Origin of the sequence: Novosphingobium sp. ERW19, assembly GCF_012641315.1 — a bacterium.
Classification (GTDB): Bacteria; Pseudomonadota; Alphaproteobacteria; order Sphingomonadales; family Sphingomonadaceae; genus Novosphingobium.
In genome coordinates this window covers 282014-339247 of record NZ_JABAIC010000002.1, presented here as the reverse complement: position 1 = coordinate 339247, position 57234 = coordinate 282014, and the positions used below count along the sequence as shown (strand labels likewise).

Sequence of the window (57234 nt, the reverse complement as noted above, 5' to 3'; positions counted from 1 at the left end):
TGCCGCCTCCGGCTGCGCCCAGCACCAGCGCGGAGACTTCCGGGTGCTCGCCCAGGTATTCGCGCACCACTTTGGGGCCATCGCCCATGCGTACCGAGATTTGCGGAGAAAGGCCTGACTCGCTGGCGAGACTTCCGGCGGCGGTCATGGCGAGAACTTCGGCACGGTCGCGCGCTTCCTCCTCGATCGTGGCCTGTACTCCGCCGAACGCAACGAACTGCTGCTGCGGCACCAGGGCAAGAATGTGGACAGTGCCATCGGTGCGCACCGCGCGCCTTGCCGCGAAGCGCAAGGCGCCCTTGGCTTCGTCAGTCTCGTCCATGATGACCAGATATATGCGCTGCGACATGGCGAATTGTCCTCTCGACGCACACGTATCGGCAAATTCGTATGCGGCGCAAGCGGCAAGCCACTTGACCCGACGCGCCAGACTGGTGAAATGGGCCTGTCAAAAGATGCAGGGGTGGTTTCCGCTACGACCCCTTCGCTTTATTGCCATCAGGACACGGAAAAACACGCCCATGCCCATCGCCATCAAGATGCCCGCCCTCTCCCCCACCATGGAAGAGGGGACGCTTTCCAAGTGGCTGGTCAAGGTGGGCGACAAGGTTTCCTCTGGCGACATCATGGCCGAGATTGAGACCGACAAGGCCACGATGGAGTTCGAGGCTGTCGATGAAGGCACGATCGTTTCGATCGACGTTGCCGAAGGTGCCGAAGGCGTGAAGGTCGGCACCGTGATCGCGATGATCGCGGGCGAGGACGAAGACGCCAGCGCGCCCGCGCCGGTTGCAAAGCCTGCCGAACCTGCACCTGCTGCCAAGGCCGAAGCAGCATCTGCGCCCGCAGCCGCGCCTGCTCCGGTCGTTGCCGCAGCGCCCGCTCCGAAAGGTGACCGCGTGATCGCCAGCCCGCTGGCCAAGCGCATCGCCGCGGACAAGGGCATCGATCTTGCCGGTGTGGCCGGTTCGGGCCCCAACGGCCGCATTGTTCGCGCCGACGTCGAAGGTGCGAAGCCCGCCGCAGCCGCGCCTGCTACCGCTGCGCCCGCCGCCACTGCAGCACCGGCAGCAGCGCCTGCCGCGGCTCCGGCTCCTGCAGCCGTGCCCGATTTCGGCATTCCGTACGAGGCAACCAAGCTCAACAACGTGCGCAAGACGATCGCTCGCCGCCTGACCGAGGCGAAGCAGACGATCCCGCACATCTACCTCACCGTCGACATCCAGCTCGATGCGCTGCTCAAGCTGCGCGGCCAGCTCAACAAGGCGCTCGAGGTGCAGGGCGTGAAGCTCTCGGTCAACGACCTGATCATCAAGGCTCTGGCCAAGGCGCTGGTGCAGGTGCCCAAGTGCAACGTCAGCTTCGCGGGCGACGAACTGCGCACTTACAGCCGCGCCGATATCTCGGTTGCCGTCGCTGCGCCTTCGGGCCTGATCACGCCGATCATCGTCGATGCCGGCAACAAGTCGATCTCGGCCATCGCCACGGAAATGAAGACGCTGGCCGGCAAGGCGCGTGAAGGCAAGCTGCAGCCGCACGAGTATCAGGGCGGCACGGCTTCGCTGTCCAACCTCGGCATGTTCGGGATCAAGAGCTTCGACGCGGTGATCAACCCGCCGCAGGCGATGATCATGGCTGTCGGTGCGGGCGAGCAGCGCCCTTACGTGATCGACGGCGCGCTGGGCATCGCCACGGTCATGTCGGCCACCGGCAGCTTCGACCATCGTGCCATCGATGGTGCCGACGGTGCCGAGCTGATGCAGGCGTTCAAGAACCTGATCGAGAACCCGCTGGGTCTGGTGGCCTGAGCCTGATCGCCTGAAACAAGTCGCAGGGGTGCAATGATGGCCGATCCGCTACCACAGGGCGAACCGGCCATCCGCATCACGGCGATGCCAGCTGATGCGAACCCCGCCGGCGATATCTTTGGCGGATGGCTCATGGCGCAGATGGACATGGCGGCAGGCATTGTTGCGGCACGAAGGGCCAAGGGCCGCGCTGCCACGATTGCCGTGGAGGGCATGACTTTCCATCACCCGGTCCATGTGGGTGACGAGGTCTCGGTCTATGCCTCTCTTGCCAAGGCGGGACGCACTTCGATGACCATCGATGTGGAAACCTGGCGCCGCGCGCGGACCGGCGAAGACCGCCAGAAGGTAACCCAGGCACGATTCTTCTTCGTCGCCATCGACGACGAACGCAAACCGCGGCCTTTGCCGCAGACAGACTGACAGGAGCATTTGCGTGGCTGACCAATACGACGTCATCGTCCTCGGATCGGGCCCCGGCGGCTATGTCGCGGCGATCCGCTGCGCGCAGCTTGGCCTGAAGACCGCCATTGTCGAACGCGAGAACCTCGGCGGCATCTGCCTTAACTGGGGCTGCATCCCGACCAAGGCGCTGCTGCGCTCGGCAGAAGTGCTGAACCACATGAAGCACGCCGCTGCCTATGGTCTCGCTGCCGACAATATTCGCGCCGATCTCGATGCGGTGGTCAAGCGCTCGCGCGGCGTGGCCAAGCAACTCAATCAGGGCGTCACACACCTGATGAAGAAGAACAAGATCACCGTGCATATGGGCAATGGTGTCCTGAAGTCGGCAACCTCGGTCGAGGTTACCGGTGAGAAGGGCACGGAAGTAATCTCGGCCAAGCATGTGATCGTCGCCACCGGCGCCCGCGCGCGCGATTTGCCGTTCGCCAAGGCCGATGGCGAGCGCGTATGGACCTATCGCCACGCGATGACGCCCAAGCAGATGCCGACCAAGCTGCTGGTCATCGGGTCGGGCGCCATTGGCATCGAATTTGCCAGCTTCTACAATGACATGGGTGCCGAAGTTACGGTCGTCGAGATGATGGACCGCGTGGTTCCCGTGGAAGATGCTGACGTTTCGGCCTTCCTCGAAAAGGCGCTGACCAAGCAGGGCATGAAGATCATGACCGGCGCGGGCGTCGAGAGCCTTGCCATCTCAGGATCGGGCGTGAAGGCGAAGATCAAGGGCAAGGACGGCAAGGTTGCCGAGGCCGACTACAGCCATGTCATCGTCGCCGTCGGCATCGTGCCGAACACCGAGAACATCGGGCTTGAGACCGTGGGCGTGAAGGCCGAACGCGGCATCATCGCCATCGACGGCTATGGCCGCACCAATGTGAAGGGCCTCTGGGCCATCGGCGATGTCACGCCGGGTCCATGGCTGGCGCACAAGGCGAGCCACGAAGGCGTGATCGCCGCCGAAGCCATTGCCGCCGAACTCGGCAACAAGGACGTCCATCCCCATCCGATGGACCGCGCCAACATTCCGGGCTGCACCTACTGCCACCCCCAGATCGCCAGCGTCGGCCTGACCGAAGCGAAAGCCAAGGAAGCCGGTTACGAACTGAAGGTCGGGACTTTCCCGTTCATCGGCAACGGCAAGGCCATCGCGCTGGGTGAGCCGGAAGGCTTCGTGAAGACCGTGTTCGACGCCAAGACCGGCGAGCTGCTCGGTGCCCACATGATCGGCGCGGAAGTGACCGAGATGATCCAGGGCTACGTCGTCGGCAAGACGCTCGAGACGACCGAAGCCGAACTGATGCACACCGTCTTCCCGCACCCGACGATCAGCGAATCGATGCACGAAAGCGTCCTCGCTGCATACGGACGCGCTATCCACATCTGAGGATCGGCAACGGGCAAGAAAAAGGGGGCGCGGACAGGTCATCTGCCCGCGCCCCCTTTTTGTGTTCGAGCGAAACTTCAGCTGGCAGGCGTGGCCACTGGCGCCGTTGCCGCCGGAGCAGCCACCGGCGTCGACACCAAAGTGCCCGCCACAACCCGCGCGGCGGAATCCGGAACCGTGAATGTCAAAGGCTCAGCGGTGCGCCCACGCAATTGCTGCCCGTTTACAATCGTTGCCGAGCGTCCTGTCACGAATGCGGAAAACACCCCGACGGCGACGGCCGTGCCAACGGTTGCACCGGTGTTTCCTTCGCCTTCCTGGCGATGATTGCCCGTCAGCGAAACGCGCTTGCCACCCAGATCGAGCCAATCGAACGACACTTCCATCTTGCCCGACTTGCCGAATGCCCCCTTGTTGGTCATCCAGGTTACAGTGCCTTCGCCCATGGTACCCTTGGGAATCACCACATACCCGTCCTGCATCACATCGAACATGGTCGAGAGACGGAACTTGTACCCTTCCTTGAGCTGCTTGCCCTTGGTGGTCAGCGTATCGTTCGGAGTGATCACCACTTCAGAGTTCGGCGGAAGGATGATCTGCCGCATGACGGGTGCTGCCGGAGCCGCCGGCATTACGATTGCTGCCGGCGCAGCTGTCGTTTCTTGAGCCAATACTGGGCTCTGCGCAGCCGCGAGTAGCGCGACCACGCCAAATACTTGACGATGCATCTGAACTTCCTTCCCTGTTGCCCAATCTCGGACGTTCCACATGAGCAACACAAAGACAAGATCAGAAATGGAGTAATCTACTAACCATCGGAACACTCTTCCCGCTGGAGATTTTCCATGCCAAGGAGAGAGAGTTCAATGGAATTCGAGATCGAAGAGCCCCTGAATCCGCTGCCGTGGGAAGCAGAATTGCACCGTAAGACGGTGAAGCCCGGTCACTCGGTCGACCGCAACGACATGACCATGAAGGCGCTCGAAATACCGGAATCGGAGGAAGAGTAATTGGCGGACAGGGTGGGATTCGAACCCACGGTGAGCTTCCACCCACGGCGGTTTTCAAGACCGCTGCCTTAAACCACTCGGCCACCTGTCCGCACGGCTAGCATTACCTGATGGCGATGCTGGCTCGGCTCGCCGTTAGCGTGTTTGGCGTCGGTCGCAAAGGGGATTCCCATCCATGGTGTTCCGTGCGACATCGGTTTCATGATGTTTCTGAAGAATGCGAAGGCGATCCGGGCGTTTGGCGTGGCTGCCATGGCGCTGCTTGCGGCAGGCCCTGCTGCCGGGCAGGTCGATGAGGACGAGGCAGGCTTTCAGGGGTATCTGCAGCTTCTTGCCGCGCGCGGACGCGCCGAAGGTGTGCGCGAATCGACAATCGCGGCAATGACTTCCGGGCTCACTCTCAACCAGCGTGTGATCCAGCTTGACCGTGCGCAGCCGGGATCTTCCTCGGGCACCATACCGGCGTTTGAGCCTTACCGTCGGCAGCATGTCGATTCGGCACGCATCATGCGCGGGCGGCGACAGTACGCCGCCGCGGTCGGTCAGATCGGCGGGATCGAACGACAATACGGCGTCCCCGGTCCGGTCCTCATGGCAATCTGGGGGCATGAAACCGACTACGGCGGTTATACCGGCAATTTCGATTTGCCGCGTGCGCTGGCAAGTCTCGCTTACGAAGGACGGCGGCGGGAGCTGTTTGCCGACGAATTCGTCGCGGCGATGAAGATGGTCGATCGCGGCGTCCCGCGTTCGAAGCTGGTCGGCAGCTGGGCTGGCGCTTTCGGCAATCCGCAGTTCCTGCCGTCGGTCTATCTCCGCGTGGCGCAAGACGGCGATGGCGATGGTTTTGCCGACATCTGGAACAACCGCACCGATACGCTGGCTTCGATTGCAAATTACTTTCGCGATGCCGGTTGGCGCCCGGGCCAGCCCTGGGGCGTTGCCGTCAGCGTGCCGGATGGGCTTGATCGCGCCAGCCTCGGCACCACGTTGAAAAGCCCCCGCTGCCCGCGCGTGTTTGATCGGCACACCGGATGGAAGACAATGGCTGAATGGCGCGCGCTCGGCATAGTGCCCCGCGCCGGAAACTGGCCCGCCGACAATGTCATGGCCAGCTTGCTCGAACCCGATGGGCGCGGGCGGACGGCCTATCTGCTAACCGGAAATTATAGGGTTATCCTCGATTACAACTGCTCGAACTTTTACGCCCTGTCCGTAGGACTTCTTGCAGATGAAATATCCCGTTAACCGTCTCGCGCTTGTCACCACGCTGCTGCTGACCGCCTGCGGTAGCGCGAATGCCGGTGTTTCAAGACCTTCAGGCGCTTCGATGGCCGGGCCGGCGGGCGACTACCCGATGGTGTTGGGCGCGCCTTTCGAGGTTGAAGGTGTGACCTACACCCCGGCAGACACGCTGAACTACGATTCGGTGGGGTATGCCCAGATGTCAGGCGGGGATGGCGTGTCCGGCGCGCACCGTACGCTGCCTTTGCCGAGCTATGTCGAAGTGACTTCGCTCGAAACCGGCCGGACCATTCTTGTTCGCCTGACCGAGCGCGGGCCGATGACCGGCAGCGATCTGGTCGCGCTGTCCGCAGGAGCATGGTCGCAACTGGGCGCCGCGCCAGGCAGCCGTCTGCCGGTGCGTGTCAGGCGCGTCAATCCGCCCGAAGCAGAACGCGCCTTGCTCCGTACCGGTGGCCAGGCTCCGGCCCGGATGGACACACCCTCCGGCCTGCTCGCGGCCTTGAAGCGCAAATTGGGTATCGCACCCGTCCCGCCGGTGGCAGCCGGGCCTTCCGTGCCGACCGTGTTGGCTGCCGTCGCCGCACCCGTACCGGCTTCGAAGGAAGTAAAAGCGACAGCCAAACCCGCACCGAAAGCTGAGGCACCCAAAGAGGCACCGAAGATCGCGGCGCGCGGGCCGACAAAGGCGTATTACATCCAGGTCGGGGCCTATTCGACGAAAGCCCGGGCCGAAGCGGCCGCCAAGGCCACCGGCGGCGCGGCCTCTCCCACCGGCAACTTGTGGCGCGTACGCACAGGGCCGCACAAGGATCGTGGACAAGCCGATGCGGCGCTGGCGAAGGTTCGCGCGGGCGGCTATGCCGATGCAAGGGTCGTGACCGCGCCTTGATCCCGGGCGCAGGGACGACCGGCAGAGTCCGGGGAATGCACTTGCGCTTGAAGGTTGTAATGGTTGGCTTGTCGATGGTGCTGGCGGGCTTGCCTGCGCAGGCCGCTGCCCCCGAGGCGGCCCCAAAACCGGTCAGTCTCGATCCTCTTGCCACAATGCCGCGGATCGATGCGCCGATCGCCCTGATGCTCGATGTCGGTTCTGGCCGCGTGCTCTATGCCCGTGATCCGCACCGGCGCTTCGTGCCGGCATCGATCACCAAGATCATGACCAGCTATGTCGCTTTCGATCTGATTTCGAAGGGCAAACTGCGTCTCGACCAGCGCATTCCGATCCGCCCGGAAACATTCCGCAAGTGGCGCAACGTTGGCAGCACGATGTTCCTGCCCGCCGAGGCACAGCCGACCGTTGCCGAACTGATCGAGGGCATCGTTACGGTCTCGGCCAATGATGCCTGTGTCGTCCTGGCAGAAGGCGCGACGGGATCGGTCCCGGCATTTACAGCGCTGATGAACGCAGCCGCAGCCGAACTTGGCATGCGCGACAGCCACTTCAACACCCCCAATGGCTGGATGGACGAAGGCGAGACTTATGTGACCGCCGCCGATCTTGCCACCCTGAGCGGCGCGTTGATGACGCGGTTTCCCGATCTCTATCGTCGCTTCTACGGTCATTCCCAGATGACCTGGAACGGGATCACGCAGCCCAACCACAATCCGCTCTACGGCCACACCGAAGGGGCGGACGGGGTCAAGACCGGTTTCACCAACGAGGCGGGCTATGGCTTCGTTGGTTCCGCGCAGCGCCACGGGCGCCGTCTGGTGATGGTGCTTGGAGGGTATGACCGTCCGATTGACCGCACCAACCAATCGCGCGCCTTCATTGAATGGGGCTTTGCAGCGTGGGACGCCAAGGCGCTCTATCGCCGCGGCGCCAATGTTGGCACGGCGGTGGTCCAGGGCGGGGAGGCACGAGAGGTCGCGCTGGTCGCCCCGCACGATCTCAGCCTGACCATGCCCAAGGGGACCACGAGTAACTACACGCTCTCGGTGCGCTACAAGGGGCCTCTGAAGGCTCCGATCCGCAAAGGCGAGACTGTCGCCAGCCTGCTGGTGCGCGTACCGGGCGAGGCGGTGCACGTGCTGCCGCTTGTTGCCGGATCGGATGTGCCACGCGGCGGCGTGCTGGCGCGGCTGCGTAATGGTGCGCTGGGACTGGTTGGGCTGTGACCGGGCTGCCGGGACAGTTCATTGCCCTTGAAGGCGGCGAAGGCGTCGGCAAATCGACGCAAGGCCGCATGCTGGCCGACGCCTTGCGCGCCCGGGGGCTTGAGGTCGTGACGACGCGAGAGCCTGGCGGGACGCCGGGCGCCGAGGCCATCCGCGCAATGCTGCTCAGCACCGAAGGGGAGGGGTGGGGCGCCCGCGCCGAGGCCCTGCTCTTTGCCGCCGCCCGCGCTGATCACGTCGAGAAGCTCATCCGCCCGGCCATCGCGCGCGGAGCGTGGGTGATCTGCGACCGCTTCGTCGACAGCAGCCGCGCTTATCAGGGCGGAGGCGGCGGGCTTTCAGACGCGGAAGTTCTCGACCTTCACCGCATCGGCAGCGAGGGCCTGTTGCCGGACCTGACCGTCCTGCTCACCGTGCCGCCTGAGGTGTCGGCGCAGCGCCTCGCCATGCGCGATGGCGGTGTCGGCGACCGTATCGAAAGCCGCGGCGCGGCCTATCATGCACGCGTGGCCGAGGCGTTCCGCAGCTTCGCCGCGCAGTCGCTGGACCGCTTCGCACAGATCGATGCCGAGGGATCGCCCGCAGACGTCCATTCACGGATCATGGCCCGGCTTGCAGGCTTGCTGCCATGAGCGAGCGCATGATCGGGCATGACGGACCTTGGCGTATCTGGCGCGCGGCCATTTCCGGCGAACGTATGCACCATGGCTGGATCCTCGCCGGGCGCGAGGGCCTCGGCAAGGCAAACTTCGCGCGCGCAGCGGCTGCAGAGCTTGTTGCCGAACCCGGAGTGCCGCAACCGCCGGTTGAAGCGCATCCCGACATCCTGACCCTTGCCCCGCTTCCGGCCAACGACGACGAGGCCAAGAAGCGCGATGAGGGCAAGCCCTACCAGTTGAAGCGCAGTATCTCGGTCGATCAGGTGCGCGGCCTGCAACGCAGGCTGACTACCCGGCCGACGCTGGGACGCAGGCGCGCGGTCATCATCGATTCGGCAGACCTGCTCGAGAAGAGCGCCGTCAACGCCTTGCTCAAGAGCCTTGAAGAGCCGCCGGTTGGCACCTTCTTCCTGCTTGTTGTCCATGCGCTCGGACGGCTTTTGCCTACAGTGCGGTCGCGCTGCACGGTCGTGCGGTTCCATCCCCTTTCGCCGCTCGAAGTAGCCCGTGCCCTGGACGACGCTGCGCCAGAGCTTGATGCTGAAACCCGCAAAGGTGCGCTGGCGGTCGCGGGGGGCTCACCCGGTGCGGCACTGGCCTTTGCCGCGCAGGACCTGGGCAAGGCGCAGGCCTTGTTCGCGCGGATCGTCGAACAGGGCGATCCTGACCTTTCGCTGCGGGGCGCGCTTGCAGGTGCTTTGGGCACAAGGCCCGATCGTGAGCGGATTGCCGCTGCGATCGAGGCCGCGCGGATGACCGTCGTCGGCGCGCTCGATCACGCAGACGATGCCGCGAAGGTGCGCCTCGTCGAAACGCATGCGCGTCTGGTCAGGCTGGCCGGGGAAGCACCAATCTACAACTTCGATCCGGCAATGCTTACCATGGAAATCGGCTCCTTGCTGGCATCGGCCGCGCCGACTAGGGAAGGCGCGCGATAAGCCTTTCAGATTCCTTTTGAGAAAGCGACCGGCCCGATGGGCGAACCCTTCTATATCACCACCGCCATTTCCTACCCCAACGGCAAGCCGCACATCGGCCACGCTTACGAAGCGATTGCCGCTGACGTCATCGCGCGTTTCCAGCGGGCGATGGGGCGTGACGTGCGCTTCCAGACGGGCACCGACGAACACGGCCTGAAGATGGCGCAGAAGGCACGTGATCTGGGCGTGACGCCGCGTGAGCTTTCTGACGAAATGTCTTCACATTTCATCAAGATGTGTGACGAACTCAACGTTTCGTATGACGTCTTTATCCGGACCACGGAAGAGCGCCACCACGCTTCGGTGCAAGAGTTGTGGCGGCGCATGGAAGCCAGCGGCGATCTCTATCTCGATCGCTACGAAGGCTGGTATTCGGTCCGCGACGAGGCCTTCTACGACGAGAGCGAACTGGTCGCCGGGGAAGGGGGCGAGAAGCTCTCGCCGCAGGGAACTCCGGTCGAATGGACGGTCGAGGAATCCTGGTTTTTCCGCTTGTCCAAGTATGCCGAGCCGCTGCTGAAGCTCTACAACGAAAACCCGCAGTTCATCCAGCCCGACAGCCGTCGCAACGAAGTCATGCGCTTCGTGGAAGGCGGCCTGCGCGATCTTTCAGTCTCGCGCACCAGCTTCGACTGGGGCGTGAAGGTGCCGGGCAGCGACGGCCACGTCATGTACGTATGGGTCGATGCGTTGACCAACTACATCACCGGCCTCGGTTTCCCCGAGGAATCGGGCGACTTCGCAAGGTATTGGCCGGCAAACCTCCACCTGATCGGCAAGGACATCGTCCGGTTTCACACGGTCTACTGGCCGGCTTTCCTGATGAGCGCGAACATCGCCCTGCCCAGGCAGGTCTTCGGCCATGGCTTCCTGCTCAATCGCGGGCAGAAGGAATCCAAGTCGCTTGGCAACGTGACCGATCCGCTCGAACTGGCAGAGCGTTTCGGCGTCGATCCGCTGCGCTATTTCCTGATGCGCGAAGTGGCCTTCGGGCAGGACGGATCGTACTCACCAGAAGCGATCGTCACGCGTTGCAACGCCGAACTGGCCAACAGCTACGGCAACCTTGTGCAACGCACACTATCCATGATTTTCAAGAATATGGACGGGACGCTTGAAAAGTTTGCGAGCGCCGAAGCAGACGACGCCCTGCTCGCCACCGTGTTCACCGCCTGCCGCGAAGAACTGCCGCGCGAATTCGAAGCGCTGAACTTCTCGACCGGTATCGATGCGTGGATGCGCGCCGTCTTCGCCTGCAATGCCTACGTGGACGAGCAAGCGCCTTGGGCTCTGCGCAAGACCGATCCGGAACGAATGAAGGCGGTGCTGCTTACCCTGTTCATGGCCATCAGGGATCTGACAATCGCGATTGCGCCGGTCGTCCCGGCCGCTGCTGCCAAGGTCCTCGATCAGCTTGGCGTGCCCGGTGACGCTCGTGGATTTGCGGCGCTGACCGATGCAGATTGGTACGTGGCGCGCGTGGCCACAGGTGAAAAGCTCGCACAACCGGTGCCGGCGTTCCCGCGCCTCGAATTGCCCGAAGAGCCTGCCTCGGCATGATGCTGATCGATTCACACTGCCATCTCAACTACAAGGGCCTGGTCGAAGATCAGGCCGAGGTTCTCGGGCGCGCGCGAGAGACGGGCGTGCGCGGATTTCTCAACATCTCGACCCGCCAGCGCGAATGGGCCGACATCGTCGCCACGGCGGAGCGGGAAAGCGATGTCTGGGCCAGTATCGGTATCCATCCGCACGAGGCCGATGGTCATGCTGATCTGGGTGAGGCCGCGCTTCTGGAAGCCGCTGCGCACCCGCGCGTGATCGGTATCGGCGAGACCGGGCTCGACTACTATTACGACCATTCGGACCGGCAAGTTCAGCAGGACCTGTTCCGGGTCCACATTCGCGTGTCCCGAGAAACCGGCCTGCCACTGATCATCCACACGCGCGATGCCGAGGACGACACGACGCGGATCATCGAGGAAGAAATGGGGAAGGGGGCCTTCCCCGCCCTGATCCACTGCTTCACCGCATCCGCGCCATTTGCCGCCAGAATGCTGGAACTTGGCCTGTCGATCTCGCTTTCCGGTATCGTAACTTTCAAGAATGCCAAGGACTTGCAGGCGATTGCAGCCAATCTGCCTGAAGATCGCATTCTGGTCGAAACCGATGCGCCGTTCCTTGCGCCAGTGCCGCACCGGGGCAAGACCTGCGAGCCGGCGTTCGTCTCCGACACATGCGCATTCGTTGCCGGCCTGCGAGGCACGTCACAGGAAGCCCTGGCGGATCGCACCGGTGCCAACTTCTTCAAGCTTTTCAGCAAGGCCAGCCTGTGAAGCTGACGATCCTCGGGTCCGGCACATCGACGGGCGTGCCGCGCATCGGCAACGATTGGGGCGAATGCGATCCGAACGAGCCGAGAAACCGGCGCACCCGCGTCGCCATCATCGTCGAGGGCGACGACGGCAGCCGCTTGCTTGTCGACACGCCGACCGACCTGCGGCAGCAGTTCCTGAGCTGCGGCATAGATCGCGTTGACGGTGTGCTTTGGACCCACGACCACGCCGACCACTGCCATGGTATCGATGACCTCAGACCGCTGCGTTACGGTCGCGGTGGCCCCATTCCGGGCTATGCGGCAAGTGAGACTGTCCGCCGCCTGCGCCAGCGCTTCGGTTACGTGTTTGCCGGGCAGCACGGCTATCACACGATTGTCGAACTCGATAACCTTGACCGGGTTCGCATGTTGAGCGGCATTGGTATCGGACACTGCCAGATGCCGCACGGTCCGGCGCAATCTACGGCCTTTCGCTTCGATCAGGCAGGCAAAACAATCGGTTACGCTACGGACTTCAGCGAGATTACCAGCGAGATGATCGACCTGTTTTACAAGGTCGACGTTCTGGTCGTCGATTGCCTGAGGCGGCAACCGCATCCGACGCATTCGCATCTCGGCATGGCTCTGGAGCTGATCGAAGCGACCAGAGCCGGACATGGCATCCTGACACATCTCGACAAGTCGATGGATTACCGGACACTGTGTGCCGAAACGCCTGCCCACGTCGAACCGGCGTACGACGGGCTCGAAGTAAACCTCTAAGGCGGTGCGGCATGGACAGTTACGATACAGTGCGCATCATCGGCATATCCATGGCGCTGGTCCTGGCCATTGCTAATTTCAAAGGCCGTGAGATCGGACTGTCCGACGGGCTGAGGATGGCGGCATTATGGGCCTTTCTCTTTATCGTGGGGGCTGTGATATTCACCGTGTTGAGGTGGTGACGACACAATCCAGCGCAGCCTTAGTTTACATAATCATTATTATCAAATCTGATCTGACGGGTCGGTCGCCGTCCCAACCCAAGTCAACATAACCGGGAAATGACCATGAGCGCAGCCTCCACGCCCAATCTCTCGCGGCTTCTCGCCATTATGGCGCGCCTGCGTGATCCTGCGCGCGGTTGCGAATGGGATTGCGCGCAGACTTTCGCAACGATCGCACCGTACACGATCGAGGAAGCTTACGAAGTCGATGACGCCATTGCCCGCGGCGACATGGCTGGATTGAAGGAAGAACTTGGCGACCTGCTGCTCCAGGTCGTGTTTCACGCGCGGATGGCCGAAGAGCTCGGCCTGTTCTCGTTTGACGACGTTGCCGCTGCGATCTCGGCAAAGATGGAAGCGCGGCATCCCCATGTCTTCGGCCCCCACGTCTTCGGAGATGAGAGCGACCAAGGTCATTCGCGTGAGGATCGCTGGGAAAGCGCCAAGGCCGCTGAACGTTCGTCAAAGGGTGCGACCAGCGCCATGGACGGCGTTGCACTGGCGCTTCCAGCACTCATGCGGGCTGAAAAGCTGCAAAAGCGGGCTGTCAGGCAAGGCTTCGACTGGCCCGATCCCTCCGGCGCAGCATCCAAGGTTTATGAGGAAATACAGGAACTTGCCGATGCATCCTCAGACGCAGAGCGCGTTGCGGAAGCCGGTGACCTGCTTTTCGCTGCGGTCAACCTCGCGCGCAAGCATGGCGTCGCACCCGAGGAAGCGCTGCGCCAGGCGAACGCCAAGTTCGAGCGGCGCTTCAGGGGCATGGAGCAACTGGCCGAGGGCCGCTTTGCGCAGCTGACCCTCGACCAGCAAGAAGAACTCTGGCAGTCCGTAAAAGCCTCAGAGCGCGGTGAAACGGCCTAGTTCACGCTGGGTCAATCGCACCTTGATGCGCAGCGCCGGCTCGCCTTCGGCAGTCTCCGTCTCGGCTTCGTCCTGGATATCACCATGTGCGTGGAGCCAAGCCAGACGCTGTCCATCCGACAGCGGAATGGTGAACTCCAGCGTCTGCGCTCCGCCCGTCAGCATCTGGCCAAGTTGCTCAAGCAGGGCTTCGACGCCCGCACCAGTCAGCGCGGAAATGGGCACCACCGGAACCTCGGCAATCCGCGCCGAGATCAGGTCCTGCCGCATAGCTTGCTCTTCAGCGGTGAGCAGGTCCCATTTGTTCCATGCCTCGACGATGGGAATTTTCGAGCCCCCTTCCCCGATTACATCGAGGTCAGCGAGGATCTGCTCGACCTCCGCCTTCTGATCCGCCGTTGCCGGATTGGACACGTCGCGCACATGCACGATAACGTCCGCTGCAGTGACTTCCTCGAGCGTTGCGCGGAAAGCCGCCACAAGCTGCGTTGGCAGTTCGGAAATGAAGCCCACGGTGTCCGACAGGATGGCCTTTTCGACGCCCGGCAGCCGGATGGCGCGCATCGTCGGATCAAGCGTGGCGAACAGCAGGTCTTCCGCCATGACGTCAGCGCCAGTCAGGCGGTTGAACAACGTGGACTTTCCGGCGTTGGTGTAGCCGACCAGCGCAATCACTGGCCAAGGTGCGCGCTGGCGCCGCTCGCGATGGAGCCCGCGCGTGCGCCGCACCTGTTCGAGCTCCTTGCGCAGCCGCGCCATGCGCCCGCGGATCTGGCGACGGTCCGCCTCGATCTGGGTTTCACCCGGCCCCCCCAGGAATCCGAAGCCACCGCGCTGACGCTCAAGGTGGGTCCATGACCGCACGAGCCGCCCCGCCTGGTAATCGAGATGCGCCAGCTCGACCTGCAGCCTGCCTTCGGCGGTTGCCGCACGCTCGCCAAAGATTTCGAGGATCAGGCCCGTCCGGTCGATGACCTTGCGCTTGAGCTTTTCCTCGAGGTTGCGCTGCTGGATCGCCGAAAGCGAACCGTCAACGATGACCAGCTCGGCGTCTGACAGGTTGCAGGCCACGCCGATGCGTTCGACCTGCCCTTCACCGAACAGGGTCGCAGGACGGACGGCACGGATCGGCAGGATGAAGGCATCGACCACTTCGATGCCGATGGCACGAGCGAGGCCCTGCCCTTCTTCAAGGCGGCTTTCCGCATCGGTACCAAGTCCCCCTCCCCGCTGCTTGATATCGGGGAGGACGACAACGGCGCGCGCGCCACGGGTGACTTCACCAGCAATCTCGCCGTTGTTGTTGCCAAATTCAAAAGTACTCAGGAATCCTCACCATCCCAGTCGCCGGTGAGATCAACATGACCGGCAGGCTGAATTGTCGAAACGGCATGCTTGTAGGCGAGCTGGACGTAGCCTTCGCGCTCGAGCAGCATGCAGAAGAGATCATAAGACGCGACCTTGCCCTGCAGCATGACGCCGTTCACCAGGAACATCGTCACCTGCACGCCGGAATCGCGCACGCTGGACAGGAACACTTCCTGCAGAAGGCGGGCCTTCTTGCCGTTTTCCTCACCGCCCGTCTGGAAGTGCGCAACCGAAAGCTGCTGCCCGGGCATGATCGTCGAGATCGCGTGCTTGTAGACCAGCTGCGACTGGCCATCGCGGCGCAGCAGAATCGAGAAGTTGTCGAACCACGTGACGATGCCCTGCAGCTTGACACCCTTCACGAGGAACATCGTGACGGGGATCTTGTTCTTGCGCAGGTGGTTGAGGAAAAGGTCCTGAAGGTTCTGCCCCTTGCCACCACTCGGGCCGGTTACGGGCGCCGAAGTCTCCACAACGGGAGCGGGTTCGGGCTTGGGCCGAGGGCGGGCAGACAAGGTCTTTCCGGTCATTTCACGTGACTCCGTTTTCTATTGGCTCAGCCCTGCGGGGGCTTTCGCGATCTGGCCTTCGTGCGGATCACACTCTGGCCGGGTTCATTGACGAGTTTAAGTCCCCCCGCACGTTCCGTAAACATGGGAATTTGCACAGGGTTCCGAATTAATGCGTATTCACAGGCGCCAATTCAATATCTTTTGCGCTCAATCCTCGTCTTCATCCTCGCGCCGTTCCGCCATGCCGAGCAGCTTGAGCTTTCGATGCAGGGCCGAGCGTTCCATGCCGATGAAGCTTGCAGTCTTTGAAATATTTCCGGAAAACCGCCTGATCTGGACCTTCAGATACTCGCGCTCGAAGTTCTCGCGCGCCTCGCGCAGCGGCACGCCCATCAGGGCAGAACCTGCGGAATCTCCGCCCATCGGAGTGCTGACGATCTCCGACGGCAGCATGTCGGAGTCAATCCGCGCCAATCGGTCGCGCGGCGCCAGAATCACCGTCCGCTCGACTACGTTGCGCAACTGGCGCACGTTGCCGGGCCAGTCGTAGCTCTGCAGGGCTGCCATGGCTTCGGGCGAAATCGCAGGTGGTGCCACGCCCTGCTCGCTGGCGTAGCGGGCAAAGAAGTGATCGACCAGCGGCGGGATATCGTCGCGCCGGTCAGTCAGCGACGGGATCGCCACCGGAACCACGTTGAGCCGGTAATAGAGATCCTCACGGAAGCGGCGTTCGGCGATTTCTTTTTCCAGCGGGCGCGACGAGGACGAGACCACGCGAACGTCCACGCGCAACTGGCGATGGCCGCCAACGCGGGCAAAGGACTGCTCGGTCAACACGCGCAGGATTCGCGCCTGGCTCGACGCGGGCATGTCGGACACTTCGTCGAGGAACAGCGTCCCCCCGTCCGCCATCTCGAGCAGCCCTGCCCTCACCAGTTTGCCGTCGATCTCCTCGCCGAACAGCTCCTGTTCGAAGCGCTCGGGCGTGATGCGGGCTGAATTTACCGTGATGAACGGGCTCTGCGCGCGCGGGCTCCATGAATGAAGCAGGCGCGCCGCAACTTCCTTGCCGGAACCGGCCGGGCCAGTGATCAGCAGGCGGCTGCCGGTATTGGCCACGCGTTTGAGCGTCGCGCGGACCTGGTTGATCGCCGAGCTGTTGCCGGTGAACTCCTCGGCCATGGCAAATCCCTGGCGCAGGCGGGCATTCTCGCGGCGCAGGCGCTCGGTCTCGGTCGCCCGTTCCACCAGCAGCAACAGACGCTCTGCCTCAAAGGGCTTTTCGAGAAAATCCATGGCCCCGCGGCTGATCGCGGAAACCGCGGTGTCGATGTTGCCGTGGCCCGAGAAGATGATCACCGGCAGTTCCGGCTCGCGCTTCTTGATTTCGTCGAGGACTTCCAGTCCGTCCATCGGGCTGCCATGGAGCCAGACGTCCAGCAAAACGAGGCTCGGACGGCGCTCGTCGATCGCGGCGAGGGCTGAAGTGCTGTCAGCCGCAAGCCGGCAGCCATAGCCTTCGTCGGAGAGAACGCCTGCGACCAGTTCGCGGATGTCGCGTTCGTCGTCTACGATGAGGATATCGAGTGCCATTGCTTGGGTCCTGTCAGTCCTGTTCGGCCATTGCGCTTGAAGTGGAAAGCGGGTCGCGGGCAAAGCGCATGGTCACGCGCGTCCCTCCGCCGGGTTCGGGGGTGAAGGCCATCTCGCCGCCGTGCTCCTCGACGATCTTGTGAACGATGGCGAGGCCCAGGCCCGTGCCCTTTTCCCGCGTGGTCATGTAGGGTTCGAGAATGCGCTCGCGCTCAGCCGGCAGACCGATGCCATTGTCGGTGACGCTTACCGTGACCGTGTCGTGGTCTCCCGCCAAGGTTACCGCAATGCGCCCGCGATAGTCGACTTCCTCGCCCTTTGCCCGCGTTTCAATAGCTTCGACCGCGTTCTTCAGCACATTGGTCATCACCTGGCCGAACTGATGGCGGTCGCACTGCAAGGGCATGGATGCAGCATCGCAGGCAAAGCTGAAGTCGATTCCCGTATGCGCCACTTCCTGCAGGAATAGCGATTGCCGAACGAGATCGCTGGCGTCCTCGGCACGGAAAACCGGCTTGGGAAGCCGGGCAAATGAAGAAAACTCGTCCACCATCTTCCGCAAATCGCCCACCTGCCTGATGATGGTGCTGGTCAGTTCCTCGAACAGTTCGGGATCGTTCTCGATCTGGCGGCCATAGCGGCGACGCAGCCGTTCGGTGGCCAGCTGGATCGGGGTCAGCGGGTTCTTGATCTCGTGCGCAATTCTGCGGGCAACGTCCGACCATGCGGCGCGGCGCTGGTCGAGCAGTTGCCGGGTAATGTCCTCGAACGTGATGACATGGCCGTTGCTGTCCTGCACGACGCGCACCGCCAGCGTGCGCAGATCACCGCCGAGCGGATACTGGATGACGTTGTTGGGCTGACCCGAGGTCACCAGCTGCGCGAAAACCGGCGAAACATCCGCGAGAGGGCGGCCGATGGGGTTATGCGCCGCGTCTGCAAGAAGCACGCGCTGTGCGGACGAGTTGATCAACTGAACTGCGCCATCCCGCCCGATCGACACGATGCCCGCGGTGATCGATTCCAGAACCGCCTCGATGAACGCGCGGCGCACCTCGAGCTGCGCGTTTGCGGTAACGAGTGCCTGGGTCTGACCTTCGAGCTGCTGGGTCATGCGGTTGAACGCACGCGCCAGAAGGCCAACCTCGTCGGTCCCGCTGTTCTGGGCCACGCGCATCGAAAAGTTTCCGCTGCCGATCGTGCGGGCGGCGGATACGAGTTCGGCGAGTGGCGCCACCTGCCTGTCGGCAAAGCGCAAGGCCGCCCAGACGGCTACGCCAACCAGCGCGAGGCTGACGCCGAACAGGGCGAGATTGAAGCGCAATTGCAGCGCCCTCGCCCGGGTCGTCAGCATGTCATAGGATTTGAGCACGGTCTGCGCTCGCTCCCATTGCTGAAGCGCAAGCGCGTTCGAAGTCCGCGCGGCGAAGAGATAGATGCCTCGGCCCTTGTCGATGGGCGTTACCGCTTCGATCCGTTCTGCCGATGCGCGCACGACCACTGCCTCGCCGGCATCGAGCCGTTTCAGGTCTGCCTGCGTGACGCGCTGCTGGCGGTCGGTCTTTTCGGGATCGACAATCGCGGCCGTGCGAAGCGTGCCGTCGCCTGCGCGTTCGAGAATGGCGGATTCGTTGAGCTGGCGGCTGAGAACCTGAAAGGAGTAGCCTTCGGCAAATTCGGTCGAGGTGATCGGCGCCTGGTCCAGGTAGTCACGGATGTCCCCGGCCATGGTGACCGTCTCGTTGCCGACGTCGCGCAGCTTGTCCTCGTAATACCCCCGCGCCAGCTTGTTCGCATTTTCCAGCATGCCGCGGGAATTGTCCGAGAACCAGAATTCCACGCCGGACTGGAACAGGAACGAGGCAAAGATCACGACCAGCAGAGTGGGAATTGCCGCGATCAACGAGAACAACCAGACCAGCCGGACGTGCAAGCGTCCGCTCGAGCCGAGCACGCTTTGTGCTGCGCGTCTGATCGCAAGCCGTCGGCCCCACAGGATCTGCAGGGCCATGGCCGGAACAAGCGTTCCGATCAGCAGACTCGATGTGAGGCGCGAAGGCAGGATCTGGCCTTCGCTGCCGCTGCTGGTGACTGTCAGCCAGCTAACCGCCAGCATCAACGCCAGGACCGTAGAGGCGGCAACTTCGAGCAGGAAGAACACGTTTGCCCGACGCAGGCCGACGGCCATTCGCCGAACCCAACGCGGCATCCTGCGGACCGTGACTCTTGGCTCCTGCGTCATCGTTGCATGGTCACAACACCACTGTTGCAGAAATGCAAGAGGAAACCGACGAGTGTCTGGCCGCAGGCGACAAGCGTCACCTACCGTCAGTCACGTAGGGCAAAGTCCTCTGCGGTGATGGCCAGCTCCGAAAGCCGCTTTCGCAACGTATTGCGATTTATGCCGAGGATCTGTGCGGCGCGCAGCTGGTTGCCACCAGTCTGGCTGAGGATCGCCGAGAACAGGGGGCGTTCGAACGCTGCAAGCGCTGCGTCATAGACGTCTCCCGGTGCCGGGCTGTTGCTCGAAAGCCAGTGCTCGACGGCAGAGGCGAGGTCACCTGGTGCAGAGCCGGTCGTGTCCTGCAGCTCCTGGGTTGCAGAGCCGCCTTCCGCGTGGACCAGCAGGGGTTCGATCGCCGTGGCGTCGATGATCTCGTCGCGGGCGAGCAGGGCGAGCCGGTAGATGAAATTGCGCAGTTCGCGCACGTTGCCCCGCCACGGCTGGCGCGAAAGCAGCTCGGCGCCGGACTGGGTCAATTGGCGGCGTGGCAAGCCTTCGGCGGCGGCATTGGCCAGAAAATGGCGGGCCAGCGCCTCGATGTCGTCTGCCCGCTCGCGCAAGGGGGGCAGCTCGATCGGCACCACGGCCAGGCGATAATAAAGGTCTTCGCGGAACGTGCCTGCGGCGATCATCGGCAGGAGATCGCGGTTCGTGGCGGCGACGATCCGGCAATCCAGCGTGATCTCGTCACGCCCGCCAACGCGCCGGATCCGTCCCGACTGCAACGCGCGCAGCAGGCGCGTCTGGGCCTGCATGGGCATGTCGCCGATTTCGTCGAGGAACAAGGTGCCGCCGCTCGCCTGTTCGAACTTGCCGATCGAACGCGCGACGGCGCCGGTGAACGCGCCCTTCTCGTGGCCGAACAGCTCGCTCTCGATAAGCTCGGCGGGGATGGCAGCAGTATTGACGGCGATGAACGGTCCTGCCCGGCGGTTGCCGAGCTGGTGGATCGCTTCTGCCACCAGCTCCTTGCCGGTGCCGGATTCGCCCAGGATCAGCACTGTCAGATCGTTGCGCAGGACGCGCGTGATCATGCGGTAGACCGCCTGCATTGCAGCGCTGCGGCCAACCAGCGGCAGCCCCTGCGTCACGTCCTGCGGCACGTCGATCTCGGCGGCCTCGGCCTTGCCGATGGCCTGCGTGACCGTGCGGACAAGTTCCTCGAGGTCGAAGGGCTTGGGGAAGTATTCGAACGCCCCGGTCTCGCTGGCACGTACGGCCGTATCCAGCGTGTTCTGCGCCGAAAGAATGATGATCGGCATCGAGGGATGTGCATCGCGTACCGATCCCAGCGTCTCGATCCCGTCGCCGTCGGTCAGCATCACGTCGGTCAGCAACAGGCGGTAGTCGGCGCCCGCAAGATGCCGGTCTCGCCCGGCCACCGAATCGCAGTGATCCACGTCGAAGCCTTCGGCTTCAAGGGCGGCAGTGATGACGAGGGCGATCGAAGCATCGTCCTCGACCAGAAGAACGCGCTTGGTCATCAGGGCACCGATCCGGCAACGGGGAGGTGTATACGGAAATGGGTCAGGCCATTGGCCTCGTCCCGGTCATGCGTGATGCGCCCGTTCATCTCGCGCACCAGCTTCTGTACCAGCGCAAGGCCAAGGCCCTGCCCGCTCTTCTTGCCGGTCACGAACGGCTCGAAGATGTGATCGCGCAGCTTGGGGTCGATGCCCGGACCATTGTCGGACACACGCAGTTCGATCGGCAGGCGCAATGGCTTTCCGCCCGGACCGACATGCAGCTGAATGCCGCTGGCAAAACGGGTCCGAACCGAGATGCGTGGCTGCATCTGGTGCTGGCAGGCTTCGCGCGCATTGCTCAGCAGGTTGAGCAGGACCTGCACCAGCGAATCCGCATTGGCTGTCACCGGCGGCAGCGAAGGGTCGAACTCCTCTTCGATCACCACGTTCGAGGGGTGCCCCGCAACCAGCACCGCCTCGGCGCGGCGCACGGCCTCATGCAGGTTGCACTCCTGCGCCGGCTCGGCACTGCGGCGGGAGAGCGACTGCATCTGGTCGATCAGCTTGGCGATACGGTCGACCTCGGCCGTGATCAGCCCGGTCATTGCCCGGTCCCGCTCGCTCAGCTTGCGGTCGAGCAGTTGCGCAGCGCCACGGATGCCGGCCAGCGGGTTCTTGATCTCGTGCGCCAGCACCTCGGGCGCGCGCAGGGCAACGCCCTCGCCACCGCCAGCCCCTCGCCCGTCGCCGGTCAGCGCCTCGACGCCCACGCCTTCGTGCAGCATCAGCAATTGCCAGCCCGGGCAGTGGGTTACCGGGCTTGTCATCACGTCGAACGTCCGGACCGGTTGCCCCATGATCCGCACGCCTACTCCGCGCGCGAACAGGTTCGCCTCGCCATCTGCCAGTCGCCCGAGGATCAGCGGTTCCTCGAACTCGAACAGTTCAGCCACGGACTTGCCCACCAGCCGCCTATAGCTCTGGCCCATCAACTGCTCGGCCGCCGGGTTGACCGAGGCCACCACCAGTTCCGGATCAAGCTGCAGCAGCGCCAGCGGCAGGCTGGCGACGACGCGCTTGGGATCCGGCTTCTGCCCGGGCTCGGTCCTGCGCCAGTCGGGCAGCAAGCTCATGCCGCCGCACGCTGCCCCACTTGCGCCGAGAGGCTGTGCTCGATCGCGCGCTTGTAGAAATCGGCAAGGTTGGCGAGCACCGCCTTGGGGTCGTCGATGAAGTTGACCTTGTTGCGGAAATCGGCCGAACCGTGGAGGCCCTTGGTGTACCACCCGATATGCTTGCGGGCCATGTTGACCCCGGTGACTGTGCCGTAATGCTCCTGCATCGCCTCGTAGTGCTCGACGATCAGCGCGTACTGTTCGGGCAAGGTCGGATCGGCCAGGCGCTCACCCGTGTCCAGCCAATGCATGACCTGGCCGAGCAGCCACGGCCGCCCATAGGAGCCACGACCGATCATCACGCCATCGGCACCGCTCTGTTCGACAGCGGCGGCAACGTCCTCGATCGCGCAGATATCGCCATTGACGATGACCGGAATCGATACCGCGTTCTTCACGCTGCGCACGAAGCCCCAGTCGGCATTGCCCTTGTACATCTGGTTGCGCGTGCGGCCATGGACCGTGATCATCTTGGCACCGATATCTTCGGCAATCCGCGCGAGTTCGGGCGCGTTGAGGCTGTCATGGCACCAACCCATGCGCATCTTCACGGTGACCGGCACCTTAACCGCCTTGACCGTCGCCTCGATCAGGCGCGTGGCGAGCGGAATGTCGCGCATCAGGGCAGAACCGGCATCGCCGTTTACCACCTTGCGCACCGGGCAGCCCATGTTGATGTCGATTATCGCCGCGCCCTGCTGCTCGACCAGCTTGGCTGCCTCGGCCATCTGCGCCGGATCGCAGCCGACCAGCTGCATCGAGACCGGCTCCTCCATCGGGTGCCACGCCGCTTTCTGGATCGACTGGCGCGTCTCGCGGATGGCAGCCGGGCTGGCGATCATCTCGGTCACGTTGAGGCCCGAGCCGAAGCGGCGCACGATCGTGCGGAACGGCAGGTCCGAAACGCCGGTCATCGGCGCAAGCACGACCGGGCAATCGACCGTGACAGGGCCGACCTGAATGGGCTTGAGCACGGGCGGAACGGGAGCTTCGGACATCGGGATCAAATCTGCCTAAAAAACAGGCAGGCGCTTAGTCGATTACAGGTGAAACGGCAAGACGGTTGCTCATGGCCCCCAAGCGCTGGTAGAGGCGCCGCGAATGAGCGATCCCCTTCCCTCCCGCACCGGGCCGGTGGCCGCCGTCGTCGTGGCCGCAGGCAAGGGGCTGCGCACCGGTGGCAGCGTGCCCAAGCAGTTCGTCGCTTGGCGCGGCAAGCCGCTCGTGCGCCATTCGGTCGAGGCACTGGTCGAGGCCGGCATTGCCCCTGTTGTCGTGGCTATCCCGCAGGGGTTCGAGGCCGAGGCCGCGCAGGCGCTGTCGGGCCTGCCCGGCATCCGGTTTACCCACGGCGGCGCAACGCGGCAGCACTCCGTCCGCCTCGCCCTGGAAGCGCTGGAGCAAGACGCGCCTGCGCGTGTGCTGATCCACGACGCGGCCCGCCCCGCGCTGCCACAGGCCGTGATCGCTTCACTGCTCGGCGCTCTCGACCGCGGCCTCGCGGCAATCCCGGTGCTCCCGGTCGTCGACAGCATGATCCGCGGAATCGATGACGCAATGGCCGAAAAGGTCAACCGCGAGGAGCTGTTCCGCGTCCAGACCCCGCAAGCCTTCGACTACGCCGCAATCCTCGCCGCGCACCGCGCGTGGACGGGAGAACCCGACGCGGGCGACGATGCCCAGGTCGCTGCCTCAGCGGGCATTAATGTGCTTCTTGCCAATGGCGATGAAGTGCTGCGCAAGATCACTTTTGCCGCCGACCTCGAGGAACAGGACATGACCCGATTGCCCCGCACCGGCATGGGCTTTGACGTGCACCGCCTTGTCGAGGGCGAGGAACTCTGGCTGTGCGGCGTGAAGGTCTCGCACAGCAAGGGTCTGTCGGGCCATTCCGACGCCGACGTTGCGATCCACGCGCTGGTCGATGCGCTGCTTGGTGCCGTCGCCATGGGCGATATCGGCGATCACTTCCCGCCATCCGATCCGCAGTGGAAGGGCGCATCGTCCGACCGCTTCCTCGCCCACGCTGCACATCTCGTCCGGGAAGGCGGGTACGAGATCAGCAACGTGGATGTCACCATTATCTGCGAGGCCCCGAAGATTGGCCCGCACAAGTTCGCGATGCGCGAGGCCCTTGCCCGGATTCTCGGGATTGACTCAGGTGCCGTCTCGGTCAAGGCGACGACTACGGAACGCCTTGGCCTTACCGGCCGGGGCGAAGGTATCGCGGCACAAGCGGTGGCGACGGTCGTCCCCCGCTGATCCGCAGGAGCAAAGACGTTATGGTCTCTTCCCGTGTTCTTTTCGGCGCGCTTGCAGGTGCAGCGCTCATGCAGGCCCAGATGGCCCAGGCGGCAACTGCGACGGCACCCTGCCTCAGTGAAAACGAAGTGACCGCGCTGGTCGGCTACGCCCTGCCCTCGGTCATCGACGGCACGATGAAGGGCTGCAAGCCGCACTTGTCCGCGAACGGCTACTTCGCCACTCGCGGCACCGAGTTCCTGAACCGCTATGCCGCGCGCAAGGACCAGAACTGGCCGCTCGCCAAATCCGCATTCCTCAAGCTTGGCGGTTCGAAGGACGCCAAGATGGCAGACATGATGCAGAACCTGCCGGACAACGCCGTACAGCCGTTTGTCGAGGCCATGGTCAGCGAAATGGTCAGCGGCGAGATCAAGCCTGACCAGTGCACTGCGATCGAACGCGGCGTGCGCATTCTTGCGCCCCTTCCGCCGGAAAACACCGCAGAGCTGGTGACTTTCATCTTGGTCATGGCCGACAAGCCGAAGCCCGGCAAAGCCTCGTCGTTCCCGATCTGCAAGCCGGCGGCCTGATCAATGCCGATGGAAAGCCTGCTTCCTGAAGAGATTGGCGATCTTGCACGTCGCGTGATTGCCGAGAATGCCGCCCTCGGTCGCAAGGTCGCGGTAGCCGAAAGCTGCACCGGCGGGCTTGTCGCTGCGGCCCTTACCGAAGTCCCCGGCAGCTCCGCCGTGCTCGATCGCGGCTTCGTGACCTATTCAAACGAGGCCAAGAACCAGCTTCTCGGCGTCTCGGAAGATCTTATCGATACCTTCGGTGCAGTTTCGATCGCCGTCGCGTGGTCGATGGCGCAAGGGGCGCTCAAGAAGTCCGGGGCCGATGTCGCCGTGGCCATCACGGGCGTGGCCGGGCCGGATGGTGGTTCGGAACAGAAGCCAGTCGGCACCGTCGTCTTTGCCTGCGCCAAGCGCGGCGAGGACCCCGAAGCAACCAACGCAGAGCTCAAGCTGTTCGACAGCGCCAGCACCCGCGCCGAAGTGCGCTTTCAGGCGACGCTGACCGCGCTGGAGCTCTTGCTGCCGTAAAGCTGCTCGGCCCTCTTCTCGAACGCGGCGACCATCTTGCGGAATGCCGCGTCGAGATACTGGCCGGCAAGCTTTTCGAAGATCGCACTGCGGAAAGTGAAATCGACGCAGAAGTCGATCACGCAGCCGCCGTCGGGTCCATCCCGAAAGGTCCAGTCGTTCTCGAGCCGCTTGAGCGGACCGTCGATATATTCGACCTTGATCGACCGTGGCCGGTCCTTGACCACGCGCGAGGTGAACTTCTCGCGCAGCGCGCTGAAGCCGACGAGCATGTCGGCGATCATCTCGCTTTCACTGTCGGACTTGATCCGGGTGGCCACCACCCACGGCAGGAACTCAGCATAACGGCGCACGTCGGCCACAAGGTCGAACATTTGTTCGGCCGACCATTGCAGCGTGCGGGTTTCGGTTATCCTCGGCAAGTCGGGCCTACAGTCCGACCTTGGCAGCGGCCTTTGCCAACTGGGCGTCGCGCGCGGCGCGCATGGCCCGGAAATCGTCACCGGCGTGATAGCTGGATCGGGTCAACGGGCTCGCCGCCACCTGCAGAAAGCCCTTTGCGCGCGCGATCGAGCCATAGGCTTCGAACGCCTTGGGCGTCACGAAGTCGATCACCTTGGCGTGCTTCGGCGTCGGCTGCAGATACTGCCCCATGGTCAGGAAGTCGATCTGCGCCGAGCGCATGTCGTCCATGACCTGGTGAACCTCGAGGCGCTCTTCGCCAAGGCCAAGCATGATGCCCGACTTGGTAAAGATGCGCGGATCGTGGCGCTTGACCTGTTCGAGCAGGCGCAGCGAAGCATAGTAGCGCGCGCCGGGGCGGATCGTCGGATAGAGACGCGGCACCGTTTCGAGATTGTGGTTGTAGACGTCCGGCCCTGCATCGACGATCGATTCGACGGCGGCTTCCATCTTGTTGCGGAAGTCAGGCGTCAGAATCTCGATCGTGGTATTGGGCGTCAGTTCGCGCAGAGCCTTGATGACCTTGACGAAGTGGCTGGCGCCGCCGTCCGGCAGGTCGTCACGGTCGACCGAGGTGATGACGATGTGCTCCAGGCCCATCTTCGCTGCTGCCGTCGCCACGTTCATCGGCTCCAGCGGATCGACTGCGCGGGGCATTCCGGTCTTCACGTTGCAGAACGCACAGGCGCGGGTGCAGACCTCGCCGAGAATCATCACCGTGGCATGCTTCTTGGTCCAGCATTCGCCGATATTCGGGCAGGCCGCTTCCTCGCACACGGTGTTAAGGCCAAGCTCGCGCATCAGGGCGCGGGTCTCGCCATAGCCCTTGCTGGTCGGAGCCTTGACGCGGATCCAGTCGGGCTTGCGCTGACGTTCGGGGCGGAGGTTCTGGGCCGGTTCGGTCATGCCGCCCAGATAGGCCGTTACGCCAGCACTTGAAAGACCCAATCTATGTGGTCATTAGCACAGGCCATGACCCAGGCTTCCCCCGAACTCGACCGCCTCATCGCAGGCTATCGCCGCTTCCGCGAAAGCGGCTGGACTCCGAAGCTGGAGCGCTGGCGCGAATTGCGCGAAGGCCAGGAACCGCAGGTGATGATCATTGCCTGCTCCGATAGCCGGGTCGACCCGGCGCAGATCTTCGATGTCGATCCGGGCGAAATCTTCGTGGTGCGCAACGTCGCGGCCATGGTGCCACCGTTCGAAACCAATCCCGGCCATCACGGCGTCTCGGCGGCGCTCGAATTTGCGATCCAGGTACTGAAGGTCAAGGAAGTCGTGGTCATGGGCCACGGCATGTGCGGCGGCTGCAAGGCCGCCCTGACGCAAAGCCTCAAGGGCACCGAACCCGGTGAAGGCGGCTTCGTGGCAGACTGGATTTCGCTGCTCGATGATGCGCGAGAGGACGTCGTCTCCCACTTCGGGACCGAAGGACATGAAGCCGAGCGCGCAATGGAGCAGGCAGGCGTTCGCGCCAGCCTTGCCAACCTGCGCACGTTCCCATGCGTCCGCCGCAAGGAGGCGAGCGGCGAGCTCAAGCTGCGTGGTGCATTCTTCGCCATTTCAGACGGCGTGCTGCACGTGCTGGACGAACCCAGCGGAGAATTTGCTCCGGTCAACTGATCGGGGCAACCACAGCAGAAGCAAAAAAGGGCGGCCTGCGAAGGCCGCCCTTTTCGTTTGCAGAAAGCCTCAGGCTTACTTGGCCTGGGTGTTGGCGAAAGCCAGCCACAGGCGGCCGAGCGTCGCACGGGCACCGCCGACCTGAGCGAAGGTCGCCTTGGCGTCGGCGAACTTGTCCTGGTCGAGCTGCGCGATACCGAGGCGAGTCAGCGCGCGGTCCTTGTCGATGCCGCCCTTCTCGATCGCCATCTTGTAGAACTCTTCCGCCTTGGCGGCTTCGTCATACGAAAGATAGGCGTCAGCCATGGCCATCGGGCTCTTGCCATCCTTGGCAGCGCGCGCTTCCTTGTCGAGCGCCGGGAGCGAGGCCTTGTCGGCAGCAATGCGGCCCTTGGCCTGGCCCATCGCATCGGCAACGAACGGATCGGCGGCCTTCAGCACGCCAGCCTGCACGCCCATGTTGGCAACCTTCAGCACTTCGCCCGGCAGGCGGCGCGGGTCGGCCGCTTCGATGTACTCGACGTATTCACGCTCGACGTACTTCGGATCGTTCTGGAACCCGCCCGAACGCATCAGCAGACGGCCAAGGTCCAGCGATTCCTGGTTGGTGAACTGGCTGAACTCGCGCACCAGCTGGCCGGCGCCGAGCCAGTTCAGCGGGGTCGGGTTGTTTTCCACCATCAGCGTCGACCATTCGATCGCCTGCGGCCCGAGCTTGTTCTTGTAGGCAATCAGGTTGGCGCGCTTGAACCAGCCTTCCGGCACTTCGGCACCGGCAGCCTTGCGCGCATCGACCGCCATCTTCAGCGCGGTCAGCGCCTCGGCATTCTGGCCCTGCTGCGAGTACGAGTCTGCCAGCAGCTCTGCCGCGGTGTCGTCCTTGTAGTTCGCCTGAACGACCGGGGTCAGCGCCTTGACGGCGGTGGCGTAGTCCTTGTTCGAGTAGGCGAAGTTGCCGAGGTAGAACTGGTACTCGGTCACGTTCGCAGCCGGAACCTGCCCGCTGTCGAGCATGTTCTGGATGCCGCGCTGGCGCATTGCGATGTCATTCAGCGTACCGCCGATGCTGACGGCCCAGCCCCCAGCCGCCATGCGGTCGAGCGGGGTCTTGATCGCAGCCTCAGCCGCAGCGAGTTCAGCCGGAGCGTTGGCCAGCAGCGCCTTCTGCGCAGCGGCATCAGCGCCCTTCTTCTTGGCTTCGTCAAGTGCGGTCACGGTCTTCTGGATCGGGCCGGCAGCAGCCACGAATTCCTTGGAATAGCTGGCCTTCTCGGCCTTGGCTTCCTTTTCCTTGGCGAATGCCGCGGTCGACGTGACCGACAGTGCGCCGGCCGAAAGCGCGAGGGCCATCGCCGTCTTGCCAATCAGTCCGAAAGTAGCACGCATAGAAATCGTCTCCTGTTCGACCGGATGCATCAGCGGGAGCGACCCTGCCCCGACACCTTCGCACCCCGGTGTCCTCTCACCTCTGGTCGATCCCGCTAGTGGCGCGGAATTGGGCCCTTGGCAACGGTTTGCGCACTATCCTTTTCACGGTGAACGCCATTTGAATGGCGCCTCGTCCCAATATTCATGCATCTGGTCGCAGGTGTGGAAAACCGGAGCGGTTTGGGGGCCACGGCGGCCCGATTGCTGGCTATCGTGCGGCAATTGGCCTAGGGCCATCTTTCATCCCTTGTAGCTATAACGAAAAGCAGTTCCCGTGAGCGACGACACCACGATCATCGACCCCCCAGTCCCCGCCCCGGAAGGCGAGTTCCAGCGGATCGACATCGTCGACGAAATGAAGACCAGCTATCTCGATTACGCGATGAGCGTGATCGTCAGCCGCGCGCTGCCCGATGTGCGCGACGGCCTGAAGCCGGTCCATCGTCGCATCCTGTGGACCAGCCATGAAAACGGCTTCGTCTCGACCAAGGCCTATCGCAAGTCCGCCCGTATCGTCGGCGATTGCATGGGCAAATATCACCCGCACGGTGACGCCGCGATCTATGACGCCCTTGCGCGCATGACGCAGGACTGGTCGATGCGCCTTCCGCTGATCGACGGTCAGGGCAACTTCGGCTCGATGGACCCCGATCCGCCGGCCTCGATGCGCTACACCGAAGCGCGCCTTGCCAAGGTCGCGGATTCGCTGCTCGCCGATATTGACAAGGACACCGTCGACTTCATCCCGAACTACGATGGTTCGGAGCATGAACCGCAGGTCCTGCCCGCGCGCTTCCCCAACCTGCTGGTCAACGGCGCAGGCGGCATTGCCGTCGGCATGGCCACGAACATTCCGCCGCACAACCTCGGCGAAGTGATCGACGGCTGCCTTGCCTACATGGACAACCCGCTGATCTCGATCGACGAGCTGATCCAGATCATCCCCGGCCCCGATTTCCCCACTGCCCCGCTGATCCTCGGCACCGCTGGCGCCCGCAAGGCCTACCACGAAGGCCGCGGCTCGATCATCATGCGCGCCCGCCACCAGATCGAGGAAGGCCGCGGAGACCGCCGCTCCATCGTCCTCACCTCCATCCCCTATCAGGTCGGCAAGTCGGGTCTCGTTGAAAAGATCGCCGAAGCCGCCAAGGACAAGCGGATCGAGGGCATCTCCGACATTCGCGACGAATCCAACCGCGAAGGCGTGCGCGTCGTCATCGATCTCAAGCGCGATGCCACGCCCGAAGTCGTCCTCAACCAGATCTGGCGCAACACCCCTGCGCAATCGAGCTTCCCGGCCAACATGCTGGCCATCCGTGGCGGCCGCCCGGAAGTGCTCAACCTCAAGGACATCATCGAGGCATTCGTCCGCTTCCGCGAGGAGGTCATCACCCGCCGCACCAAGTTCGAGCTGAACAAGGCGCGTGACCGGGCGCATATCCTGCTCGGCCTCGTCATTGCCGTCACCAACCTCGATGAAGTCGTGCGCATCATCCGCGGTTCGCCCAACCCCGCCACCGCGCGCGAGACCCTGCTCGCCCGCGAATGGCCGATGGGTGAGATCGCGCCCTACATCAAGCTGGTCGAGGCAATCGAGGACGCTGGCGTCGCCGATGCCGCCACTTATCGCCTGTCCGAAATCCAGGTCCGCGCTATTCTCGACCTGCGGCTCCACCGCCTCACCGCGCTGGGCCGTGACGAGATCGGCGAGGAGCTCGAAGGCCTCGCCACCGCCATCGCGGAATACCTCTCGATCCTGGCAGACCGCGTGAAGCTCTACGGCGTCATGCGCCAGGAACTGCTCGAAGTCCGCCAGGCCTTCGCCACGCCGCGCCGCTCGGAATTGACCGCGCCTGCCGACGGGATCGAGGACGAGGACCTGATCGAGCGCGAGGACATGGTCGTCACCATCACCCTCGACGGCTATATCAAGCGCACCCCGCTCTCCACCTTCCGCGCCCAGAACCGTGGCGGCAAGGGCCGCTCCGGCATGGCGACGAAGGACGAGGATGCCGTGGCGACGATGTTCGTCACCAGCACTCATACGCCGGTGCTGTTCTTCTCGACCGCAGGGAAGGTCTATCGCCTCAAGGTCTGGCGTCTTCCCGAAGGCGGGCCGACCACGCGCGGCCGTCCGGTCATCAACATGCTCCCGGCGCTCGACAAGGACGAGACCATCGCCACCGTGCTGCCCCTGCCCGAGGACGAGGCAGAATGGGGCAAGCTCTCGGTCGTCTTCGCCACGGCGAAGGGCAACGTCCGCCGCAACTCGATGGACGCTTTCGCCAACATCCCGTCCAACGGCAAGTTCGCGATGAAATTCGAAGAGGACAGCGAAGACCGCCTGATCGGCGTTGCCCTGCTCGAAGCCAGCGACGACGTCCTGCTCGCCACCCGTTCGGGCAAGGCCATCCGCTTTGCTGGCGATGAGGTCCGCGAATTCACCAGCCGCACCTCGACCGGTGTTCGCGGCATGACGCTCAAGGGCGACGACGAAGTCATCTCGCTCTCGATCCTGCACCGCGTCGGCACCACGCCTGACGAGCGCGAGGACTACGTCCGCTTCGCACCTTGGAAGGGCGAGAAGGAAGGCGAACCGGCCCTGTCGGCCGAGCGCTACGCCGAACTTCAGGCACGCGAGCAGTTCATCCTCACCGTCTGTGCGAACGGCTACGGCAAGATGTCCTCGGCTTACGAGTACCGCCGCACCGGCCGTGGCGGTCAGGGCATCACCAATATCGACAACATTGGCCGCAACGGCCCGGTCGTCGCCAGCTTCCCGGCCAGCCAAGCCGACCAGCTCATGCTCGTCACCGATCAGGCCAAGCTCATCCGCCTGCCACTCGATTCCCTGCGTGTGATCGGTCGCGGCTCGGCAGGCGTGCGCCTGTTCAACGTCTCGGGTGACGAGCACGTTGTCAGTGCTGTCCGCCTTGCCGAGGGCGAAGGCGACGATGCCGAGGCGACCGAGGCCAGCAACGGCGATGAAAGCGCAGCACCCGCGGCACCGGAAGGCGGCACTGCCGAATGACTGACCTCCCCCTCCTCGCCTACAAGGTCCTGACCGGTCCGCAGATGGCGCAGCTCGAGGCGGATGGCGTGTTCAAGGGCGCTCCGGTCGATCTGGCGGATGGCTACATCCATCTGTCGACCGAGGCGCAGTTGACCGAGACGGTCGAGAAGCACTTCGCCGGGCAAGACGATCTCCACGTCGCCGCCGTCGATCTCGCCGCGCTTGGCGCTGCGGTAAAGTGGGAGCCGTCACGCGGCGGCCAGTTGTTCCCGCACATCTACGCCGATCTGCCGTTGAACGCGGTCGTCGCCTATTCTCCGCTGGAGCGGGACGAGGACGGAACGGTCAGGTTGCCGATCGCAAGCTGACCGTCCGGGCTCACTCGCCCGCGTCGATCAACGCCTGTACCTTGCGATAGAAGGCTTCGCGCTCCTCGGGCTGCGGTCCGGCACTGGCGCGCGGCCAATCCGAATTGCTCGCAATCACCAGCTTGCGCTTGGGATCGATGAAGATGCCCTGCCCGAAAATGCCTTGGGCGGCGAAAGTGCCGTCGTCGTTGGTCCACCACTGGAAGCCATAGCCTCTGCCCGCTCGGCCAATGTCCTTCTGCTTTGACGTGGCTTGCGCAAACCAGTCCGCCGGCACGATCTGCCTGCCATCGCGCCCCTTGCCACCGCCCATGACGAACAGCCCGAAGCGGGCGTAGTCTCGCGTCGCCGCCTGCAGGCAGCACCCGCCTATTTCAAGGCCAGTCTTGCCCAGCAGCCAAGTCGCCTCGGCCTCCATACCCGCCGGCTGCCACACCTTCTCCTGCAGATAGGCTGAGAGCGACTTGCCCGTGGCCGAACTGACCAGCACGCCGATCAGGTTGGTCTCGCCGGTATTGTAATGCCACACCTCGCCGGGCGGATGGGCACGCGGCAGCTTGCGCATATAGCTGACGGTCGCATCGAGCCCGTTTTCCGGCTTGGCGCGGTTGAACTCGGCAACGTCCGAATTCGGATCTTCGTAATCCTCATTCCAGCGCACGCCAGATGACATCGTCAACAATTGCCGCACGCTCACATCATCATAGGCGCTGCCCTTGAGGCCGGGGATATACTGGCTGACCTTGTCGTCGAGGCTCTTGATTGCTCCATCCTGCAACGCCGCGCCGACCAACGTCGAGGTGAAGGATTTCGCCACCGAAAAGCTCGTCCAGCGGCCCTTCGCATCGAAGTCCAGCCCGTAGCGTTCGAGCCGCACCTTGCCGTCCTGCACGATGACCAGTCCCGCCGTGCGCTGGTGGTCCATGAAATCATCGAGCCCCGGTACTGTCAGAGGCTTGCCCGCAGGGAGCGGCAAAGGCGTAGCCGAAGGCGCGATCGTGCTGGCCTTGGCCAGAAACGGCAGCCGGTCCATCGCCCGAAAAGCCGCATCACGCTGCCCTTCCCGCCATGAAAGCACGTCGGCATTGGTCGGCAAAGCCAGCAGAATCCCCCGCGTTTCCTTGTCGAGCGAGGCAAACCCGGCGCCCCCCGCCAGCAACGCCGCCCCCACCAAAACCCACCGCTTCCGCATCCATCCCTCCCGTTATTGACACTGCGGACAATAGCCGGGGTTGGCTGGGCGGCAAGTTGTGCCGAACCGAAATGCAGCTGATCAGAAGTCTTTCGCTGCTGTCCTCAGGCCGCTTTTGCGGTTGGCCGAATACGAACGCTTCGCAGGTTTTGTTCGTCCTGCCGCAGTTCAAGATCGTCCACCGTGCTGAAGACTTTCGCCCAATTCGCTTTGCCCGCCGCTTTGACACTTATTCCTTGCCTACCCAATTCCAATCCCAAGGGCTGTAATGGCGCCCAGCCATCAGAGTCAGCCAGTTGGGCAATTGCCTGCAGGATTCTTGGCCAGTTGAGTTGGCGCACAGGTAGAGAACCCGCATTTGCGTGCTTCAGGGGCGTATCCTGAACCTCGGGCACAGCGATTGCACCTTCTTCGTCAAGATTGACCTCGAAGAATTTGGCGCAGGACTGACGATACTTCTTGTGAGTTGTAGACTTCCCGAAACCATAAACGGCGAAGCCCTCGCTCTTGAGGAACGTCGTCAAGGCCACGAAGTCGCGGTCGCTCGACACAACGCAAAGCGCATCGCATTTGCCCGTCAGGGCAAGCCGCATGGCTTCGACCACCAAGGCAATGTCGGCCGCGTTCTTGCCAGATTCCGACGGCGTGACCTGACGCGCCTCGATTACGTTGGTTCTCAGAAACTCGACCCAAGGCTTCGCCGCGGGAATACTGAAGTCCCCAAAGGCGAATTGCACGATTGGTCGTCCGAGTTTGAATATGTGTGGCAAGACCTTGCGCATGTAATTCGGGTGCATGTTCTCGGCATCGACAAGCAGTCCCAAGCGTAGTGTTTTGTCATTTTCCATGGTGGTCTTGCAGCATGGGGGTAGAAGCCTAACGAACTCCCAACATTCTGCCATTCCGGTTCGAAACACTTTCCTACAGTGGCGAATTTCGCCATGGTCCCTCCAGTCGCCAGGCCGTCTTGAACAAGCGAAAAAACCGCGCCACAGCTACGCCCGAAACCCCTTTCCGCAGTTCTCTCTGGACAGTGTAAACCCCGTAAACCCCCATTCAGGATTCCAGGGACAACGATGAACGATCTTACCCATCTCGATTCGTCCGGCACCGCCCGCATGGTCGACGTCGGAGGCAAGACCGAGACGCATCGCGTGGCGATTGCGCGGGGCTTGATCCGCATGTCGGCCGCCACGCTCGAAGCGATCCGCAGCGGCAATGCACCAAAGGGCGACGTACTCGGCCCCGCCCGCATTGCCGGGATCATGGCGGCGAAGAAGACCGGCGACTTGATCCCGCTGTGCCACCCGCTTGCGCTCGATGCCGTCAACGTCGACTTCGCTTTCGCAGCCGACGGCATCGAATGTACCGCAACCGCCTCGCTCAGCGGCCGCACCGGCGTCGAGATGGAAGCGCTGACCGCCGTGAGCCTTGCGCTGCTGACGATCTACGACATGGCAAAGGCCCTCGACAAAGGCATGGTGATCGAAAGCGTCCGCCTGATCGAGAAGCGCGGCGGCAAGTCCGGAACCTGGCGCGCTCCGGAATGAAAACGCCGCCCCTGCCGCTCGCCGAAGCGCAGAGCCGGTTGCTCGCGCTGGCCCCTTCGCTGCCCGTCGAGCATCGCTCGGTCACCGAATGCCTCGGCCACTACCTCGCCGAGGACCTCCACGCCCGGCGCACGCAGCCAGCAGCAGCCCTTTCGGCGATGGACGGCTATGCCCTGCGCAGCGCCGATCTTCCGGGGCCATGGCGCGTGATCGGCGAGAGCGCGGCCGGACACCCCTTCGCCGGGGAGGTCGGCCCCGGTGAAGCCACCCGCATCAGCACCGGGGCAATGCTCCCCTCAGGCGCGGACATGGTGCTGCTTAAGGAAGACAGCGCCCGCGACGGCGCCGAGCTGCGCCTGACCGGCGAGTCACCGCAACCACCTTCGCGCCATGTGCGCCCCGCCGGCATGGACTTCAGTTCGCAAGAGGCCCTGATCGCTGACGGCACTCGCATCGGCCCTGCACAGATCGCGCTCGCCATTGCCGGCGGCCACAGCCATCTCCCCGTGCGCCGCCGTGTCAGCCTGACCGTCATCGACAGTGGCGACGAGCTGGTGCCTCCGGGCCACCTGCCCGGCCCGCACCAGCTTCCCGCCAGCAATGGCCCGATGCTTTGCGCGATGGCCGCTTCCCTGCCGGTCCAGATTCGCCATGCCGGTCCGGTGGCGGATGAACTCGATGAACTGGTTCGCGCGCTGGATGCAGCCGACACTTCCGACATCATCGTCACCAGCGGCGGGGCGTCGGTGGGGGATCATGACCTCGTTCGCCCGGCGCTCGAAGCGGTTGGCGCATCGATCGACTTCTGGCGTGTCGGCATCAAGCCGGGCAAGCCGCTGCTGGTAGCCACGCGCGGTGAACAGATCATTCTCGGCCTGCCCGGCAATCCTGCCTCCGCCTTCGTCACGGCCTACCTGTTCATGCTCCCCCTGCTGCGCGCGATGCTCGGGGCGAGCGCGCCTTTGCCGAAAGCCATTCCAGCCCGGCTTGCGCAGCCGCTGGCACGGGGCGGAAGCAGGATGGAGTTCCTGCGCGCGGTCTGGGACGGTGCGTCGGTGAGGCTCGACCCGCTCCAGGATTCCGGAGCACTCTCGCCGCTTTCGCGGGCAAACGCGCTGGTTGTGCGGGAAGCAGGCGCGGAGGCCAGACAAGCTGGAATGGATGTTCCGGTCTACCTGCTCGAAAATGGCGGAATTGCTTGACGAGTCGTTGAAGGTTGCTTATCCGTTCCGTATTCGTTCGCCGGTGTGGAACATCCCGCCCCGGTCCATGAAAGATCAGCGGCTTTGCTTTGAAGCTGCGCAATGCGGAGTGGCCGCCGATGTTGACGCGCAAGCAGCACGAACTGCTCACCTTCATCCAGACTCGGCTGGAGGGTTCGGGGATCTCCCCCTCGTTCGAGGAAATGAAGGAAGCGCTCGATCTCAAGTCGAAGTCTGGCGTTCACCGCCTGATCTCTGCCTTGGAAGAGCGTGGCTTCATCCGCCGCCTGCCCAATCGCGCCCGCGCTCTCGAAGTTCTGAAGCAGCCTGACAGTGCAGCAAGCAAGCCGGCGGCGGCGCGCGAAGCGGCAAACACCAATTCCGTGATCACACCGCTCCGCACTGCAGCCAAGGCGGCGTCGCTGGCGCCTGCCAACGACGTCATCGAACTGCCACTGCACGGCAAGATCGCGGCAGGTGTGCCGATCGAGGCAATGGAAACAGCAGCGACGTTGCCTGTCCCTGCCGCCCTGCTCGGCGCTGGTGAGCACTATGCGCTTGAAGTCTCTGGCGACTCGATGGTTGAAGCTGGCATCTTCGATGGAGACTACGCGCTGGTCCGCAAGACCGATGTGGCCCGTGATGGCGAGATCGTCGTTGCGCTGGTGCGGGGTGAAGAGGCGACTCTCAAGTACCTGCATCGTGAAAAGGGCATGATCCGCCTTGATCCCGCCAACGCGGCATACGATGCTCAGTTCTATCGCCCCGAAGAGGTTGCGGTACAGGGCAAGCTGGCGGGTTTGCTGCGGCGCTATCACTGACGACGGTTCAAGCAGCGCTCTGCCTGTTCGGCAGACCTGCGTTGGAATTGCAAGGCCGCCGCGCAGAAATTGCGCGGCGGCCTTTTCCGTCAGAGCGTGTTATGGCAAATATCAATCGATTTGGTTGAGATTTCTCTGGAGCTACTCCCCGCAGAGGTATAGTATCCACCGTTACCGAATGCCCCGCCACGGGGCGCCCCTTTCCGGGACGGCCCGCCAGAACATGGGGCGTCGGCAACGGAAGAGGTGTTGCCAATGGCTTATGCAATCGAAAATACGAGACGCAGGCAGACACAGACCATCATCGCGGTCGGACTGCTTCATGGCGTGGCGATCTGGGCGATCGCTTCAGGTTTCGCCAACAGAATGGTCACAATCCTGACCGACCGTCTTCCCGCCAAGCAATGGGAAGACGAAGAGGTCAAGGTAACCCCGGTTGTTCCGCCCCCTGACGTGAAGCCCTCGCCCAAGCCGGACAACCGTTCGCTGGTTGCCCCACGTCCCGATATTGCCATCACGCCCGCCGATCCTTCCAGCACGGTACGCGACATCGAGCTCACGCCGATCACGCCGGTCGAACCTGTGCCCGGTATCCTGCCCGAACCTCGCCCTTCTCCCTCGCCCAGCTTTGCCGTGCGCACGGCATCGCCAAAAGGATCGCCAGGTTCCTGGGTCTCGGACCGCGACTATCCCTCCGCCGCGATCAGGGAAGAACGGGAAGGATTGACCCGCTTTCGTCTTTCGATCGGTGTGGATGGGCGCGTAACGGGGTGCGAGATAACCGGTTCGAGCGGATCGCCAGACCTTGATGCCGCCACATGCATGAAGGTCAGCGCGCGAGCGCGGTTCGTCCCGGCCCTTGGCGGCGACGGCATGCCGACGGTGGGAAGCTATTCAGGTTCGGTACGCTGGGTCCTGCCCTGATGAATTTGGCCGGGCGACGCTCAGGCTCGCCCGGCCAGCCTCTCCCAGTGTGATTGAGGCAGCCTCCGCGGCAGCGTCAGTTCTGCTTCCGGCGCTTGCGGACGGAACGACGAACTCCCTATCCTCCACTCTCAGGATCTGCGGAAATCAGACGCCTCGGTGCGCGATGAATCCCGGGTCGGCATTGACCATGCCTATCGCTCTTGAGCCGACGGCGCCGGTGCCTCTCCAACCACGTTCTGCGATCCCGGCGCTGTGCGAATGGCATCGCGGCGTTGCATGTCATGGAATCGTAAATGGGGTTCCGGCCAGCGATACCATCCATGCTGGCCTTGCGTTTCCGCGACGGTGCGAATTCGACCTGAGGCAAGATCAACGGATATGCCGCCCGTTTGGGCAAGGTAGGACCGATCTGCCTTGAGCATGCGGGGGCGGCACGATGCAGGAAGGCGTCGATCGGCGACGACGATGTCGGCCCGCTCGCAGGCTGCGGCAAGTGCCATGTCGTCAATGTAATTGCGGCTGCGGGCCATCAGGAGCGTGAAGCGCCGATCGCCCCGTTGCACGACGGCCGCGCAGAAATCGTCATTGCAGCGGGCGCCTGGCCATTCATCAAGGCGGCGGAGGTTGCCCTCCATACCGGCCAGTTCGAGCAGGTTGTCCCGCATGTAATCGCCCCGGCCCATGCGCAGGACAATCAGATCCGGACCTTCGTTTGCGATCCCGACATGGTGGCCATCCCCCGTGATCAGCAGATCGGGCGTGGGGGTCAGCACCATGGCCGTCACCGCGAGGCCGGCCGGCAGGACGCCAAGAAGGCGCACCTTGCCCGCCCAGAGCGCAAGCCACAGCATTCCGCCGACAAACAGAACGTAGCTCCACGCTTCGAACGGGGGCATAGCCGTGACGGCTCCGGGTTGCGAGGCCACGAAGTGTGCCAGCGCCAGGAGCAGATCGAGCGACTTGCCGACAAGCCACCACACCGGTCCGCCAAGCCCCGTCAGATCAAGCAGCAGGGCCATGCCTATCAGTGGCATGGTCACGAAAGTGGTCAGCGGAATGGCGATGACATTGGCGAGCGAGCCATAGACGCCAGCGCGATGGAAATGGAACAGGCCTATCGGCATGAGCGCGAGTTCGATGACCACACCGGTGGCCAGCAACATCATCAGGCTACGAGCGGCGCGGACGACCGGCCCGTGGTGTTCACCGGCAAGGAACGAGCGAACGGGGCCTGCCGAATGAAAGGCGATGATCGCGATTACGGCGGCAAAGCTCATCTGGAAGCTGGGGCCGAGGACCGCATCGGGCCAGAACAGCATGACAATAAAGCCGCCCACGGCCACCATGCGCATCGACAGGGGATCGCGTCCCAAGGCCAGCGCGCCAAGAACAAGCAACGCCCCGATGCACGACCGGATGGTGGGCACTTCCGCCCCGGTCAGCAAGGTATAGCCAAGTCCTGCGAGGGCGCCTGCAAGGGCGGCCGCGAGAGGCACCCGAATCCTGAGTGCGACCCAGGGAACAAGCGCGAGCAGGCGCGCGACCAGCCAGTAAACGGCCCCGACCAGGGCGCTGACGTGAAGGCCGCTGATCGACAGGAGGTGCGTCAGGCCCGCATCGCGCATGGCGTCTTCATCAGCAGTCGCGATCGCCCCGCGGTCGCCGCTGGCAAATGCGGCGGCGATTGTCCCTGAAGATCCGCCCAACCGGGCGCGGACGTGCTCGGCCAGCGACCTCTGCAGGCTGCGCAGCGTCGTATCACGATCCGACCTTGCGATTACCCGCACATCGCCAAGCACCGTTCCCGTCGCGGCAAGGCCATCAAACCATGCCCTGCGAGCAAAATCGTACGCCCCCGGAAGCATGGGAGCCGCCGGTGGCATGAGCCGGGCGCGCAGGGCGATCCGGGCGCCTTCCGTCACTTCGCCCGGATCCTTGTCATACGGCAGGTTGACCCGCACGCGGACAGGATCGGGCAAAGCCTCCAGCGTCACGCGCAGGACAAGGCGGGCGCGCGCTTTGGCCGGCTCTTCCCTTCGCTCCAGAACTACTCCTGAAAGAGCGGAAACCTGCGGCCTTGCTATGCCTGGCTGGCCGACAAGCGTGGAGCGAGTCCATATCGTGACCTCGCCCGCAGCTACCATGATCGCCACGCCTGCCACGGCAAGGCGCAGGTGGGGCCGCGTCTCGGCATTGACCGTCAGCAAGCCGAGGATGGCGATTGCCCCGAGTGCCAGCAGTGCGGCGATCCAGTCCGGGCGGAAGGGGAGTGCCACCCACAGGACAATGCCCGCGGCAAAGGCGACCACCAGCCAGAGCCCGCGTTCGAACGGGTGTGCATCGAGGAAGCGCTCTGCCGCGTCGATCCGACCATCAAGCATGCTGGACAATCGCGCGCGGATGTCCCAATGCCGCGCGCGTTCACCCGGTTCAGGGACCGGTTCGGCGGCGGAATAGTCTGCCGCTGGCCGATCTGCAGCCGGAGACGCCATGACATTCAAAGCAAAGGAAAGCGCGGCCGATGGCAAGCGCCACTGACACCGTTTCTGCAGGATCGCCCGGCGACGCCCCGGTCGTCACCCGTTTCGCCCCTTCGCCCACCGGATTCCTGCACATTGGCGGCGCGCGTACGGCGCTGTTCAACTGGCTTTATGCTCGCCACAACGGCGGCAAGTATCTGCTGCGGATCGAGGACACCGACCGTGCGCGGTCGACCGATGCGGCGATCGAAGCCATTTTCGACGGGCTGAACTGGCTGGGTCTGGGCGGAGACGAGGAGCCGGTGTTCCAGTTTGCACGCTCGGAACGGCACGCGCAGGTGGCGCACCAAATGCTGGAGGCCGGACACGCCTACCGCTGCTATCTGACGCAGGAAGAACTTGCGGCACGTCGCGAGAAGGCACAGGCCGAGCGCCGCCCCTTCCGCATTGACAGCGAGTGGCGCGATGCGACGCCGGATCAGTGGCCGGCCGACCAGTCATACGTGGTGCGCATGAAGGCCCCGCGTGAGGGCGAGACGACGATTCCTGACCGCGTGCAGGGCTCGATTACCGTCCAGAACAGCGAGCTCGACGACTTCATCGTGCTGCGCTCGGACGGCACGCCGACTTACATGCTCGCGGTCGTGGTCGACGATCATGACATGGGCGTCACGCACGTGATCCGCGGCGACGATCACATCAACAACGCCTTCCGCCAGCTCGTGATTGTCCGTGCGATGAACGAGATCGAGAGCGGTTGGCCCGATCCGATCTACGCACATATCCCCCTGATTCACGGGGCCGATGGCGCGAAGCTGTCGAAGCGTCATGGCGCGCTGGGCGTCGATGCCTATCGCGACGAGATGGGCCTGCTGCCTGAAGCGGTGTTCAATTACCTGCTGCGTCTCGGCTGGGGTCATGGCGATGAGGAGATCATCAGCCGCGACCAGGCGGTGGAATGGTTCGACATCGGCAACGTCAACAAGGGCGCATCGCGCTTTGATCTCAAGAAGCTGCTGAACCTCAACGGCCACTACATCCGTGAGGCTGACGACGCACGGCTCGCCGGGCTGGTCGCACCGCGTCTGGCTGTGCTGGAGCCGGGCTTCGATGGCGCAGCGGGCATGGACCTGCTGACCCGCGCGATGCCGGTGCTCAAGGTGCGCGCTGCCGACCTCAATGAGCTGGCAGCTTCGTCGGTGTTCCTGTTTGCACAGCGTCCCCTGCCCATGGCGGAAAAGGCTGCGGCACTGCTGACCGACGATTCGCGCGCGATACTGGCCAAAGTGGTGGCTGCGCTCGACGCTGAAAACGGCTGGACAATCGAGGGACTGGAGGCCACTTTGAAACAAATGGCCGAGGAGCTTGGGATAGGCTTGGGCAAAATTGCCCAACCGTTGCGCGCGAGCCTGACGGGACAGACTACCTCGCCGGGAATATTCGACGTATTGGCACTGCTCGGCAAGGACGAGTCGCTGGCGCGTATCCGCGATCAGTTGGCTTGAACCCGGGCATAGAACGTAAAGACAGAAGAAACAGGAGGGCTTAGGCGTGAGCGAAAACCAGGCTTCTTTGACCGCAGGCGGCAACAGCGTGGACATGCCGATCAAGAGCGGCACCATCGGGCCGGACGTCATCGACATCCGCAAGCTCTATGGCCAGACGGGCATGTTCACCTATGACCCGGGCTTCACTTCGACTGCGAGCTGCGACAGCGCGATCACCTACATCGACGGTGATGAAGGCGTGCTGCTGCACCGCGGTTACCCGATCGGCCAACTGGCCGAGCACTCGTCGTTCATGGAAGTGAGCTACCTGCTGCTCAACGGCGAACTGCCGAGCCAGCAGGAACTTGCGGACTTCAGCCGCACGATCACCCGCCACACCATGTTGCACGAGCAGCTCGCCACGTTCTATCGCGGCTTCCGTCGCGATGCGCACCCGATGGCGATCATGTGCGGCGTCGTCGGCGCGCTTTCGGCATTCTATCACGACAGCACCGACATTGCTGACCCGACGCATCGCAAGATCAGCTCGCACCGCCTGATCGCCAAGATGCCGACGATCGCGGCGATGGCCTACAAGTATTCCGTCGGCCAGCCCTTCGTCTATCCGGACAACAAGCTGTCCTACACCGGCAACTTCCTGAAGATGACCTTCGGCGTCCCGGCTGAAGAGTACGAAGTTATCCCCGCCGTCGAAAAGGCGATGGACCGCATCTTCATCCTCCATGCCGATCACGAGCAGAACGCCTCGACCTCGACCGTGCGTCTGGCCGGTTCCTCGGGCGCAAATCCGTTTGCGTGCATCGCAGCGGGCATCGCCTGCCTGTGGGGCCCGGCGCATGGCGGCGCAAACGAAGCAGCGCTCAACATGCTCAAGGAGATCGGCACCCCCGATCGCATCCAGCACTACATTGATCGCGCCAAGGACAAGAACGATCCGTTCCGCCTGATGGGCTTCGGTCACCGCGTCTACAAGAACTACGACCCGCGTGCGACGGTGATGCAGCAGACCGTGCGCGAAGTGTTCGACGCGCTGAAGGTCAACGATCCGCTGTTCGAGACCGCCCTTCGCCTCGAGGAAATCGCGCTCAGCGATCCGTACTTCGCAGAGAAGAAGCTGTTCCCGAACGTCGACTTCTATTCGGGCATCATCCTCTCGGCGATCGGCTTCCCGACCACGATGTTCACCGTGCTCTTCGCCCTCGCCCGCACCGTCGGCTGGGTGGCGCAGTGGAACGAAATGATCAGCGATCCTGGCCAGAAGATCGGGCGTCCTCGCCAGCTCTACACTGGTCCTAACGAGCGCGATTACATTCCGCTGAGCGACCGCTGATCGATTGAACGACACAGGAGGGCGACGATGACGATGGTTCTCAGGATTTTCGGCATCGTCGCCCTTTTGATGGGCGGCCTGTGGGTCGGCCAAGGGTTGGGCCTGATCATGTGGCCTTCATCGAGCTTCATGCTTGCCCAGACGCAATGGGCCTATATCGGCGCGGGGTTGATGTTGATCGGCGCCATCGCGATCTGGCGCTCATCGCGCCGTCGCTGAGCGTCAGCCCGCTGCGCTCGCCTGCGCGGCTCTGTCAGCCGGCAGCAACAGCACGAATTTCGCGCCGCCCTCTGGCGCTTGCTGGACAGTGAGATCCCCGCCCATCGCTCGCGCCAGTCTGCGCGAGATATAGAGGCCCAGTCCGCTTCCTCCATTGCCACTGCGACCGAGCCGCTCGAACTTCTCGAAAACCTTCTCGGCCTGATCCCGGGCAATGCCCTGCCCCTGATCCTGCACGGTGATCCACGCGAACTCGCCATCGATACCGCAATCGACCTCGATCCGGGTATCTTCCGGCGAATATCTCACGGCGTTGCCGATGAGGTTGAGGAGGATCTGCAGCACGCGGCGGAATTCCGCGATGGCCGGCGCTGCCACATCGAGCGCGGGGAGCACGAGGGCAATGCGTCGTTCCTGCGCCCGGACGCCCAGGATGCCTGCTGCACGCCGGGCACAATCGACAAGATCGATGTGATCGGGAGCAGGCGAAAATCCTTCGTCTTCCACCGTCTCAAGATCGGCTAGGTCTTCGACCAACGACAGCAGGTGCCGTCCGGCTTCCGCAATATCCCCGGCATACCCTACGTACTGTTCAGCCAAGGGACCGGCGAGGCGTGTCCGGATGGTTTCGGCGTTGGCGACAATCCGGTTGATCGGCAAACGCAGTGCCGGCGCCAGCTTGCGCCCCAGCAGGCCCTTCCAGTCTGGATGTGCAAGGGGGTCCGGCACAGCGGAAACCGTCATGCTCGGGGCTTCTGCTAGCACGGTTTGCGCCACCAGAAGCAGTTCGAACCCGCCTGCTCGCAACGGCAGAATGCGCGTTTTCCACACACGGGACGAGCCGGGCACGGCCACCTGGGCTTCGTCGAGCAATCGCCAGTGCAGAGGTTGGCGGTGCGCGCTGCCCTCAAGCGTTACGAGATCGGTCCAGTATCTGCCAAAGCCTTGCTGCAGGCTCGATGCCAGGTCGACAAGATCGCGTGCCGTGGCGGAACCCGAGACGATGCGCTGCTCGGCGTCCAGAACAATGTGTGCTTCGGCCAACTGTCGGATAAGTGCTTCGTCGGTCGCAGCCGCTTCATCGCCCTGCCAGGCATCCGCGGCGACTTTCCAGTCGCTGATCTCGATCCTTGTGCCGGACCCATCGGGAATGGCGCGCGCCGAAAACGAGAGCGGTTGCCCTTCGTCGGTCACGGTCATGGCTGCGAATAGCGGAGCCCCCGCCAATCGCGCACGGCGCACAAGCGCCAACAGACCCGGCAGCGCGATCACACCGGGGTATGCGCCGCCGAGCCGTATCTGCAGCGCCGCCAGGGTCTCATCGGACTCGACCAACCGGTCTGCGCTGTCGCAGCGGGCGCGGATCACGCCTGCGGTGGTCACTGGTGCGCCCTCATCGGCCGATCATTATCCGAACGCCTCACGGCGCATCAAGGAAGAGGCCAGCATCGCTGCTGCGGCATCGGGCACGAGCTGATCAATGCCCTCTGGCAGGCTGGTCTGCGGATGCAGGGCTGAGAAAGTGGTGACCAGATTTGTGCGGTCAGCACCTGCGGCCGACAGTGCAAGCGCCAATCGCGCCATCTGGCTCTCGGTCGTGCACATGATCGCCATTTCGCGCGACATTCCGGCCCCCGAGGCGAGGCTCGACAGGAAAAGTGCAATCCCGGCGGAGTCGATTTGCAGACCCCGGGCCGAATCACCTGCCAATTGCCGAATGACGTGGTCGAGTAGCTCCAGACGCGATGCTGCGGCTACGCGTTGCTGGCGCAATGCACTTTCCGCCGCGTCGGCAGCAGCCGGTCCGGACGGATCATCTGCAACGTAGGCCTGCATGGTCATCAGAGCGATATGGTGAAGATCGCCGGGCAGTTCCGAAAGTGGAATCTGCATGCGCCGCATCAACTGTCCGAATCGCGCCTGCGCGGCGAGCAAATTCATCCCACGCGCGGCCAGATCGGGATCGCGCGACGCAATGATGTCTTGAAGAAGCGGGGTGAGCACGGGATCGAGTCCCAGCCTGCCCTGCATCTTCTCGGTAAGTTGCCACTCGACCGCAAGCATGTGCAGATGATTCAGCAGGGCCTGATTGCCGGCGAGCAAATCCGCCAAGCCATCGCCCGCCTCTCGCGCCCAGGCGGCAGAATTGTCGTGACCGGCAGCTTCACCAACCGCCTGCACAAGCTGTCTGGCAATATCTGACAGCATGCCTCGGACGCGGGCGATGATCTCGTCGCTGAAGATCGAGTTATCGTCGTTCTGGAGAAGATGCCGGAGAATTGGCCCCATGTGGACCATGACCTGATCGGCATGAACCAGGTCATCGCGCAGAAGCGCCTCGATCGCGCCGGGATCGGGGGGGAAAGGTACGGTCAGTGCCATAAGTCGCTCTTACGGCCGACTGGTTAACTGCGGGTTAGGCGATCTGTCGGTTGCCGGCGTTGTCCCGAACTGGAGCAGCAGCAGGCACGTGCCAAGGAGCGTCAGAACCGCAACGCCGATCGCTGCATCGAATGGCAGCGTGATGCTGGCGATGGCGAGCACAAGGCCGAAGGCCAATCGGTCTTCCAGCCAGGCGGATCGGGGGAAACGCGGCAGGGCAAGGCGCACAAGGCGCGCTCCACCGATAAGCAGAATCGGGGCGAACCAATTGAGCCCAAAAGGAATTGCGCTGGTGTAAGGCAGTTCGCTGCGCCAAGCGGCAAGCGCTATCAGTCCAGCATCGACGAGAAGATGGAATAGGGCCACGGTCCTGCGCTCAAGGCCCGAGGCCAGGAGCGAATCACGCTCCACCTGCCCCATCAGACTGGCCACGCGCTCCACCAGCCAGGACAATCCGATCAGCAGGAACCCTGTGGCGGCATTGCCAAGCCAGCCAAGCCCTAGACCGAGCAGTCCCAGTATCCCGGCAGCAAGTCCGATCAGCGCAGGCCGGGTTCCTGCATGAAGCATGGCCGGCCCGAACCTGCGGACAAAGGCCATGGCCAGCAGCACCCCCGGGGAGCCTTCGGCCGATCCACCGCTAGCCGTATGCAGCCTCAGCCACTGACGCTCTGCGGTGTGGGCTTCCTGTTCGCTACGGACCATGGTCCAACGGCCATCACCCAGCATGGCCGCAGACACGCCGCGCAATGGCAGGCGGGCCTGAACGGCGAGGCGCAGCAGCGCCGATTGCGCGTTCCATTCGGGCGGCAAATCGGCAAGGCCAGCCGCGATCCGTCCCTGGAAGCGCATTGCTCCGGCGAATGCATGGTTGATATCGATGCGCTCGAAACCGAGCGGCAAGGCGTTTTCTGCCGGAAGCGTGAGAACGCACGGACCTGCCTCGATAAGATCCCGAAACACGTCGGGCATGGCAATCAGGCCATCGCCCACGACGATCACATCGTCTTCAGGAGCAAGCAAGGGCACAAGTGCACGCGCTGTTGCCACGACATGAAACTGGGCTCCGCCAGCCTCGACAACGTGCTGGAGCGCGACCAGCTCGCCGCTGATCCCCTCTGCCATCACGACGACGCGCTTTGCGCCCAGCGAGAGGGCCAACCCGATCTGATGGCGCAGCAGCGAACGTCCGCCGATCGGCAGATACCCGCGAAGTCCTGCAGGCACCGTTGCCGGCACACCCGCAGCCTGTGCCGGATGGGAAGTTTCAATCAGGGAAAGAACTGCGACCCGCAAGAATTGCCTCCTGTCGCACCATCGTAGGGACTGGCGACGGTCGTGCCAAGGCGGACCGCTGTAGCGTCGGGGATTAGGCGTCTATTGCCAGATCGGCCAGCATCTGGTGCAGGCGACGAAGGATCGCCGGATCACCGGGCGCGCCGTCCAGCGCTTCTTCCGCAAGGTCGATCAGGCCTTCGGCATGAAAGCTTGCCGCAAGACCTTTCAACCGCAAGGCTGCAACGTGCCAGTTCCCATCGCAGCGAGCGCGGCCGAGCAGATCCACCTGCCGTTCGGCACTTTCGATGAATGCCGCACGCAACTCGCGCACGAGTTCGGGATCGTGCCCGGCAGCAGCGGCAAGGTTAGCATCAAGGGAGGCGCCTTCGTAGGCCATATGAAACCGCTACGGGCCGAAGCGTTAAGGCGGGGTTTATGGATGGATCGAAATCGTGATATGACAGCGTCATGAACGGGGGAAGACGGATCATTCCGATCGATGGCGCCAATGAGGACGCCGGTGAGGCGAGCATGGCCGGGCCAACTGCGCCTGAGGATGCCGAGCTGGCATATATGCCTCCAGCTTTCCTTGAGAAAGCATCGGCAAGCGACTGGAATAGCGCAGAAATCCCTGCGCTCAAGAAATCCTGGCCAGCGCTTGTGCTGGCTGGCGGTGCGATTGCTGGTTGGACGGCATTCTTCGTTTGGGTTGTGATCCTTGCTCAGCCAACGCCCGCGTCTGCAGAGCAATGGGCATGGTGGTTGACGCAATGGAGCGTGCCCGTCCTGCTGGTGCTTGTTCTGCTGCTCGTAGTCATGCGTACAAGCCGGCAGGAAGCGGCCCGCTTCGCCGATGCGGCACGCCTGCTGTCGAACGAATCGGCTTACCTTGAGCGGCGCCTTGTTTCGATCAACACCGAACTGGCGCTGGCCCGCGACTTCATGGCCGCGCAAGGTCGCGATCTTGAATCGTTGGGCCGCGTTGCGGTCGATCGGCTTTCGGGCAGTGCCTCGCAGCTGGATGGGCTGATCAGCCGGAACGGCACGCAGATCGACAGGATCGCCGAAGTTTCGGCAGCCGCGCTCGACAACATGGAGAAGCTTCGGGGGCAATTGCCGGTCATTGCCAATGCCGCCAAGGACGTGACCAACAACATCGGCAATGCCGGACGCACCGCGCATCTGCAGCTTGAAGAGCTGGTCTCGGGCTTTCAGCGCCTCAATGAGTTCGGCCTTGCCAGTGAACGGCAGGTCGTGTCGTTTCGTGACCGGGTCGACAGCGCGCTGGAGGGATTTGCCAAGGCTTCCGAAGACCTCGGCCTTCTGGCCGAAAATCGTTTTGATGCCCTGACGCAGCGCAGCGTCGATCAGGCGGCCATGGCTGCCGAGGCGGAACAGGCTGCCCTTGCGGTTTGGCGGGAGCGCAGCGATGCCCATGCGGCATCCCTTAAGGAAACTCTCGTCCAACTCGGCGAGGCGCACGAGGGACTTATCGCGGACTCGGCGGGACGCCTGGCACGCTTTGAGGAGGCCGCGCGTTCGCTCACGGCAATGCTCGAAATCCAGGGCCGCGATCTTGACGAACAACTGGCGCGCAGGCGCGCCTCTGCCGAAGCTGGCGCCGCGGAACAGCGCGCGGCTCTCGAAAACCGTCTTGCCGAAATAGACGAGGCCGTTGCCGAGCGTCGCTCTGCGATGGAGCGCGCCGCCGCTTCTGCCGCCGAAGGTTTGGCGTCAAAGCTGGCCGAGCTTGATCAGGCGATCGAGGCGCAGCGCAGCACGCAAATTGTCGAGGCTGAGAAGCTTGCTTCCAGATGTGAGGAAATCGGAAGCAAGGTCAGTGCCTTCTCCGAAGTCCTTCGCAACTCTGGCGAACAAGGCGCACAGACAGCGTCGCAGGTTGACAAGGCAATGGCCGATCTCACCGCGCGACTGGGTGAAATGCGCCACGCGCTTTCCGGCACGGACCTGCAGATCGGCGAATTGACCGATTCTGCTGTGCGGCTTCTCGAGCTGATCCAGGCCGGTGGCGACCACACGCGCACCCAGATTCCGGAAGCCCTGCGCAGTACTGAAGCCGGGCTCAAGGGTCTGGAGGATCGCGTGTTCACCTTGCGCGATACCTTGCGCGAAGCAGGCGATGGCGGGCGCAGCCTTGCCGAGACGGTTGGTTCTGCTCGCAGTGAAGTTTCGAGCACGATCAAGGAATTGCAGAAGGCGCAAAAGGCCCTGTCCGAGCAGGCGGCAGAGCATGAGCAGCAACTTTCTGCTCTGCGCGACGTGCTGGCCGGGGTGCGCGCCGAAAGCGATGCACTGTCACAGGATATCGAGAGCCGACTGTCAGGAGCAATTGGCGGCTTGAACGAGGCTGCAACCAAGGCTGGTAAAGACCTGCGCGTCAGCACTGCGGGTGAAATCGAAAGCCTCGCCGAACGGCTTGGCGAACAGAGCAGTGCCGCGATCGCGCGGGTGCTTCAGGGGCGCGCGGCCGAACTTGTGGGGCGTCTTGAGGAAGCCATCGATGCCGCAGCGGCAGCAAGTCGCGACACCGCAATCCAGATGCGTGACCAGTTGGCGAAGGTCGATGAACTGGCCGGCAATCTTGAGGCGCGGGTCGATCGCGTTCGCGAGAAGGCAGAGGAGAAGGTCGATAACGACTTTGCCCGTCGCGCGGCCCTGATCACGGAATCGCTGAACTCGTCCGCCATCGACATTGCCAAGGCGCTGTCGACGGATGTTTCGGAAACCGCTTGGGCATCGTACCTGCGCGGGGACCGCGGCATCTTCACCCGCCGCGCCGTGTCGCTGCTGGAAAGTGCCGAGGCCAAGGCGGTACAGGCGCATTACGAAGCTGAGAGCGAGTTCCGCGAGCATGTGAACCGCTACATCCACGATTTCGAATCCATGCTGCGCCAGTTGCTTTCGACCCGTGACGGTAACGCTCTGGGCGTTACGTTGCTCTCGTCCGACATGGGCAAGCTCTATGTCGCACTGGCGCAGGGGATCGAGCGCCTGCGTACCTGAGCTTGAGGCCTAATGAAAATCGCGTGACTTGGGGATGATCCTCACGTCACGCGGGTGTGTCCGGGCACCGGGACCGGCGCGTTCGGGGATCGGCCTGTTGCACTCGTCCGCCCGCGCAATCGGCGGCATGAGCCGGTCGGCATCGGACAGCGCATCCAGGCTCGCGCTGGCATCGGTCAGGTGCATGGCGATGACATGGATGACCTCGTCGTCGTATTCGACACGCCCGCGCACCTCCATCAGCCGTGCGCCCATGATGATCTTGCGCTGCTTCTCCATCAGGTCGGGCCAGATCACCAGATTGACCACGCCAGTCTCGTCCTCGAGCGTGATGAAACAGACACCCTTGGCGCTGCCGGGGCGCTGACGCACCAGCACCACGCCGGCAACCTGCACCGTGGCGCGATACTTGTGGCTCCTGAGGTCCGCCGCCCGGACAAAGCCGCGTTCGCCCAGCATCGGCCGCAAAAACGCCAGCGGATGGGCCTTCAGCGACAGGCGATGCGTCTGATAATCGGCCACGACCTCCTCCGACAGCGGCATCATCGGCAGGACGGCACGACTGCGCTCCTCGCCTTCCGAGCGTGACGTCATGGCGGCAAACAGCGGCAGCTCCTTGGGCGCGACAAGGCTGCGGGCATCCCACAGCGCCTGCCTGCGCGAGAGACCAAGCGAGCCCAGCGCATCGGCTGCGGCAAGCCGCTCGACCAGTGCCGGAGACAGCCCTGCCCGTTCCTTCAGGCTGGCGGCATCGGTAAAGACACCACCCTCGCCTCTCGCCGCAACAAGCATGGCGGCCGCATGTTCGGGAAAGCCATCGATCTGCCTGAGGCCAAGCCGGAGCGCGCCTCCGCCCTGCTCCAGCGTGCAATCCCAGTCCGAATGGTTCACATCGACCGGCAGCACCGGCACGCCGTGCCGCGCCGCATCGCCGACGATCTGCGCAGGGGCATAGAAGCCCATCGGCTGCGAATTGAGCAAGGCGCAGGCGAAAGCCGCCGGATAGTGGCACTTCAGCCATGACGAGACATAGACGAGGTGGGCGAAGCTGGCGGCATGGCTTTCGGGAAAGCCGTATTCGCCGAAACCCTTGATCTGGTTGAAACAGCGTTCGGCGAAATCCGGATCGTAGCCGCGCTTGACCATGCGGCCGACCATCATGTCCTCAAGTTCGTGCACCATCCCGCGGGAGCGGAACGTGGCCATGGCCTTGCGCAGGCGATTGGCTTCGAGGCTGGAAAACCGCGCCGCATCGAGCGCGATCTTCATCGCCTGCTCCTGGAAGATCGGTACGCCCAGCGTGCGGTTGAGGATCGAGCTCAGCTCATCGGCGGGGCCATGTTCGGGTCCGGGCGCAGGGATCTCTACCCTCTCCTCACCCCGCCTGCGCTTGAGATAGGGGTGGACCATATCACCCTGGATCGGGCCGGGACGCACGATGGCGACCTGAATCACCAGATCGTAGAACTGGCGGGGGCGCAGGCGCGGCAGCATGTTCATCTGCGCGCGGCTTTCCACTTGGAACACGCCGAGAGAATCGCCCTTGCACAGCATGTCGTAGACCGCCGGGTCCTCGCGCGGGACCGTGGCCAGCGTCAGGTCGCGGCCGTGGTGCGCGCCCAGCAGATCAAGGCACTTGCGGATGCAGGTGAGCATTCCGAGCGCCAGCACGTCGACCTTGAGAATGCCGAGCGCGTCGATGTCATCCTTGTCCCATTCGATGAAGCTGCGATCGGCCATCGCGCCATTGCCGATCGGCACGGTTTCGGTCAGCGGCCCTTGAGTGAGAATGAAACCGCCAACGTGCTGGGAAAGATGGCGCGGCATTCCAATCATTTGCTGGGCAATTGCGATAACGCGCCTGAGGTAAGGATCGGTGCCGTCCAACCCGCTTTCGTTGACGTTCTTCTCCCCCACCTCGGTGCCCCAACTACCCCAGACGGTGCGAGCGAGCGCGCCGGTCACGTCTTCGGACAGGCCCATGGCCTTGCCCACTTCGCGGATCGCCATGCGCGGGCGGTAGTGGATGACCGTGGCGCAAAGCCCTGCACGGGCACGGCCAAAACGGCGGTAGATATACTGGATGACCTCCTCACGCCGTTCATGCTCGAAGTCGACGTCGATGTCGGGCGGCTCCTTGCGCTCCTCCGAGATGAAGCGATCGAACAGCAGTGCGTGCTTGGCGGGATCAACGGCGGTTATCCCGAGGCAAAAGCAGACCGCGGAATTGGCAGCTGAGCCACGCCCTTGGCACAGGATCGGAGGATCGCAATTACGTGCGAAATCAACAATATCCTTGATGGTCAGGAAGTAGGTTGCAAGGTTCAGCTTGCCGATCAGGTCGAGTTCCCGGCGCAGAGTATCGGCAACGCTCTCCGGCACGCCATCCGGATAGCGCCCCCGTGCACCTTCCCACGTCTGCATTTCGAGCCAGGATTGCGGATCGTGGCCTTCGGGGCAGATTTCTTCAGGGTATTCGTAGCTTAGCTCCTTGAGGCTGAACTGACAGGAGTCCGCCACTTCGCGCGTGGCACTGATTGCCTGGGGCCAGCGCTCGAACAGACGGACCATCTCTTCAGGGGATTTCAGATGCCGTTCGGCATTGGGTTCGAGCAAATGCCCGGCCTTGGCCACGGTGGTCTTGTGACGGATTGCCGTCATCACGTCCTGAAGCGGACGGCGGTCTGGCGTGGCGTAGAGCACTTCGTTGGTAGCCAGCAGGCCAAGGCCATTGCTCCGAGCTAGACCGTTCAGCCGTTCGATCCGGGCAATGTCATCGCCGACGTAAAGGTAGCTCGCGGCCAGATGGCGCATGGTCGGCAGGCTGTGGACAAGCTTGGGGAGAAGCTCGGGAAAAGGCAGGGAAAGGCTGTTCGTAATCGGTGGAAGAACTGGGGATTCCCCACTTGGAAAAGCATAGACATTGCTTTCGCTTTCCGCCGTAAACATCTGATCCAGATCAGCTGGGGGAACGAGGATCAGGTGAATGCCCTCGGCATGGGCAGCCAGCATGGGTAAATCGATCTCACAGATGCCCTTGGCCTGCCACTCTCCAGTGAGCGTGCGCATTCGCCCAGCCGAAATGAGGCGGCACAGCCTACCGTACGCGGCGCGGTCCTGCGGATAGGCCAGAAAGGCCAGGCCCTCGACGGTTTCGATCCTGCAGCCGATAACGGGACGCATGCCCGCCCCATCTGCTTCGGTGTGCAGACGTACAATACCGGCCAGGGTGTTGGCATCGGCAATGCCCAGCGCATCGTAGCCCAGTTCGCGTGCCGTCCTGACCAGATCCTGGGCGTCCGAGGCACCGCGCAGGAACGAGAAGCAGGTTGCCAGCCCCAGTTCGACAAAGGCCGCCGGTGAAGGTGGCGGCCCTTCGAATGGCGCGACATGGCGCCGCGGCGGCGTCAGCGCAGGTTCGGGCATCAGACTGCGCCAGAAAGTTCCGAAAGTCTATCCGCTACCCGGCGTAAATCATTCGCAAACTTGTCTTCTTCCTCGGCGCGACCGTGATCTTGCAGACGCAGCAGATAGCTGGGATGCGTGGTGATCCACAGCTCGCTGCCATCGTCGAGCAAATGTGGCTCGCCCCGCACCTTTTGCACGCTGACCGTCTTGCCCAGAAGGCTGCGTGCCGCGCTTGCGCCCAAGGCGAGGATGAGCCGGGGCTGGACCAGCGCGCGTTCGCCATCAAGCCACCAGCGGCAGATATCAATTTCCTTGGCGGTGGGATTCTGGTGGAGACGGCGCTTGCCACGGGGAACGAACTTGAAGTGCTTGACCGCATTGGTCACGTAGGTGCGTTCGTCCGAAATACCCGCTTCTTCGAGATGCGAGCGCAGCAAGCGACCGGCCGGGCCGACGAACGGACGGCCCTGCTCCTCCTCGGTATCGCCCGGCTGCTCGCCCACGATCATCAAGGCGGCGGATGCAGGCCCTTCGCCCATGACGGCACGGGTACCGTTGCAGCCGATCTCGCAACGGCGGCAGCCGAGGATTGCCTCGCCAATCGCGCCAAGGCTTTGCGGCCGTTCGCCGAAGTCCTGTTCGCCCGCCTTCACCATCTGCGCCTCGCGTGCCTGTGCGCCTGCGATCAACTCGGGGATGAGCGCCGCTTCGGGCATGTTCTTCCAGTACTTGCGGGGCATTTCCTTGAGCATGGCCCCGACCTTCAAACGCGCGGGATTGAAGATCGACGCATAATACTTGCGCCACAGCGCCTCGACCGGATCGCCCGAAGGAGCATCTGCACGGGTGGCCGGCGGGCCTTCCTGCAGCGCCTCGCCATCCCAATGCAGGGTCCCGCGCGGGGTGAGAATCGACCAGCGCATGGTGGTGAAGCGACGCACGAAGAACCCGGCGTTGGCGCGCAGGATATGGTGCTCGGGCTCGAACCAGGCGACGTAGTGCTCGCCTTCTTCGTTCTCCACGCTGCGAAAGCGGACGAAAGCGCGCATCTTGTGAATGTCCCGCCGGACCTGCCGGGCGAGGTCTTCCATGGCGCGCACGTCGGGATCGGCCTTGTCCTCCATCAGGCGGGGGCGTGACTGCAGGCGCCACAACGTGCGATAGAGCAATAAAAAGCGCGTAGAATCAGAATGAAGGATCACGCTTTGTGCAAGCTGCAAGAAGTCTCGCGAAACGCGGGGCTGTGGGGCATCGTCAGGCGGCGATGGCAGGCGGCGGTCACCATGCGCGAACAGGTCCGCGCCCTGATCGGCAGGGGATTCCCAGGTGACCCGGTCTGGCGGCACATCGGCGCGGACCATGCGGCGCGCGGCATCACGCCACCCCTCGAAATCGTCCGGCGCGGCAAGCTGGATGCGGAACGCTTCGGCCAGGCGCATGTCACGGAACGGCTTCATGCGAAGAGTTCCATCTGGGTGGGCTTGACGGCGGGGGCCAGAAGGCTTTGCAGATCGGCCCGGTCGGTCAGGAGCACAGGGCGCCAGTCCTCGGTGACGATGAACGGGCGCACCTTGGCAACAGAGACGGTCAGTTTGCCAACGTCGGCCAGGCGCAGGCGGCGTTGGCGGCGGGCGGCGACCAGGGCGTTGACGGCCTTCACCCCCAGCCCCGGCACGCGCAACAGCTTTTCGCGCGGGGCACGGTTGACGTCGACCGGAAAGTCCCCGCGAAAGCGCAGGGCCCAGGCGAGCTTGGGGTCGATATCGAGCGGGAGCATGCCATCGTTGCCGGTTGCCTGCTGCACTTCGTGCGGGGCAAAGCCATAGAAGCGCATCAGCCAGTCGGACTGGTAGAGCCGATGTTCGCGCATCAAGGGCGGACGCTTCAGCGGCAGGACCGCGCTGGCATCGGGGATCGGGCTGAAGGCTGAGTAATAGACGCGGCGCAGGCGAAAGCGGTCGTAAAGCGTGCTGGCGCGACCGACGATATCGGCATCGGTCGCAGCATCGGCGCCGACGATCATCTGGGTGGACTGGCCGGCGGGAGCAAACTTCGGCGCATGGCGGAAGCGCTTGCGGGCGTCCTTGGCCTCGACAATCGCTTCTTTCAGCGACCCCATCGCTCCTTCGATCTGCGGCGCGGACTTGTCGGGCGCAAGGCGAGTGAGGCCGGCCACCGTGGGCAATTCGACGTTGATCGAGACGCGATCGGCATAGAGCCCGGCCTGGGCAACCAGTTCGGGATCGGCCTCAGGGATTGTCTTGAGGTGGATGTACCCCCGAAAATCGTGTTCTTCCCTCAGGATACGGGCGACTTCTATCAACTGCTCCATGGTGTGGCTGGAGCTTTTGACGATCCCCGAGGAGAGGAACAGCCCCTCGATATAGTTTCGGCGGTAGAACGACAGCGTCAGGTCCACCACTTCCTGCGGAGTAAAGCGCGCGCGGCGGGTGTTCGAGCTCTTGCGGTTCACGCAGTAGTGGCAATCGAACACACAGTGGTTGGTCAGCAGGATCTTGAGCAGCGAGATGCAGCGACCATCAGGCGCATAGGCATGACAGATGCCCATGCCCTCGGTCGACCCGATGCCGCGCCCTGGTCCATTTGGCCCGCCCTTGCTGTTGCGCTTGGTAGTACCCGACGAAGCGCAGGAGGCATCGTACTTGGCAGCATCGGCCAGGATTTCGAGGCGTTCGAGAACGGTAAGTTGCGGCATTCGTTCCTTATATGTTCTTTCAGCATCCTGCGCCAGCCCGTACCTGTGGACAGGCCGAGGGAAGGAACGCGAAACGGGACGAGCCGTTCAGGCACCACACGGGCGGGGCCTGAGGAGACAATTTGATGCCGATGATCGAGACCCGCGACGGGACCCGCCTTTATGCCAAGTCGTGGGGCGATGGGCCGCCGGTGGTGCTGATCCACGGCTGGCCGCTTTCCGGCGACAGCTGGGACCCGGTGAGCAATGCGCTGGCCGATGCGGGCTTTCGTGCGATCGCCTATGACCGGCGCGGGTTCGGACGTTCGGACCAGCCTTCGGGCGGCTATGATTACGATACCTTTGCCGACGATCTGGCTGACGTCATGGCGGCAATGAGTGCGAGCGATAACGTGGCTTTGGTCGGCTTCTCGATGGGCGGCGGCGAGATCGCACGCTACATGTCGCGCCATGGCGGTCGCGGGGTTTCGCGGGTGGCGCTGGTGTCATCAGTCGTGCCCTACATGCTCAAGACCGACGACAATCCCGACGGCGTTCCGCAATCCACGTTCGATGAAATGACCGACGGCATGCTGGAGGACCGGGCCAGGTTCTTTACCGGCTTCTTCCGCGATTTCTATGGCGTGGGCATGCTGAGCAGGCCGGTGAGCGACGAGACGCTGAAGCTGTCTTGGGCAACGGCGATGCAGGCGGGCCTG

General features: G+C 63.5%; 51 protein-coding genes and 1 tRNA gene (2 of these 52 only partly in view). 29 read left to right on the top strand and 23 right to left on the bottom strand.

The window, feature by feature from the left end; genetic code table 11:
• Positions 1-349, bottom strand: the 5' portion of a protein-coding gene (locus tag HGI46_RS05005; RefSeq protein WP_039332326.1) for a universal stress protein. The gene continues 110 nt to the left of window position 1, outside the view; only the first 349 of its 459 coding nucleotides appear in the window; the start codon lies at positions 347-349; its stop codon lies off the left edge, out of view.
• Positions 350-521: 172 nt separating this feature from the next.
• Between HGI46_RS05005 and HGI46_RS05000 the strand changes: the two genes are divergently transcribed.
• From HGI46_RS05000 to lpdA, 3 genes are read left to right on the top strand one after another with little or no spacing between them, the layout of a single operon-like run.
• A complete protein-coding gene (locus HGI46_RS05000) occupies positions 522-1808 on the top strand; it encodes a pyruvate dehydrogenase complex dihydrolipoamide acetyltransferase (RefSeq protein WP_168903341.1) in 1287 nt (428 codons plus the stop codon).
• Positions 1809-1844: 36 nt separating this feature from the next.
• Positions 1845-2231: an acyl-CoA thioesterase gene (locus HGI46_RS04995; RefSeq protein WP_039332329.1), complete on the top strand. Its 387-nt coding sequence runs from the start codon at positions 1845-1847 to the stop codon at positions 2229-2231.
• Between the two features lie 13 nt (positions 2232-2244).
• Complete coding sequence (gene lpdA / locus HGI46_RS04990) at positions 2245-3657, top strand: dihydrolipoyl dehydrogenase (protein WP_168903340.1); 1413 nt, start codon at positions 2245-2247, stop codon at positions 3655-3657.
• Between the two features lie 77 nt (positions 3658-3734).
• Here the strand turns inward: lpdA and HGI46_RS04985 are convergent, their stop codons facing one another.
• Positions 3735-4385, bottom strand: coding sequence for a hypothetical protein (locus HGI46_RS04985; protein WP_206065539.1), 651 nt, complete (start codon positions 4383-4385; stop codon positions 3735-3737).
• 138 nt (positions 4386-4523) lie between these two features.
• Here HGI46_RS04985 and HGI46_RS04980 point away from each other — a divergent pair, with 138 nt between their 5' ends.
• Complete coding sequence (locus tag HGI46_RS04980; protein WP_168903338.1) at positions 4524-4667, top strand: hypothetical protein; 144 nt, start codon at positions 4524-4526, stop codon at positions 4665-4667.
• Position 4668: 1 nt separating this feature from the next.
• On the opposite strand, the gene HGI46_RS04975 is transcribed toward HGI46_RS04980, so the two are convergent.
• A tRNA-Ser gene (locus tag HGI46_RS04975) sits at positions 4669-4758 on the bottom strand.
• A 161-nt stretch (positions 4759-4919) separates the two neighbouring features.
• Here HGI46_RS04975 and HGI46_RS04970 point away from each other — a divergent pair.
• From HGI46_RS04970 to mazG, 10 genes are all read left to right on the top strand, one after another.
• Entirely contained in the window at positions 4920-5915 is a 996-nt protein-coding gene (locus HGI46_RS04970) for a lytic murein transglycosylase (RefSeq protein WP_240946608.1), read from the top strand.
• Complete coding sequence (locus tag HGI46_RS04965) at positions 5899-6804, top strand: SPOR domain-containing protein (RefSeq protein ID WP_240946588.1); 906 nt, start codon at positions 5899-5901, stop codon at positions 6802-6804. Before HGI46_RS04970 ends, HGI46_RS04965 begins: the two co-directional genes overlap by 17 nt.
• 47 nt (positions 6805-6851) lie before the next feature.
• Positions 6852-8033: a D-alanyl-D-alanine carboxypeptidase family protein gene (locus tag HGI46_RS04960; protein WP_240946587.1), complete on the top strand. Its 1182-nt coding sequence runs from the start codon at positions 6852-6854 to the stop codon at positions 8031-8033.
• Positions 8030-8665, top strand: a complete 636-nt coding sequence (gene tmk, locus HGI46_RS04955; RefSeq protein WP_168903336.1) for a dTMP kinase — start codon at positions 8030-8032, stop codon at positions 8663-8665. Before HGI46_RS04960 ends, tmk begins: the two co-directional genes overlap by 4 nt.
• On the top strand, positions 8662-9630 hold the full coding sequence (locus HGI46_RS04950) for a DNA polymerase III subunit delta' (protein WP_168903335.1): 969 nt from the start codon (positions 8662-8664) through the stop codon (positions 9628-9630). Before tmk ends, HGI46_RS04950 begins: the two co-directional genes overlap by 4 nt.
• Before the next feature lie 36 nt (positions 9631-9666).
• Positions 9667-11232, top strand: coding sequence for a methionine--tRNA ligase (metG, locus tag HGI46_RS04945; RefSeq protein WP_168903334.1), 1566 nt, complete (start codon positions 9667-9669; stop codon positions 11230-11232).
• Positions 11232-12008 carry a TatD family hydrolase gene (locus tag HGI46_RS04940; RefSeq protein ID WP_168903482.1) on the top strand — a complete coding sequence of 259 codons (777 nt, stop codon included), beginning with the start codon at positions 11232-11234 and terminating at the stop codon, positions 12006-12008. Before metG ends, HGI46_RS04940 begins: the two co-directional genes overlap by 1 nt.
• Positions 12005-12772, top strand: coding sequence for an MBL fold metallo-hydrolase (locus HGI46_RS04935; protein ID WP_168903333.1), 768 nt, complete (start codon positions 12005-12007; stop codon positions 12770-12772). The genes HGI46_RS04940 and HGI46_RS04935 overlap by 4 nt, the downstream gene beginning before the upstream one ends.
• Before the next feature lie 11 nt (positions 12773-12783).
• Positions 12784-12954, top strand: a complete 171-nt coding sequence (locus HGI46_RS04930; protein ID WP_168903332.1) for a hypothetical protein — start codon at positions 12784-12786, stop codon at positions 12952-12954.
• A gap of 105 nt (positions 12955-13059) precedes the next feature.
• Positions 13060-13860, top strand: a complete 801-nt coding sequence (gene mazG / locus HGI46_RS04925; protein ID WP_168903331.1) for a nucleoside triphosphate pyrophosphohydrolase — start codon at positions 13060-13062, stop codon at positions 13858-13860.
• Here the strand turns inward: mazG and hflX are convergent.
• The 7 genes from hflX to dusB all read right to left on the bottom strand — a co-directional run bounded on the left by hflX (position 13837) and on the right by dusB (position 23256).
• On the bottom strand, positions 13837-15186 hold the full coding sequence (hflX, locus tag HGI46_RS04920; protein ID WP_168903481.1) for a GTPase HflX: 1350 nt from the start codon (positions 15184-15186) through the stop codon (positions 13837-13839). The two genes, mazG and hflX, sit on opposite strands and share 24 nt — an antisense overlap.
• Positions 15183-15758: an RNA chaperone Hfq gene (gene hfq, locus HGI46_RS04915; protein WP_205525184.1), complete on the bottom strand. Its 576-nt coding sequence runs from the start codon at positions 15756-15758 to the stop codon at positions 15183-15185. The genes hflX and hfq overlap by 4 nt, the downstream gene beginning before the upstream one ends.
• A 189-nt stretch (positions 15759-15947) precedes the next feature.
• Positions 15948-17333, bottom strand: coding sequence for a sigma-54 dependent transcriptional regulator (locus HGI46_RS04910; protein ID WP_168903330.1), 1386 nt, complete (start codon positions 17331-17333; stop codon positions 15948-15950).
• 13 nt (positions 17334-17346) lie between these two features.
• Positions 17347-19521, bottom strand: a complete 2175-nt coding sequence (locus HGI46_RS04905) for an ATP-binding protein (protein ID WP_168903329.1) — start codon at positions 19519-19521, stop codon at positions 17347-17349.
• Between the two features lie 140 nt (positions 19522-19661).
• Complete coding sequence (locus HGI46_RS04900) at positions 19662-21101, bottom strand: sigma-54 dependent transcriptional regulator (protein WP_168903328.1); 1440 nt, start codon at positions 21099-21101, stop codon at positions 19662-19664.
• The gene (locus HGI46_RS04895) at positions 21101-22216 is read right to left on the bottom strand and encodes an ATP-binding protein (RefSeq protein ID WP_168903327.1); all 1116 of its coding nucleotides are present in this window, start codon (positions 22214-22216) and stop codon (positions 21101-21103) included. The genes HGI46_RS04900 and HGI46_RS04895 overlap by 1 nt, the downstream gene beginning before the upstream one ends.
• Complete coding sequence (gene dusB, locus HGI46_RS04890) at positions 22213-23256, bottom strand: tRNA dihydrouridine synthase DusB (RefSeq protein WP_168903326.1); 1044 nt, start codon at positions 23254-23256, stop codon at positions 22213-22215. Before dusB ends, HGI46_RS04895 begins: the two co-directional genes overlap by 4 nt.
• A gap of 103 nt (positions 23257-23359) precedes the next feature.
• Between dusB and HGI46_RS04885 the strand changes: the two genes are divergently transcribed.
• From HGI46_RS04885 to HGI46_RS04875, 3 genes are read left to right on the top strand one after another with little or no spacing between them, the layout of a single operon-like run.
• Positions 23360-24520, top strand: coding sequence for a bifunctional 2-C-methyl-D-erythritol 4-phosphate cytidylyltransferase/2-C-methyl-D-erythritol 2,4-cyclodiphosphate synthase (locus HGI46_RS04885; protein ID WP_168903325.1), 1161 nt, complete (start codon positions 23360-23362; stop codon positions 24518-24520).
• A gap of 20 nt (positions 24521-24540) precedes the next feature.
• Positions 24541-25092 (top strand): hypothetical protein, encoded by a 552-nt coding sequence (locus HGI46_RS04880; RefSeq protein WP_168903324.1) that lies wholly within the window; start codon positions 24541-24543, stop codon positions 25090-25092.
• A gap of 9 nt (positions 25093-25101) precedes the next feature.
• Complete coding sequence (locus HGI46_RS04875) at positions 25102-25605, top strand: CinA family protein (RefSeq protein ID WP_156135681.1); 504 nt, start codon at positions 25102-25104, stop codon at positions 25603-25605.
• Here the strand turns inward: HGI46_RS04875 and HGI46_RS04870 are convergent.
• Both HGI46_RS04870 and lipA read right to left on the bottom strand, forming a co-directional pair.
• Entirely contained in the window at positions 25566-26027 is a 462-nt protein-coding gene (locus HGI46_RS04870) for a type II toxin-antitoxin system RatA family toxin (RefSeq protein WP_168903323.1), read from the bottom strand. The genes HGI46_RS04875 and HGI46_RS04870 overlap by 40 nt on opposite strands.
• A gap of 7 nt (positions 26028-26034) precedes the next feature.
• The gene (gene lipA / locus HGI46_RS04865) at positions 26035-26973 is read right to left on the bottom strand and encodes a lipoyl synthase (RefSeq protein ID WP_168903480.1); all 939 of its coding nucleotides are present in this window, start codon (positions 26971-26973) and stop codon (positions 26035-26037) included.
• A 66-nt stretch (positions 26974-27039) separates the two neighbouring features.
• On the opposite strand from lipA, the gene HGI46_RS04860 reads away from it, so the two are divergent.
• On the top strand, positions 27040-27690 hold the full coding sequence (locus tag HGI46_RS04860; protein WP_168903322.1) for a carbonic anhydrase: 651 nt from the start codon (positions 27040-27042) through the stop codon (positions 27688-27690).
• Positions 27691-27765: 75 nt separating this feature from the next.
• Here the strand turns inward: HGI46_RS04860 and HGI46_RS04855 are convergent, their stop codons facing one another.
• Positions 27766-29076: a hypothetical protein gene (locus tag HGI46_RS04855; protein WP_168903321.1), complete on the bottom strand. Its 1311-nt coding sequence runs from the start codon at positions 29074-29076 to the stop codon at positions 27766-27768.
• A 316-nt stretch (positions 29077-29392) separates the two neighbouring features.
• On the opposite strand from HGI46_RS04855, the gene gyrA reads away from it, so the two are divergent.
• Positions 29393-32149: a DNA gyrase subunit A gene (gyrA, locus tag HGI46_RS04850; RefSeq protein WP_168903320.1), complete on the top strand. Its 2757-nt coding sequence runs from the start codon at positions 29393-29395 to the stop codon at positions 32147-32149.
• Positions 32146-32499 (top strand): DUF952 domain-containing protein, encoded by a 354-nt coding sequence (locus tag HGI46_RS04845; protein ID WP_118073919.1) that lies wholly within the window; start codon positions 32146-32148, stop codon positions 32497-32499. The genes gyrA and HGI46_RS04845 overlap by 4 nt, the downstream gene beginning before the upstream one ends.
• Positions 32500-32509: 10 nt before the next feature.
• Here HGI46_RS04845 and HGI46_RS04840 read toward each other — a convergent pair whose 3' ends face one another.
• Both HGI46_RS04840 and HGI46_RS04835 read right to left on the bottom strand, forming a co-directional pair.
• The gene (locus HGI46_RS04840; protein WP_168903319.1) at positions 32510-33691 is read right to left on the bottom strand and encodes a serine hydrolase; all 1182 of its coding nucleotides are present in this window, start codon (positions 33689-33691) and stop codon (positions 32510-32512) included.
• Between the two features lie 104 nt (positions 33692-33795).
• Positions 33796-34539 (bottom strand): NYN domain-containing protein, encoded by a 744-nt coding sequence (locus HGI46_RS04835; RefSeq protein WP_168903318.1) that lies wholly within the window; start codon positions 34537-34539, stop codon positions 33796-33798.
• Positions 34540-34767: 228 nt separating this feature from the next.
• Between HGI46_RS04835 and moaC the strand changes: the two genes are divergently transcribed.
• From moaC to HGI46_RS04815, 4 genes are all read left to right on the top strand, one after another.
• On the top strand, positions 34768-35241 hold the full coding sequence (gene moaC, locus HGI46_RS04830; RefSeq protein WP_168903317.1) for a cyclic pyranopterin monophosphate synthase MoaC: 474 nt from the start codon (positions 34768-34770) through the stop codon (positions 35239-35241).
• Complete coding sequence (locus HGI46_RS04825; protein ID WP_168903316.1) at positions 35238-36443, top strand: molybdopterin molybdotransferase MoeA; 1206 nt, start codon at positions 35238-35240, stop codon at positions 36441-36443. The genes moaC and HGI46_RS04825 overlap by 4 nt, the downstream gene beginning before the upstream one ends.
• A 119-nt stretch (positions 36444-36562) precedes the next feature.
• Positions 36563-37264 (top strand): transcriptional repressor LexA, encoded by a 702-nt coding sequence (gene lexA / locus HGI46_RS04820; RefSeq protein ID WP_168903315.1) that lies wholly within the window; start codon positions 36563-36565, stop codon positions 37262-37264.
• 255 nt (positions 37265-37519) lie between these two features.
• A complete protein-coding gene (locus HGI46_RS04815; RefSeq protein ID WP_168903314.1) occupies positions 37520-38188 on the top strand; it encodes an energy transducer TonB in 669 nt (222 codons plus the stop codon).
• A gap of 194 nt (positions 38189-38382) precedes the next feature.
• Here HGI46_RS04815 and HGI46_RS04810 read toward each other — a convergent pair whose 3' ends face one another.
• Positions 38383-40683, bottom strand: a complete 2301-nt coding sequence (locus HGI46_RS04810) for a ComEC/Rec2 family competence protein (protein ID WP_168903313.1) — start codon at positions 40681-40683, stop codon at positions 38383-38385.
• Positions 40684-40712: 29 nt separating this feature from the next.
• Here HGI46_RS04810 and gltX point away from each other — a divergent pair, with 29 nt between their 5' ends.
• From gltX to HGI46_RS04795, 3 genes are read left to right on the top strand one after another with little or no spacing between them, the layout of a single operon-like run.
• On the top strand, positions 40713-42176 hold the full coding sequence (gene gltX / locus HGI46_RS04805; protein ID WP_168903312.1) for a glutamate--tRNA ligase: 1464 nt from the start codon (positions 40713-40715) through the stop codon (positions 42174-42176).
• Between the two features lie 46 nt (positions 42177-42222).
• On the top strand, positions 42223-43509 hold the full coding sequence (locus HGI46_RS04800) for a citrate synthase (RefSeq protein WP_168903311.1): 1287 nt from the start codon (positions 42223-42225) through the stop codon (positions 43507-43509).
• Positions 43510-43536: 27 nt separating this feature from the next.
• Positions 43537-43728 (top strand): hypothetical protein, encoded by a 192-nt coding sequence (locus tag HGI46_RS04795; protein ID WP_168903310.1) that lies wholly within the window; start codon positions 43537-43539, stop codon positions 43726-43728.
• A gap of 3 nt (positions 43729-43731) precedes the next feature.
• On the opposite strand, the gene HGI46_RS04790 is transcribed toward HGI46_RS04795, so the two are convergent.
• The 4 genes from HGI46_RS04790 to HGI46_RS04775 form a co-directional block, all read right to left on the bottom strand.
• Positions 43732-45111, bottom strand: a complete 1380-nt coding sequence (locus HGI46_RS04790; RefSeq protein ID WP_168903309.1) for a HAMP domain-containing sensor histidine kinase — start codon at positions 45109-45111, stop codon at positions 43732-43734.
• A 24-nt stretch (positions 45112-45135) separates the two neighbouring features.
• Entirely contained in the window at positions 45136-46026 is an 891-nt protein-coding gene (locus tag HGI46_RS04785) for a hypothetical protein (RefSeq protein WP_168903308.1), read from the bottom strand.
• A gap of 93 nt (positions 46027-46119) precedes the next feature.
• On the bottom strand, positions 46120-47406 hold the full coding sequence (locus HGI46_RS04780) for a hypothetical protein (RefSeq protein WP_168903307.1): 1287 nt from the start codon (positions 47404-47406) through the stop codon (positions 46120-46122).
• A 73-nt stretch (positions 47407-47479) separates the two neighbouring features.
• Positions 47480-47785: an Hpt domain-containing protein gene (locus HGI46_RS04775; RefSeq protein WP_118073930.1), complete on the bottom strand. Its 306-nt coding sequence runs from the start codon at positions 47783-47785 to the stop codon at positions 47480-47482.
• 71 nt (positions 47786-47856) lie between these two features.
• On the opposite strand from HGI46_RS04775, the gene HGI46_RS04770 reads away from it, so the two are divergent.
• Positions 47857-50412: a hypothetical protein gene (locus HGI46_RS04770; RefSeq protein ID WP_168903306.1), complete on the top strand. Its 2556-nt coding sequence runs from the start codon at positions 47857-47859 to the stop codon at positions 50410-50412.
• A gap of 9 nt (positions 50413-50421) precedes the next feature.
• Here HGI46_RS04770 and HGI46_RS04765 read toward each other — a convergent pair whose 3' ends face one another.
• From HGI46_RS04765 to HGI46_RS04755, 3 genes are read right to left on the bottom strand one after another with little or no spacing between them, the layout of a single operon-like run.
• Complete coding sequence (locus tag HGI46_RS04765) at positions 50422-53838, bottom strand: error-prone DNA polymerase (RefSeq protein WP_168903305.1); 3417 nt, start codon at positions 53836-53838, stop codon at positions 50422-50424.
• The gene (locus HGI46_RS04760; protein WP_206065536.1) at positions 53838-55277 is read right to left on the bottom strand and encodes a UdgX family uracil-DNA binding protein; all 1440 of its coding nucleotides are present in this window, start codon (positions 55275-55277) and stop codon (positions 53838-53840) included. The genes HGI46_RS04765 and HGI46_RS04760 overlap by 1 nt, the downstream gene beginning before the upstream one ends.
• A complete protein-coding gene (locus HGI46_RS04755; RefSeq protein WP_168903304.1) occupies positions 55274-56536 on the bottom strand; it encodes a putative DNA modification/repair radical SAM protein in 1263 nt (420 codons plus the stop codon). The genes HGI46_RS04760 and HGI46_RS04755 overlap by 4 nt, the downstream gene beginning before the upstream one ends.
• A gap of 125 nt (positions 56537-56661) precedes the next feature.
• Between HGI46_RS04755 and HGI46_RS04750 the strand changes: the two genes are divergently transcribed.
• Positions 56662-57234: the 5' portion of an alpha/beta hydrolase gene (locus HGI46_RS04750; RefSeq protein ID WP_168903303.1), read on the top strand. It continues 324 nt past the right edge of the window; 573 of the gene's 897 nt are visible here — the first part of the coding sequence; the start codon lies at positions 56662-56664; the stop codon falls past the right edge of the window.

Coding starts and splice junctions, on each gene's coding strand:
- HGI46_RS05000 (WP_168903341.1), top strand. CDS start 522: ATGCCCATCGCCATCAAGATGCCCGCCCTCTCCCCCACCATGGAAGAG.
- gltX (WP_168903312.1), top strand. CDS start 40,713: ATGGCAAGCGCCACTGACACCGTTTCTGCAGGATCGCCCGGCGACGCC.
- HGI46_RS04755 (WP_168903304.1), bottom strand. CDS start 56,536: ATGCCGCAACTTACCGTTCTCGAACGCCTCGAAATCCTGGCCGATGCT.
- HGI46_RS04910 (WP_168903330.1), bottom strand. CDS start 17,333: ATGGCACTCGATATCCTCATCGTAGACGACGAACGCGACATCCGCGAA.
- HGI46_RS04875 (WP_156135681.1), top strand. CDS start 25,102: ATGGAAAGCCTGCTTCCTGAAGAGATTGGCGATCTTGCACGTCGCGTG.
- HGI46_RS04795 (WP_168903310.1), top strand. CDS start 43,537: ATGACGATGGTTCTCAGGATTTTCGGCATCGTCGCCCTTTTGATGGGC.
- HGI46_RS04840 (WP_168903319.1), bottom strand. CDS start 33,691: ATGCGGAAGCGGTGGGTTTTGGTGGGGGCGGCGTTGCTGGCGGGGGGC.
- metG (WP_168903334.1), top strand. CDS start 9,667: ATGGGCGAACCCTTCTATATCACCACCGCCATTTCCTACCCCAACGGC.
- HGI46_RS04980 (WP_168903338.1), top strand. CDS start 4,524: ATGGAATTCGAGATCGAAGAGCCCCTGAATCCGCTGCCGTGGGAAGCA.
- HGI46_RS04760 (WP_206065536.1), bottom strand. CDS start 55,277: ATGAAGCCGTTCCGTGACATGCGCCTGGCCGAAGCGTTCCGCATCCAG.
- HGI46_RS04885 (WP_168903325.1), top strand. CDS start 23,360: ATGAGCGATCCCCTTCCCTCCCGCACCGGGCCGGTGGCCGCCGTCGTC.
- HGI46_RS04905 (WP_168903329.1), bottom strand. CDS start 19,521: ATGGCCGTCGGCCTGCGTCGGGCAAACGTGTTCTTCCTGCTCGAAGTT.
- HGI46_RS04810 (WP_168903313.1), bottom strand. CDS start 40,683: ATGGCGTCTCCGGCTGCAGATCGGCCAGCGGCAGACTATTCCGCCGCC.
- HGI46_RS04985 (WP_206065539.1), bottom strand. CDS start 4,385: ATGCATCGTCAAGTATTTGGCGTGGTCGCGCTACTCGCGGCTGCGCAG.
- HGI46_RS04775 (WP_118073930.1), bottom strand. CDS start 47,785: ATGGCCTACGAAGGCGCCTCCCTTGATGCTAACCTTGCCGCTGCTGCC.
- HGI46_RS04765 (WP_168903305.1), bottom strand. CDS start 53,838: ATGCCCGAACCTGCGCTGACGCCGCCGCGGCGCCATGTCGCGCCATTC.
- moaC (WP_168903317.1), top strand. CDS start 34,768: ATGAACGATCTTACCCATCTCGATTCGTCCGGCACCGCCCGCATGGTC.
- HGI46_RS04785 (WP_168903308.1), bottom strand. CDS start 46,026: ATGGTCCACATGGGGCCAATTCTCCGGCATCTTCTCCAGAACGACGAT.
- HGI46_RS04770 (WP_168903306.1), top strand. CDS start 47,857: ATGAACGGGGGAAGACGGATCATTCCGATCGATGGCGCCAATGAGGAC.
- lipA (WP_168903480.1), bottom strand. CDS start 26,973: ATGACCGAACCGGCCCAGAACCTCCGCCCCGAACGTCAGCGCAAGCCC.
- HGI46_RS04895 (WP_168903327.1), bottom strand. CDS start 22,216: ATGAGCTTGCTGCCCGACTGGCGCAGGACCGAGCCCGGGCAGAAGCCG.
- HGI46_RS04835 (WP_168903318.1), bottom strand. CDS start 34,539: ATGGAAAATGACAAAACACTACGCTTGGGACTGCTTGTCGATGCCGAG.
- HGI46_RS04950 (WP_168903335.1), top strand. CDS start 8,662: ATGAGCGAGCGCATGATCGGGCATGACGGACCTTGGCGTATCTGGCGC.
- HGI46_RS04930 (WP_168903332.1), top strand. CDS start 12,784: ATGGACAGTTACGATACAGTGCGCATCATCGGCATATCCATGGCGCTG.
- hfq (WP_205525184.1), bottom strand. CDS start 15,758: ATGACCGGAAAGACCTTGTCTGCCCGCCCTCGGCCCAAGCCCGAACCC.
- HGI46_RS04860 (WP_168903322.1), top strand. CDS start 27,040: ATGACCCAGGCTTCCCCCGAACTCGACCGCCTCATCGCAGGCTATCGC.
- HGI46_RS04900 (WP_168903328.1), bottom strand. CDS start 21,101: ATGACCAAGCGCGTTCTTCTGGTCGAGGACGATGCTTCGATCGCCCTC.
- HGI46_RS04995 (WP_039332329.1), top strand. CDS start 1,845: ATGGCCGATCCGCTACCACAGGGCGAACCGGCCATCCGCATCACGGCG.
- HGI46_RS04815 (WP_168903314.1), top strand. CDS start 37,520: ATGGCTTATGCAATCGAAAATACGAGACGCAGGCAGACACAGACCATC.
- HGI46_RS04855 (WP_168903321.1), bottom strand. CDS start 29,076: ATGCGTGCTACTTTCGGACTGATTGGCAAGACGGCGATGGCCCTCGCG.
- dusB (WP_168903326.1), bottom strand. CDS start 23,256: ATGTCCGAAGCTCCCGTTCCGCCCGTGCTCAAGCCCATTCAGGTCGGC.
- HGI46_RS04965 (WP_240946588.1), top strand. CDS start 5,899: ATGAAATATCCCGTTAACCGTCTCGCGCTTGTCACCACGCTGCTGCTG.
- lexA (WP_168903315.1), top strand. CDS start 36,563: ATGTTGACGCGCAAGCAGCACGAACTGCTCACCTTCATCCAGACTCGG.
- mazG (WP_168903331.1), top strand. CDS start 13,060: ATGAGCGCAGCCTCCACGCCCAATCTCTCGCGGCTTCTCGCCATTATG.
- HGI46_RS04940 (WP_168903482.1), top strand. CDS start 11,232: ATGCTGATCGATTCACACTGCCATCTCAACTACAAGGGCCTGGTCGAA.
- HGI46_RS04825 (WP_168903316.1), top strand. CDS start 35,238: ATGAAAACGCCGCCCCTGCCGCTCGCCGAAGCGCAGAGCCGGTTGCTC.
- HGI46_RS04970 (WP_240946608.1), top strand. CDS start 4,920: ATGGCGCTGCTTGCGGCAGGCCCTGCTGCCGGGCAGGTCGATGAGGAC.
- HGI46_RS04880 (WP_168903324.1), top strand. CDS start 24,541: ATGGTCTCTTCCCGTGTTCTTTTCGGCGCGCTTGCAGGTGCAGCGCTC.
- HGI46_RS04845 (WP_118073919.1), top strand. CDS start 32,146: ATGACTGACCTCCCCCTCCTCGCCTACAAGGTCCTGACCGGTCCGCAG.